The 57,090-nt window shown below is 73.2% G+C and carries 50 protein-coding genes, 1 rRNA gene and 1 pseudogene (1 of these 52 only partly in view); 37 read left to right on the forward strand and 15 right to left on the reverse strand.

What is annotated here, in order from left to right:
* The first annotated feature begins 176 nt into the window (after positions 1–176).
* The 3 genes and pseudogenes from rrf (at position 177) to IH80_RS39675 (ending at position 2,387) form a co-directional block, all read left to right on the forward strand.
* Positions 177–291 (forward strand): 5S ribosomal RNA (gene rrf, locus IH80_RS0124495).
* A 77-nt stretch (positions 292–368) separates the two neighbouring features.
* Positions 369–1,271 (forward strand): annotated as a pseudogene (locus IH80_RS46205) (hypothetical protein); the annotation flags it as partial.
* 255 nt (positions 1,272–1,526) lie between these two features.
* A complete protein-coding gene (locus tag IH80_RS39675) occupies positions 1,527–2,387 on the forward strand; it encodes a tetratricopeptide repeat protein (protein ID WP_051809887.1) in 861 nt (286 codons plus the stop codon).
* A gap of 116 nt (positions 2,388–2,503) precedes the next feature.
* On the opposite strand, the gene IH80_RS0124505 is transcribed toward IH80_RS39675, so the two are convergent.
* Positions 2,504–3,775 (reverse strand): DUF1015 family protein, encoded by a 1,272-nt coding sequence (locus tag IH80_RS0124505; protein WP_030963325.1) that lies wholly within the window; start codon positions 3,773–3,775, stop codon positions 2,504–2,506.
* Between the two features lie 87 nt (positions 3,776–3,862).
* Between IH80_RS0124505 and IH80_RS0124510 the strand changes: the two genes are divergently transcribed.
* From IH80_RS0124510 to IH80_RS0124525, 4 genes are read left to right on the forward strand one after another with little or no spacing between them, the layout of a single operon-like run.
* Complete coding sequence (locus tag IH80_RS0124510) at positions 3,863–4,957, forward strand: HAD-IIA family hydrolase (protein ID WP_030963326.1); 1,095 nt, start codon at positions 3,863–3,865, stop codon at positions 4,955–4,957.
* A 46-nt stretch (positions 4,958–5,003) separates the two neighbouring features.
* Positions 5,004–6,062, forward strand: a complete 1,059-nt coding sequence (locus tag IH80_RS0124515) for a FecCD family ABC transporter permease (protein WP_030963328.1) — start codon at positions 5,004–5,006, stop codon at positions 6,060–6,062.
* A 41-nt stretch (positions 6,063–6,103) separates the two neighbouring features.
* Positions 6,104–7,105: a FecCD family ABC transporter permease gene (locus IH80_RS0124520; protein ID WP_051809889.1), complete on the forward strand. Its 1,002-nt coding sequence runs from the start codon at positions 6,104–6,106 to the stop codon at positions 7,103–7,105.
* Entirely contained in the window at positions 7,102–7,956 is an 855-nt protein-coding gene (locus IH80_RS0124525) for an ABC transporter ATP-binding protein (RefSeq protein WP_234432374.1), read from the forward strand. The genes IH80_RS0124520 and IH80_RS0124525 overlap by 4 nt, the downstream gene beginning before the upstream one ends.
* On the opposite strand, the gene IH80_RS0124530 is transcribed toward IH80_RS0124525, so the two are convergent.
* Positions 7,953–8,300, reverse strand: coding sequence for an SCP2 sterol-binding domain-containing protein (locus IH80_RS0124530; protein WP_030963332.1), 348 nt, complete (start codon positions 8,298–8,300; stop codon positions 7,953–7,955). The genes IH80_RS0124525 and IH80_RS0124530 overlap by 4 nt on opposite strands.
* Positions 8,301–8,365: 65 nt before the next feature.
* On the opposite strand from IH80_RS0124530, the gene IH80_RS46210 reads away from it, so the two are divergent.
* From IH80_RS46210 to IH80_RS0124555, 5 genes are all read left to right on the forward strand, one after another.
* Entirely contained in the window at positions 8,366–8,731 is a 366-nt protein-coding gene (locus tag IH80_RS46210) for a hypothetical protein (protein ID WP_234432375.1), read from the forward strand.
* 7 nt (positions 8,732–8,738) lie between these two features.
* Entirely contained in the window at positions 8,739–9,554 is an 816-nt protein-coding gene (locus IH80_RS0124540; protein ID WP_030963337.1) for a TlyA family RNA methyltransferase, read from the forward strand.
* Positions 9,551–10,459 carry an NAD kinase gene (locus IH80_RS0124545; RefSeq protein WP_030963338.1) on the forward strand — a complete coding sequence of 303 codons (909 nt, stop codon included), beginning with the start codon at positions 9,551–9,553 and terminating at the stop codon, positions 10,457–10,459. Before IH80_RS0124540 ends, IH80_RS0124545 begins: the two co-directional genes overlap by 4 nt.
* A gap of 200 nt (positions 10,460–10,659) precedes the next feature.
* Positions 10,660–12,384 carry a DNA repair protein RecN gene (gene recN / locus IH80_RS0124550; RefSeq protein WP_030963340.1) on the forward strand — a complete coding sequence of 575 codons (1,725 nt, stop codon included), beginning with the start codon at positions 10,660–10,662 and terminating at the stop codon, positions 12,382–12,384.
* Between the two features lie 253 nt (positions 12,385–12,637).
* Positions 12,638–13,750 carry a glycosyltransferase family 4 protein gene (locus IH80_RS0124555; protein WP_030963342.1) on the forward strand — a complete coding sequence of 371 codons (1,113 nt, stop codon included), beginning with the start codon at positions 12,638–12,640 and terminating at the stop codon, positions 13,748–13,750.
* A 121-nt stretch (positions 13,751–13,871) separates the two neighbouring features.
* Here the strand turns inward: IH80_RS0124555 and IH80_RS0124560 are convergent, their stop codons facing one another.
* From IH80_RS0124560 to IH80_RS0124570, 3 genes are all read right to left on the reverse strand, one after another.
* Entirely contained in the window at positions 13,872–15,491 is a 1,620-nt protein-coding gene (locus tag IH80_RS0124560; RefSeq protein WP_030963343.1) for a PucR family transcriptional regulator, read from the reverse strand.
* Between the two features lie 22 nt (positions 15,492–15,513).
* The gene (locus IH80_RS0124565; RefSeq protein ID WP_030963344.1) at positions 15,514–16,899 is read right to left on the reverse strand and encodes an FAD-binding oxidoreductase; all 1,386 of its coding nucleotides are present in this window, start codon (positions 16,897–16,899) and stop codon (positions 15,514–15,516) included.
* 108 nt (positions 16,900–17,007) lie between these two features.
* Entirely contained in the window at positions 17,008–18,837 is a 1,830-nt protein-coding gene (locus IH80_RS0124570; protein ID WP_199819305.1) for a glycoside hydrolase family 15 protein, read from the reverse strand.
* A 446-nt stretch (positions 18,838–19,283) separates the two neighbouring features.
* On the opposite strand from IH80_RS0124570, the gene IH80_RS0124575 reads away from it, so the two are divergent.
* From IH80_RS0124575 to IH80_RS0124640, 14 genes are all read left to right on the forward strand, one after another.
* Positions 19,284–20,936, forward strand: coding sequence for a CTP synthase (locus IH80_RS0124575; protein ID WP_030963347.1), 1,653 nt, complete (start codon positions 19,284–19,286; stop codon positions 20,934–20,936).
* Positions 20,937–21,017: 81 nt separating this feature from the next.
* On the forward strand, positions 21,018–21,650 hold the full coding sequence (locus tag IH80_RS0124580) for an NUDIX domain-containing protein (protein ID WP_030963348.1): 633 nt from the start codon (positions 21,018–21,020) through the stop codon (positions 21,648–21,650).
* Positions 21,651–21,892: 242 nt separating this feature from the next.
* On the forward strand, positions 21,893–23,869 hold the full coding sequence (locus IH80_RS0124585) for a tetratricopeptide repeat protein (RefSeq protein WP_324609423.1): 1,977 nt from the start codon (positions 21,893–21,895) through the stop codon (positions 23,867–23,869).
* Positions 23,870–24,022: 153 nt separating this feature from the next.
* Positions 24,023–25,138, forward strand: coding sequence for an alanine dehydrogenase (gene ald / locus IH80_RS0124590; protein WP_030963351.1), 1,116 nt, complete (start codon positions 24,023–24,025; stop codon positions 25,136–25,138).
* A 449-nt stretch (positions 25,139–25,587) separates the two neighbouring features.
* The gene (locus IH80_RS0124595) at positions 25,588–26,625 is read left to right on the forward strand and encodes a ParA family protein (RefSeq protein ID WP_225884681.1); all 1,038 of its coding nucleotides are present in this window, start codon (positions 25,588–25,590) and stop codon (positions 26,623–26,625) included.
* Positions 26,610–27,149 (forward strand): hypothetical protein, encoded by a 540-nt coding sequence (locus tag IH80_RS0124600; RefSeq protein ID WP_234432376.1) that lies wholly within the window; start codon positions 26,610–26,612, stop codon positions 27,147–27,149. The genes IH80_RS0124595 and IH80_RS0124600 overlap by 16 nt, the downstream gene beginning before the upstream one ends.
* A gap of 671 nt (positions 27,150–27,820) precedes the next feature.
* Positions 27,821–28,915 (forward strand): segregation and condensation protein A, encoded by a 1,095-nt coding sequence (locus IH80_RS0124605; RefSeq protein ID WP_030963354.1) that lies wholly within the window; start codon positions 27,821–27,823, stop codon positions 28,913–28,915.
* Positions 28,912–29,544, forward strand: coding sequence for an SMC-Scp complex subunit ScpB (gene scpB, locus IH80_RS0124610; RefSeq protein WP_030963355.1), 633 nt, complete (start codon positions 28,912–28,914; stop codon positions 29,542–29,544). Before IH80_RS0124605 ends, scpB begins: the two co-directional genes overlap by 4 nt.
* Positions 29,544–30,830, forward strand: coding sequence for a pseudouridine synthase (locus tag IH80_RS0124615; RefSeq protein ID WP_030963356.1), 1,287 nt, complete (start codon positions 29,544–29,546; stop codon positions 30,828–30,830). The genes scpB and IH80_RS0124615 overlap by 1 nt, the downstream gene beginning before the upstream one ends.
* A 127-nt stretch (positions 30,831–30,957) precedes the next feature.
* Complete coding sequence (gene pnuC, locus IH80_RS0124620; RefSeq protein ID WP_051809885.1) at positions 30,958–31,566, forward strand: nicotinamide riboside transporter PnuC; 609 nt, start codon at positions 30,958–30,960, stop codon at positions 31,564–31,566.
* Entirely contained in the window at positions 31,563–32,642 is a 1,080-nt protein-coding gene (locus tag IH80_RS0124625; protein WP_030963361.1) for an AAA family ATPase, read from the forward strand. Before pnuC ends, IH80_RS0124625 begins: the two co-directional genes overlap by 4 nt.
* Positions 32,606–33,379 (forward strand): NUDIX hydrolase, encoded by a 774-nt coding sequence (locus tag IH80_RS0124630; RefSeq protein WP_051809891.1) that lies wholly within the window; start codon positions 32,606–32,608, stop codon positions 33,377–33,379. The genes IH80_RS0124625 and IH80_RS0124630 overlap by 37 nt, the downstream gene beginning before the upstream one ends.
* Positions 33,376–34,386: an ADP-ribosylglycohydrolase family protein gene (locus IH80_RS0124635; protein ID WP_030963365.1), complete on the forward strand. Its 1,011-nt coding sequence runs from the start codon at positions 33,376–33,378 to the stop codon at positions 34,384–34,386. Before IH80_RS0124630 ends, IH80_RS0124635 begins: the two co-directional genes overlap by 4 nt.
* Before the next feature lie 3 nt (positions 34,387–34,389).
* Complete coding sequence (locus IH80_RS0124640) at positions 34,390–35,148, forward strand: DNA polymerase beta superfamily protein (RefSeq protein WP_030963366.1); 759 nt, start codon at positions 34,390–34,392, stop codon at positions 35,146–35,148.
* Here IH80_RS0124640 and IH80_RS0124645 read toward each other — a convergent pair.
* From IH80_RS0124645 to IH80_RS0124655, 3 genes are all read right to left on the reverse strand, one after another.
* Entirely contained in the window at positions 35,137–35,817 is a 681-nt protein-coding gene (locus tag IH80_RS0124645) for a DNA polymerase beta superfamily protein (protein ID WP_030963367.1), read from the reverse strand. The two genes, IH80_RS0124640 and IH80_RS0124645, sit on opposite strands and share 12 nt — an antisense overlap.
* A 73-nt stretch (positions 35,818–35,890) precedes the next feature.
* Entirely contained in the window at positions 35,891–36,376 is a 486-nt protein-coding gene (locus IH80_RS0124650) for a Rieske (2Fe-2S) protein (protein WP_030963369.1), read from the reverse strand.
* 82 nt (positions 36,377–36,458) lie between these two features.
* A complete protein-coding gene (locus IH80_RS0124655) occupies positions 36,459–36,800 on the reverse strand; it encodes a DUF952 domain-containing protein (protein ID WP_030963370.1) in 342 nt (113 codons plus the stop codon).
* Positions 36,801–37,073: 273 nt separating this feature from the next.
* Here IH80_RS0124655 and IH80_RS0124665 point away from each other — a divergent pair, with 273 nt between their 5' ends.
* From IH80_RS0124665 to der, 4 genes are all read left to right on the forward strand, one after another.
* A complete protein-coding gene (locus IH80_RS0124665; protein ID WP_030963371.1) occupies positions 37,074–38,162 on the forward strand; it encodes a prephenate dehydrogenase in 1,089 nt (362 codons plus the stop codon).
* 150 nt (positions 38,163–38,312) lie between these two features.
* A complete protein-coding gene (cmk, locus tag IH80_RS0124670) occupies positions 38,313–39,020 on the forward strand; it encodes a (d)CMP kinase (protein ID WP_030963372.1) in 708 nt (235 codons plus the stop codon).
* A 56-nt stretch (positions 39,021–39,076) separates the two neighbouring features.
* Positions 39,077–39,664, forward strand: a complete 588-nt coding sequence (locus IH80_RS0124675) for a lysophospholipid acyltransferase family protein (protein ID WP_078906731.1) — start codon at positions 39,077–39,079, stop codon at positions 39,662–39,664.
* 76 nt (positions 39,665–39,740) lie between these two features.
* A complete protein-coding gene (gene der, locus IH80_RS0124680; RefSeq protein ID WP_030963375.1) occupies positions 39,741–41,204 on the forward strand; it encodes a ribosome biogenesis GTPase Der in 1,464 nt (487 codons plus the stop codon).
* A 13-nt stretch (positions 41,205–41,217) separates the two neighbouring features.
* Here the strand turns inward: der and IH80_RS0124685 are convergent, their stop codons facing one another.
* Together IH80_RS0124685 and IH80_RS0124690 are read right to left on the reverse strand one after the other, a co-directional pair.
* Entirely contained in the window at positions 41,218–41,616 is a 399-nt protein-coding gene (locus tag IH80_RS0124685; RefSeq protein WP_063757332.1) for a hypothetical protein, read from the reverse strand.
* Between the two features lie 212 nt (positions 41,617–41,828).
* Entirely contained in the window at positions 41,829–42,641 is an 813-nt protein-coding gene (locus IH80_RS0124690; protein ID WP_030963378.1) for a hypothetical protein, read from the reverse strand.
* Between the two features lie 295 nt (positions 42,642–42,936).
* On the opposite strand from IH80_RS0124690, the gene IH80_RS47200 reads away from it, so the two are divergent.
* Positions 42,937–43,851 carry a transglycosylase family protein gene (locus tag IH80_RS47200; protein ID WP_107056885.1) on the forward strand — a complete coding sequence of 305 codons (915 nt, stop codon included), beginning with the start codon at positions 42,937–42,939 and terminating at the stop codon, positions 43,849–43,851.
* Between the two features lie 90 nt (positions 43,852–43,941).
* The gene (locus IH80_RS0124700) at positions 43,942–44,922 is read left to right on the forward strand and encodes a helix-turn-helix transcriptional regulator (protein ID WP_030963380.1); all 981 of its coding nucleotides are present in this window, start codon (positions 43,942–43,944) and stop codon (positions 44,920–44,922) included.
* Positions 44,923–45,204: 282 nt separating this feature from the next.
* Here the strand turns inward: IH80_RS0124700 and IH80_RS0124705 are convergent, their stop codons facing one another.
* Both IH80_RS0124705 and IH80_RS0124710 read right to left on the reverse strand, forming a co-directional pair.
* A complete protein-coding gene (locus tag IH80_RS0124705; protein ID WP_030963381.1) occupies positions 45,205–46,281 on the reverse strand; it encodes a phosphatase PAP2 family protein in 1,077 nt (358 codons plus the stop codon).
* A 238-nt stretch (positions 46,282–46,519) separates the two neighbouring features.
* A complete protein-coding gene (locus IH80_RS0124710) occupies positions 46,520–47,635 on the reverse strand; it encodes a membrane protein (protein ID WP_030963383.1) in 1,116 nt (371 codons plus the stop codon).
* 283 nt (positions 47,636–47,918) lie between these two features.
* Between IH80_RS0124710 and IH80_RS0124715 the strand changes: the two genes are divergently transcribed.
* Positions 47,919–49,562: an MFS transporter gene (locus IH80_RS0124715; RefSeq protein WP_078906730.1), complete on the forward strand. Its 1,644-nt coding sequence runs from the start codon at positions 47,919–47,921 to the stop codon at positions 49,560–49,562.
* Positions 49,563–49,709: 147 nt separating this feature from the next.
* Positions 49,710–50,879 (forward strand): acyl-CoA dehydrogenase family protein, encoded by a 1,170-nt coding sequence (locus IH80_RS0124720; RefSeq protein ID WP_030963385.1) that lies wholly within the window; start codon positions 49,710–49,712, stop codon positions 50,877–50,879.
* Between the two features lie 9 nt (positions 50,880–50,888).
* On the opposite strand, the gene IH80_RS0124725 is transcribed toward IH80_RS0124720, so the two are convergent.
* Positions 50,889–51,338 (reverse strand): cell division protein SepF, encoded by a 450-nt coding sequence (locus IH80_RS0124725; protein ID WP_030963386.1) that lies wholly within the window; start codon positions 51,336–51,338, stop codon positions 50,889–50,891.
* A 285-nt stretch (positions 51,339–51,623) separates the two neighbouring features.
* Between IH80_RS0124725 and IH80_RS0124730 the strand changes: the two genes are divergently transcribed.
* The 3 genes from IH80_RS0124730 to IH80_RS0124740 all read left to right on the forward strand — a co-directional run bounded on the left by IH80_RS0124730 (position 51,624) and on the right by IH80_RS0124740 (position 55,634).
* Positions 51,624–53,039: a DUF5685 family protein gene (locus tag IH80_RS0124730; RefSeq protein ID WP_037881003.1), complete on the forward strand. Its 1,416-nt coding sequence runs from the start codon at positions 51,624–51,626 to the stop codon at positions 53,037–53,039.
* Positions 53,040–54,172: 1,133 nt separating this feature from the next.
* Positions 54,173–55,057, forward strand: coding sequence for a S1 family peptidase (locus IH80_RS0124735; RefSeq protein WP_030963389.1), 885 nt, complete (start codon positions 54,173–54,175; stop codon positions 55,055–55,057).
* Positions 55,058–55,154: 97 nt separating this feature from the next.
* Positions 55,155–55,634 carry a hypothetical protein gene (locus IH80_RS0124740; RefSeq protein ID WP_030963390.1) on the forward strand — a complete coding sequence of 160 codons (480 nt, stop codon included), beginning with the start codon at positions 55,155–55,157 and terminating at the stop codon, positions 55,632–55,634.
* A 30-nt stretch (positions 55,635–55,664) separates the two neighbouring features.
* On the opposite strand, the gene IH80_RS0124745 is transcribed toward IH80_RS0124740, so the two are convergent.
* Both IH80_RS0124745 and fxsT read right to left on the reverse strand, forming a co-directional pair.
* Positions 55,665–56,573: a DUF4231 domain-containing protein gene (locus IH80_RS0124745; protein ID WP_030963392.1), complete on the reverse strand. Its 909-nt coding sequence runs from the start codon at positions 56,571–56,573 to the stop codon at positions 55,665–55,667.
* A 63-nt stretch (positions 56,574–56,636) separates the two neighbouring features.
* Positions 56,637–57,090, reverse strand: the final stretch of a protein-coding gene (fxsT, locus tag IH80_RS0124750; protein ID WP_030963393.1) for an FxSxx-COOH system tetratricopeptide repeat protein. It continues 3,548 nt past the right edge of the window; the window shows 454 of its 4,002 coding nt (coding positions 3,549–4,002); its start codon lies beyond the right edge, outside the window — the gene reads right to left on this strand; its stop codon occupies positions 56,637–56,639.

The raw sequence follows: 57,090 nt of genomic DNA on the forward strand, positions 1-57,090 counted from the left end.
TAGGCCAGATGTGGAAGCCCGGTAACGGGTGAAGCTGACTGGTACTAATAGGCCGAGGGCTTGTCCTCAGTTGCTCGCGTCCACTGTGTTAGTTCTGAAGCAACGAACAGTTGCTGGTTTCTAGAGCTGGAACACATAACTACAGAGTGTGCTTGTTCGCTCGAAACCGATAGGGTTTCGGTGGTCATAGCGTTAGGGAAACGCCCGGTTACATTCCGAACCCGGAAGCTAAGCCTTTCAGCGCCGATGGTACTGCAGGGGGGACCCTGTGGGCACTTCCTTACGCCGAAGCGCGGCCATGGGTTGGTTGCGCGAGAATGACTAGCGGTACCCCGAAGACAGGAGTCACACCCATGTCCAACTCTCCCGACGATCGTCCGGAGCGCGAGCCTCGGCGCAACGACGGCGGTGACAGGGGCGGCTACCGCGGGGGCCGTGACGACCGTGGGGGCGACCGTCCCGCGTTCCGTCGCGACGACCGCGGCGGCAGGCCGGCCGGTGGCGGCGGTGGCTACCGTCGCGACGACCGTGGCGGGCGTCCCTCCGGCGGTGGCGGCGGCGGTGGCGGCGGCTTCCGTCGTGACGACCGCGGTGGCGACCGCCCGTCCTACCCGCGTCGCGACGACCGCGGCGGCGACCGCCCCTCCTTCCGCCGTGACGACCGCGGCGAGCGTCCCTCGTACCCGCGCCGCGACGACCGGGGCGGCGACCGACCCAGCTTCCCGCGCCGTGACGACCGGGGTGAGCGCCCGTCGTACCCGCGCCGTGACGACGACCGTGGTGGATACCGCGGTGGGCGTGACGACCGCGGTGGCGACCGCCCGTCCTACCCGCGTCGCGACGACCGCGGCGAGCGTCCCTCCTACCCCCGCCGTGACGACCGGGGCGACCGTCCGTCGTACCCGCGCCGTGACGACGACCGTGGCGGGTACCGCGGTGGGCGGGACGACCGCGGTGGCGACCGCCCGTCCTACCCGCGTCGCGACGACCGCGGCGGGGACCGTCCCTCCTACCCGCGCCGTGACGACCGGGGCGACCGCCCCTCCTTCCGTCGCGACGACCGCGGCGAGCGTCCCTCCTACCCCCGTCGTGACGACCGTGGCGGGGACCGTCCGTCGTACCCGCGCCGTGACGACGACCGTGGCGGGTACCGCGGTGGGCGTGACGACCGCGGTGGCGACCGCCCGTCCTACCCGCGTCGCGACGACCGCGGCGGCGACCGTCCGTCCTACCCGCGCCGTGACGACGACCGTGGTGGATACCGCGGTGGGCGGGACGACCGCGGTGGCGACCGCCCGTCCTACCCGCGTCGCGACGACCGCGGCGACCGCGGCGACCGTCCGTCCTACCCCCGTCGCGACGACCGGGGTGGCGACCGTGGTGGATACCGCGGCGGCCGTGACGACCGCGGTGGTTACCGGGGTCGCGATGACCGCGGCGACGACCGTGGCTACCGCTCGGACCGCGACCCGGTCAAGCGGCTTCCGATCGACGAGGACGTCACCGGTCTCGAGATCGACGCCGATGTGCGTCAGGAGCTGCTGAGCCTGCCCAAGGGCCTGGCCGAAGAGGTCTCCAAGAACCTGGTCATGGTCGCCCGGCTGATCGACGAGGACCCCGAGCAGGCGTACGCGTACTCGCGCATCGCCCTGCGCCTGGCTTCCCGTGTCGCCGCCGTGCGCGAGGCCGCCGGCTTCGCCGCGTACGCCACGCAGAAGTACAGCGAGGCCCTCGCGGAGTTCCGCGCCGCCAAGCGCATGACCGGCTCCGTCGAGCTGTGGCCCGTCATGGCCGACTGCGAGCGCGGCCTCGGCCGTCCCGAGCGGGCCCTGGCCATGGCCGGTGAGCCCGAGGTCCAGAAGCTCGACAAGGCCGGTCAGGTCGAGATGCGTCTGGTCGCGGCCGGCGCACGGCGGGACCAGGGGCAGCTCGAAGCGGCCATCGTGACCCTGCAGAGCCCCGAGCTGGCGTCCAACGCCGTCCAGCCGTGGACCGCGCGCCTGCGGTACGCCTACGCCGACGCCCTGCTGGCGGCCGGCCGCGAGGACGAGGCCCGCGAGTGGTTCGGCAAGGCCCTCGAAGCGGACAAGGACGGGGCCACCGACGCCTCCGACCGTCTCGCCGAGCTCGACGGGGTCGAGTTCGTCGACGCCGCGGACCTGTCCGACGACGAGGACCAGGACGGGATCGAGAACCTGGTCGACGACGAGGACGACGAGGACGAGGACGAGGGCGACGAGGACGAGGGCGACGACGAGGACCCGGCGGAGGTCGCCGCGGCCGAGCGCGCCACCGACGTGACCGAGTACTACGACGAGGACGACGAGGAGTACGAGCCGCTGGAGCAGTCCGCAGCCGACGCCGACGTCCGCGGCGACAAGGCCTGAGCCACGTCCAAGTGACGACGAGAAGGGCGGTACCCCGGTCGGGGTACCGCCCTTCTGCGTGTCCGGGAGACCTCGGCCCAGTCCGCGTCAGCCCAGTCCGCGTCAGCGCAGTCCCGTCAGCCCAGCCCGCGCAGGACCAGGCCTGTCGCCGGCTTCGGCCCGAAGGACGTGGACTTCCGAGGCATGGTGACCCCCTGGCGGGCGAGGTCGCGTACGACCTCCTCGCGTACGGGATGCAGCAGGACGGCGGTGCCGCCGTGGCGTTCGGCCATGGCCACCGTGGACGCGGCGTCGTGGATGTACGTGATCTGGTCGGGGGCGTCCGGCACGTGCCAGAGGGCGTCGAGCAGCGTCGCGTGGAGCACGGTGGCGTCCAGCCGGCGCCAGGCCTCGGGGCGGTCGTGACGGACCGTGCGGTCGAGGAGGGCCAGATCGGGATCGGTGACCAGGTGGAAGGTGCCGTCGCCGGCGAGGAGGAAGGCGTTGCCACGTTCCGCCGCGTCCGCGAGGGCGTCCAGGGCCAGCGGGAGCGGCCCCTCGACCGGGCGGACCCGGAAGTGACCGGCGACGGCGGCCAGCGCGTCGGCGACCGGCAGGCGGCGCAGCATGCGGTGGATGGCACGGACCTGGAGCGGGTAGCGGGCGGTGTCCACGAGCAGCACCAGGCCGAAGTCCCACGCGGTGGGGGAGCCGTGCTCCTCCTGGAGGCGCAGGTACGTCGCCCAGCGGTGGTGGCCGTCGGCGATGAGGGCCTGGCGGTGGCTGAGATCCGCGGCGACGGCGGCCAGTTCGGCCGGGTCCGTGATGGCCCAGAGGCGGTGCTGGAACCCGTCCTCGGTGGTGGTCGACAGGAGCGGCGCGCGCTGCGCGGTCCGCTCGACGACCGCCGCCGCACCCGCGCCGGGATCGTCGCCCCGGTAGGTGAGGAGGAGCGGTTCGAGGTTGGCGGAGGTGGCGCGCATCAGGCCGGCCCGGTCGGTCACCACGTCCGGCATGACGTCCTCGTGGGGCAGGACGATGCCTGCGTCGGCGGTGGACAGGGCGAGGGCGCCGATGACGCCGCGCTGCAGCAGCCCGGCCCGGCGCTGCTCGTACACGTACAGCGCGGGTTCGGGGTCGGCGGACAGGACGCCCGCGGCGAGCCAGTCCCGCAGGGTGCGCGCCGCCTGTTCGTTGCGCGCGGCCGGGGTGCCGGCCTGCGGGAGGATGAGGCGGACGATGTTGTGCGGGTCGGCGGATTCGAGGTGGTCGACTCCGTCGGGGCGCACGACCACGTCGTACGGCGGCGAGGTGACGGCGGCGAGGCTGCCGACACGCTCGGGGACGTAGCGCAGGCCATGGAACGGGATGAGGCGCAGCCCGTGGTCCGCGGTGCCAGAAGTGGTCATTGGTGCATGGTAAATCGCGTCTCGCCATGCGGGATGATCGGGGCAGTACGGAATCGGACAAGATCGATCTCAGAGGGAGCGGCCAGAATGACCCGGCAGATCAGGACCAGTCCCGCGGCGTGTGACCAGAGTCTGCACCAGGCGTACGACACCGCTCTCCTGGACCTGGACGGTGTGGTGTACGCGGGCGGGCGGGCCATCGGCCATGCCGTGGAGTCCCTCGCGGCGGCCCGCGCCGACGGCATGCACCTCGCGTACGTCACGAACAACGCCCTGCGGACCCCCGAAGCCGTCGCGGAGCACCTGGGCGAGCTGGGCATCCCGACGGAGGCGGCCGAGGTGATCACCTCGGCGCAGGCGGTGGCCCGGCTGATCGCGGAGCAGGTGGAGCCGGGTTCCAAGGTGCTGGTGATCGGCGGGGAGGGGCTGCGGGTCGCGCTGCGCGAACGCGGGCTGGTGCCGGTCGAGTCCGCCGACGAGGAGGGGCTCGCGGCGGTCGTGCAGGGCTACGGGGGGCCGGACCTGGCCTGGGGCCGGTTCGCGGAGGCCTCGTACGCGATCAACCGGGGCGTGCCGTGGTACGCGTCGAACACCGACCTGACGATCCCGGGGGCGCGGGGCATCGCGCCGGGCAACGGGGCCGCCGTGGAGGTCGTACGGATCGCCACGGGCGCGGAGCCGCAGGTGGCGGGCAAGCCGCTGCCCCCGATGCACCGGGAGACGGTGCTGCGGACCGGGGCGAAGCGGCCGCTGGTCGTCGGGGACCGGCTGGACACCGACATCGAGGGCGCCTTCAACGGGGAGGTGGACTCGCTGCTGGTGCTGACCGGGGTGACCGACGCGGAGCAACTGCTGCGGGCCGAGCCCCGGCACCGGCCGACCTACGTGGACCGGGACCTGCGCGGGCTGCTGGCCGGACAGCCGGAGGTGGTGCCGTTCGCGGAGGGGTTCCGCTGCGGCGGCTGGACGGCGGTCGCGCTCAACAGCGGCGTGCTCGAACTGTGCGGGGCCGACGAGAGCGGGGAGGGCGTCGAAGAGGGCACGGAGAACGGGGCGAACGGGGAGGGCCGGGACCCGCTGGACGGGCTGCGGGCGTTGTGCGCGGCGGCCTGGACGGCTGCCGCGGAGGGCGTGTGCACGCTGGACGCGGCGAAGGCGCTGGCCAGGCTGGGTCTTCAGTGACCTCCGGGGGTCCGATCGAGGCGGAGGCTAGGCTAACCTAACCTCCGTGTTGGTTGAGAGTCCTCCCGAATCCGGGCCGAGCACGGCGTCCCCGCCGGACGCCGTCACCCGCCCACGCCATGCCGCACGCGCCGCGGGTCTGGCCGGTGCCCTCGTGGTGCTCGCCCTCATCGCGGTGGTGAGCATCTCCGTGGGCGCCAAGCAGATGCCCCTGGAAGAGGTCTGGCACGGCCTCTTCCACTACTCGGGAACCACCTCGGACGTGGTCGTGCGGGACCTCCGGGTCCCGCGCACCCTCCTCGGGCTGATGGTCGGGGTCGGGCTGGGCCTCTCCGGGGCCGTCATGCAGGCGCTGACCCGCAACCCGCTGGCCGAGCCCGGCATCCTCGGCGTCAACGCCGGGGCCGCGGCCGCCGTGGTGTCCGCGATCAGTTTCCTCGGCGCGAGTTCGCTGTCGGAGTTCGTGTGGTGGGCCTTCCTCGGCGCCGCCGTCGTCTCCGTCGTCGTGTACGTGCTCGGCGGCAGCCGCAGCGCCACACCGGTACGCCTCGCGCTCGCGGGTACGGCGGCCAGTGCGGCCCTCGTCGGCTACATCAACGCCGTGCAGCTGATGGACAGCAAGGCGCTGGACAAGCTGCGTTTCTGGACGGTGGGTTCGCTGGCCTCGGCCAACATGGACACCGTCCGGCAGGTCGCCCCGTTCCTGCTGGCCGGCGCGGTGCTCGCGCTGGCGCTCGGCCGGCCGCTCAACGCGATGGCGATGGGTGACGACACGGCCAGGGCACTCGGCGCGAACCTGATGCGGACCCGGGTCGGCGCGATGCTCGCCATCACCCTGCTCTGCGGTGCGGCGACCGCCGCCTGCGGGCCCATCGTCTTCATCGGCCTGATGATCCCGCACCTCGTGCGGGTGTTCACCGGACCGGACATGCGCTGGGTGCTCGCGTACTCGGCCGTCCTGTCGCCCGTCCTGCTGCTCGGCGCGGACGTCGTCGGCAGGGTCGTCACCCGGCCCGCCGAGCTCCAGGTCGGCATCGTCACCGCGCTCATCGGCGGGCCCGTCTTCATCTACCTCGTCCGGCGCAAGAGGATGGCCCAGCTGTGACCGTGACCGCCAAAGCCCGTCCCGTGCGGCTCCCGGGCGGGATGTCGCTGCGGATCGAGCGGCGCGCCCTGGCCGTCGGCGTCCTGCTCGTCCTCGCCGCCTTCGTCATGGCCGTCCTGCTCATCGGCACCGGCGACTTCGACATCGCGCCGTGGGACGTCGTACGGACCCTGCTCGGCAACGGCACCCCCGCCAACGACTTCATCGTCAACGACCTGCGGCTGCCCCGGGTGCTGGTCGCCCTGCTGGTCGGCGCGTCCCTCGGGATGGCCGGAGCCGTCTTCCAGTCGGTGACCCGCAACCCGCTCGGCTCGCCCGACCTGCTCGGCTTCTCCTACGGTTCGGCGGTCGGCGCCCTCGTCGTGATCATCCTGCTGAACGGCTCGGCGACCGCGGTCGCCGCCGGCGCGCTGCTCGGCGGACTGCTGGCCGGCGCCGCCGTCTACCTGCTGGCGTACAAGCGGGGCATCCACGGCTACCGGCTGGTCCTGGTGGGCATCGGCGCGTCCGCGATGCTGGTGGCCGTCATCCAGTACCTGATCACGAAGGCCCAGCTGGTGGAGGCCTCGCGGGCGATGGTCTGGCTGACCGGTTCGCTCGCCGGCCGGGACTGGGCGCAGGTGTGGCCGCTGCTGCTGACCTGTGCGGTGCTGTTCCCGCTGGTGCTGGGGCAGAGCCGGGCCCTGCGGATGATCGAGATGGGCGACGACGCGGCGTACGCGGTGGGGGTGCGGGTGGAGCGCACCCGGATGCTGCTGATGCTGGCGGCCATCCTGCTGACCACGGCGGCGAGCGCCGCGGCCGGGCCGATCAGCTTCGTCGCGCTGGCCGCGCCGCAGCTGGCCCGGCGGCTGACCCGCTCACCGGGTGCCAACCTGCTGACGGCCGCCCTCATGGGCTCGGTGGTGCTGCTGCTCTCGGACTGGGCCTCGCAGCGGGCCTTCGGCTCGGACCAGCTGCCGGTGGGCGTGGTGACCGGGCTGGTCGGCGGTGTCTATCTGCTCTGGCTGCTCGTCACCGAGCGCAAGGCAGGACGTATATGAACCTCAGGAGTGCGCAAGTGCAGCGGTTGACCGCGGAGAACGTGACCCTCGGCTACGACCAGCGGGTCATCGCCGAGAACCTGTCGGTGGAGATCCCCGACAACTCCTTCACGGTGATCGTCGGCCCGAACGCCTGCGGCAAGTCCACGCTGCTGCGGGCCCTGTCGCGGATGCTGAAGCCGTCCGAGGGGCGGGTGCTGCTGGACGGGCAGGCCATCGGGTCGCTGCCCGCGAAGAAGGTCGCCAAGACCCTCGGTCTGCTCCCGCAGTCCTCGATCGCGCCCGACGGCATCACGGTGGCCGACCTGGTCTCGCGCGGCCGGTACCCGCACCAGGGGCTGCTGCGGCAGTGGTCGCCCGAGGACGAGCGGATCGTGAACGAGTCGATGGCCTCGACCGGGGTCGCCGAGCTCGCCGACCGCGCGGTGGACGAGCTGTCGGGCGGGCAGCGGCAGCGCGTGTGGATCGCCATGGCGCTGGCGCAGCAGACCCCGCTGCTGCTGCTCGACGAGCCGACGACGTACCTGGACATCCAGCACCAGATCGACGTGCTCGACCTGTGCGCCGAACTGCACGAGACCCAGGGGCGCACGCTCGTCGCGGTGCTGCACGACCTCAACCACGCCGCCCGCTACGCCACGCACCTGATCGCGATGCGGGGCGGGAAGGTCATCGCCGAGGGCCCGCCGCAGGAGGTGGTCACCGCGGAGCTCGTGGAGAAGGTGTTCGGGCTGCGCTGCCAGGTCATCGACGACCCGGAGACGGGAACGCCGCTGGTGATCCCGGCGGCGCGACGCCCCCGCGCACAGGCGTCCGCCGGGGCCGGTGCCCCCGGGGCCGGCGCGCTCTAGAGCAGGCTCTTCAGCCGCATCAGATCGCGGAGGCCGGCCTCCAGCCTGACCCGGCCGGAGGCCCAGGCCTTCGCGAACTTCAGCTCGCCCGCGACCAGCGAGACCAGGTCGTCACCGGTCATCGCGAGGCGGATCTGCGCCTTGTGGGCCGGCGGGCCCGGCGCGACCGCGTCCACGCGGATCCGGCCTCCGGCCAGGCGGCCCGTGAACGTCTGGTCCAGGTCCGTGATGTGGCAGCTGAGGGAGCGGTCGAACGCGGCCGCGCCGCGCACGCCGGCCTCGGCCCGCTCGAGGTTGTCGGAGAGTCGGTCGAGTGCTTCACGGCACTCCTGGATCGTAGCCATCGTGATCACGACCGTACCGCAGAGCCGCGCGCGGCCGTGGGGGCGCTTCGCGGTAGCGTCGTGGCATGACCGACGAAGCAGCCGAGACCCGGGCCGGGGCCCCGAGCGCGGCCGGAGCCGAGGTGCGGGCCGGGGCCGCAGCCGAAGCTGAGGCGGAAGCCCCCGCAGAGCCCGCAGAGCCCGCAGAGCCCGCCGTGCCCGCCGGGTCCGCAGGGTCGGCCGAGCCCGCCGGACCCGTGGCGCTGGGCGTCGTACGCACCCCCACCGGCCACGCCGGGGTGGACGCGCACCTGGCGCGGCTGGCGGACGCGGACCACCTCGAGGCGGACCGACACGTCGCGGTGTACGAGGATGTCCACCGGGGGCTGCGTGAGGCGCTGACCGCGCTGGACGCACCGCCCGTCCCCGGACCGTACGAAAACAGGAGCTGAACCGAACGTGGCAGGAGTGGCACGCCGCCGCCTGGACGCCGAACTGGTACGCCGCAGCATGGCCCGCTCGCGCGAGCACGCCGCGCAGCTGATCGCCGCGGGCCGGGTGACCGTGGGCGGCACCACCGCGACCAAGGCCGCCACCCAGGTCGAGACCAGTGCGGCCCTCGTCGTCCTCAAGGACGACGACGACCCCGACTACGTCTCGCGCGGCGGACACAAGCTCGCGGGCGCCCTCGCGGCCTTCCGCCCGCAGGGCCTGCAGGTCGAGGGCCGCCGGGCGCTGGACGCGGGCGCGTCCACCGGAGGCTTCACCGACGTACTGCTGCGCGCGGGCGTGGCCCACGTGATGGCGGTCGACGTCGGCTACGGGCAGCTCGCCTGGTCGTTGCAGAGCGACGACCGGGTCACCGTGAAGGACCGTACGAACGTGCGCGAGCTGACGGTCGAGCAGATCGACGGCGTCCCGGTGGACCTCGTCGTCGGAGACCTGTCCTTCATCTCGATCGGCCTGGTACTGCCCGCGCTGGTGCGGTGCACGGCGCCCGACGCCGACCTGGTGCTGATGGTCAAGCCGCAGTTCGAGGTCGGCAAGGAGCGGCTGGGCAGCGGCGGTGTCGTGCGCAGCCCGGAGCTGCGGGCGGAGGCCGTGCGCGAGGTCGCGGCGCGGGCGGCGGAGCTGGGGCTGGGCGTTCTCGGGGTGACCGCCAGTCCGCTGCCGGGGCCGTCGGGGAACGTGGAGTACTTTCTGTGGCTGAGGGCGGGGGCACCGGCACTCGACCCGGCGGATGTTGACCGTGCAGTTGCGGAGGGGCCTCAGTGACAGATTTTCCGGGGGAACGGACCGTATTCCTGCTCGCGCACACCGGGCGGCCGGCGGCCATCCGCAGCGCCGAGCTGGTCGTCAAGGGGCTGCTGCGCTGCGGGCTGGGCGTACGGGTCTTCGAGCACGAGGCGGTGGACCTGCCGCTGCCGCCGGAGGTGGAGCTCGTCACCGAGTCCACGCCGGGGGTGCTCGACGGGTGCGAGCTGCTGGTGGTGCTGGGCGGCGACGGGACCCTGCTGCGGGGTGCCGAGTTCGCGCGCGCCTCGGGCGTGCCGATGCTGGGCGTCAACCTGGGCCGGGTCGGCTTCCTCGCGGAGGCCGAGCGCGACGACCTCGACAAGGTCGTGGACCGGGTGGTGACGCGTTCGTACGAGGTCGAGGAGCGGATGACCCTCGACGTGATCGTGCGCACGAACGGCGACGTCGTCCACCGGGACTGGGCGCTGAACGAGGCCGCGGTCCAGAAGGTGTCCCCGGAGCGGATGCTGGAGGTCGTCCTGGAGATCGACGGGCGCCCGGTGACCGGCTTCGGCTGCGACGGGATCGTCTGCGCGACTCCGACGGGTTCGACGGCGTACGCGTTCTCCGCGGGCGGGCCGGTGGTCTGGCCGGAGGTGGAGGCGCTGCTGATGGTGCCGATCAGCGCGCACGCGCTGTTCGCGAAACCGCTGGTGACCTCGCCGAACTCGGTGCTCGCGGTGGAGGTGCAGAACGGTACCCCGCACGGGGTCCTGTGGTGCGACGGCCGGCGCATGCTGGAGCTGCCGGCCGGGGCCCGGGTGGAGGTCCGGCGGGGGGCGGTGCCCGTACGGCTCGCCCGGCTGCACCACGCGTCGTTCACGGACCGCCTCGTCGCGAAGTTCGCGCTGCCCGTGTCGGGCTGGCGGGGCGCGCCCCACTGACCTCTGCGGGGACGATCCCGGTGACGGCCGCGGCAGCAGGCGGTCGGGGCCGTGGTCCCCAAGCCCGGCCGGGATTCCGGGTGTTGCCGTTCCGTGCCCGCCGCGAGAGCATTAATAGCACATGTGTTCGAGAAACTCGGAGCGGGTGACGTCACATGGCACCCGGGAAACCTCGGTATCGTCGTCCCGTGCTTGAGGAGATGCGGATACGGTCGCTCGGGGTCATCGACGACGCGGTGGTCGAGCTGTCGCCCGGTTTCACCGCGGTGACCGGCGAGACCGGCGCGGGCAAGACGATGGTCGTCACCAGCCTCGGGCTGCTGCTCGGCGGCCGCGCCGACCCGGCCCTGGTACGGATCGGGGCCAAGGCCGCGGTGGTCGAGGGCCGCATCGTCATGCGCCCGGACGCCCCCGCCGCGGTACGCGCCGAGGAGGCGGGCGCCGAGCTCGACGACGGCGCCCTGCTGATCAGCCGGACGGTGTCCGCCGAGGGCCGTTCGCGCGCCCACGTCGGCGGCCGCTCCGTGCCCGTCGGCCTGCTCGGCGAGCTCGCCGACGACCTGGTCGCCGTACACGGGCAGACCGACCAGCAGGGCCTGCTCCGGCCGGCCCGGCAGCGGCAGGCGCTCGACCGGTATGCCGGGGACGCCGTCGCCGTCCCGCTGGAGAAGTACGGCTCGGCCTACCGCAGGCTGCGCGCGGTCGCCGTGGAACTCGACGAGATCACCACCCGGGCCCGGGAACGGGCCCAGGAGGCGGACCTGCTCCGCTTCGGGCTCGACGAGATCGCCGCCGTGGAGCCGGTGGCCGGCGAGGACGCCGAGCTGGCGGCCGAGGCGGAACGGCTCGGGCACGCCGAAGCGCTGGCCCAGGCGGCCCAGGCGGCACACGCCGCGCTCGCGGGCAACCCCGAGGACCCCGAGGCCATCGACGCGAACATGCTGGTCGCCGGGGCCCACCGGGCGCTGGAAGCCGTACGGTCGCACGACCCGGCGCTCGCCGCGCTCGCCGAGCGGATCGGCGAACTCGGCATCCTGCTGTCCGACGTGGCAGGGGAACTGGCGGGCTACGCCGACGACCTCGACGCCGATCCGCTGCGGCTGGCCGCGGTGGAGGAGCGCCGGGCGGCCCTGACGCAGCTGACGCGCAAGTACGGCACCGAGGGCACCGTGGAGGCCGTGCTGGCGTGGGCCGAACAGGGCGCGGCGCGCCTGCTGGAACTGGACGGCGACGACGAGCGGATCACCGAGCTGACTGCGGAACGCGACGGGCTGCGCTCCGAACTGTCGCTGCTGGCCCAGGCCCTGACCGACGCCCGGGTGGAGGCGGCGACCCGCTTCGCCTCCGCGGTGACGGCGGAGCTGGCGTCGCTGGCGATGCCGCACGCCCGGGTGACGATCGACATCCGGCAGACCGAGGACCCCGAAGGAGTGGACGTGGACGGCCGCCCGGTCGCCTACGGACCCTCCGGCGCCGACGAGGTCGAACTGCTGCTGGCCCCGCACCCCGGCGCCCAGCCGCGGCCGATCGCCAAGGGCGCCTCGGGCGGTGAGCTGTCCCGCGTGATGCTCGCGGTGGAGGTCGTCTTCGCGGGCACCGATCCCGTTCCCACCTACCTCTTCGACGAGGTCGACGCGGGCGTCGGCGGCAAGGCGGCCGTCGAGATCGGCCGGCGCCTGGCGAAGCTGGCCAGGTCGGCGCAGGTCGTGGTCGTCACCCACCTGCCGCAGGTGGCCGCCTTCGCCGACCGGCAGCTGCTGGTGGAGAAGACCAACGACGGCTCGGTCACCCGCAGCGGGGTCACCGTCCTGGAGGGCGAGGACCGCGTGCGCGAGCTGTCGCGCATGCTCGCGGGTCACGAGGACTCCGTCTCCGCGCGGGCGCACGCCGAGGAACTGCTGGCGGCGGCGCGCTCCGACGCGTGAGCCCGCACACCGCCTCAGGGCCCGGGACGCAGGGCGTTCCGGGCCCTCCGCTTGTCCGCCAAAGACCGGTTCGGACCCGAAAGAGATCGATCGGGGCGTCACTCTCCGGATTCCACTTACGTCGTGTGAGTGAGGCCGGGAGGCGTCCTGCCGTATCTCGCACAGGATCCGCACCCGTATGGTCCCGGAACGCGCGTGCGGACTGGCATTCTTGGCGACGTCTCTGACTCCCCTCATCCTGGAGCTTCGGCCAGTGAGCAGCTCCCCGGTCTCCACCTCCGTCGCGGCACAGCCCTACGGGCGCCCGCCGCTGCGCACCGTCCACGTGCTCGGCGACGGTGCGGGCGCCGGCAGTTGCGCGCACGTCCGATCACTCGCCACCGGGCTCGCCGCGCGCGGGGTGCGGGTCACGGTGTGCGCCCCCGTCCAGGCGGAGGGGGAGTACGACTTCACCGGCGCCGGGGCGGAGTTCGCGCCCGACGCGGGGAGCGTGCTGCGGGCCGCGTGCGCCGGCGCGGACGTCGTCCACGCGCACGGAGTGCGGGCCGGCCTGCGGGCCGCACTGGCCATACGCGGGCGCCGGGTGCCGCTGGTGGTGAGCTGGCACGGCGAAGGCCCGACGGCGCACGGCGCGCTCGGACGGCTGAGCCGGATGCTGGAACGGCGCGTGGCGCGGGCCGCCGCGGTGGTGCTCGGAGCCTCCTCGGACCTCGTGGACCTGGCCCGCCAGCGGGGCGCCAGGGACGCGCGGCTGGCGCCGGTGGCCTTCCCGGCCGGCCCGGAAACCCCGTCGGACCCGGGCAAGGTGCGTGCGGAACTCGGCGTCATGGAGCGGCCGTTGCTGATCGCGGTCGGCAGCCTCGTGGCGCACCGCGGGTACTCCGTCCTGCTCGACGCAGCACGGGAGTGGCGAACCCTGGAACCCGCCCCGCTGCTGGTGATCGCGGGGGAGGGGCCGCTACGGGCCGAACTGGCCCGCCGGATCGCGGCGGAACGGCTGCCGGTCCGACTCCTCGGCCGCCGACGGGACGCGGCGCACCTGCTGGCCGCGGCGGACGTGGCGGTGCTGCCGAGCCGGTGGGAGGCGCGGGCCCTGCTGGCGCAGGAGGCGCTGCGGGCGGGTGTGCCACTGGTGGCGACGGCGGTGGGCGGTGTGCCGGAGCTGGTGGGGGACGGCGCGGTGCTCGTCCCGCCGGGCGAGGCGGGGGCCCTGGCGTCGGCCGTGGCCGGCCTCCTGACCAATCCGGCCCGCCGGTCCGACCTGGTCGCCGCGGGGCGCGTACAGGCCGCCACGTGGCCGTCGGAGGACGACACCGTGGCCCAGGTCCTGTCCGTCTACGACGAACTGACGGAACGCCGCCGCTGACCCCCCGGCGGGGGCAGACCGGGCGTCCCGCCGCTGCGGGGCTCCGCCCCGGACCCCGCGCCTCGGACGCCGGCGGGCCCCCCCCCTTTCCGGGCGCGCCGCCGGGGGTGCGAGGGACGCGTCACGAAGGGGTGGTGTGGCGGCGGGCGCGCAGGGCCAGGCTGAGGGAGAGCACCGTCTCCGGGTCGTCCAGGTCCGTGCCCAGCAGCTCCGAGATGCGCGCCAGCCGGTTGTAGAGGGTCTGCCGGTTCAGGTGGAGCTCGCGGGCCGTCTCCGCCTTGCGGCCGGCATGGGCCAGGTACGTCTCCAGGGTCGGCAGCAGCGGCGGCCGCGACGTCGCGTCGTGCGCGCGCAGCGGGCCGATCGCGCGGTCCACGAAGGCCGCCAGGTCCGGGTGTTCGCGCAGCCGCCACAGCAGCAGGTCGATGTCGAGGCGGCGGGCGTCGTACCAGGGCCTGGCCGGCAGGCCGTGGGCCGCCGTGGCGGTCTCCGCCGCGTGCCGCAGGCCCGAGGAGGCGGCCGCCCAGCCGCCCGCGACGCCGACGACCACCGCCGGCGGGGCGGTGGCCCGCTCCAGGCCCGCGCGTTCCACACCCGCCCGCAGCGCCGCCGCGACCCGATCGGCGACCGCCGTGCGTTCCGACTCCGCCCGCAGCGACACCAGCAGCGGTACCCGGCCCTCGACCGGGCGGACACCCAGCAGGACCGGCACCCCGACGGACGACAGCTCCTCCAGCACCGCGCGGGCCAGCACGGCCCAGTTGCCGGACGGCCCGAGGTCCGAGAGCCGCATGACCACGGGCAGCAGGGGTCCGGCACCCGGCTTGAAACCCAGCACCCGCGCCTGCGCCGGGGCGTCCTCGGCGGAGATCCGGCCCTCCGCCAGGTCCGTGAGGAAGTCGCCGCGGCCGCGCGCCGCCAGCTCCTCCTCCTGCCGCGCCTGCATCAGCACCACGGCCAGCACACCCGCCGTGCGCTCCGCCGCCATCCGGTGCACCGGGAGCAGCGGGGCCGAGACACCGACCAGGACCACCCGGGCCCGCACCGAGCCGGTGCCGTGGCCGCCGCCCGGTACGTCGATCACCACCGTGTTCGCCGACGGTTCGGCCTCGCGCTGGCCGCGCAGCCCCTCCCACACCTGGAGCGGGTCCGCGCCGGGGTCCCCGGCCGAGCTGGCTGCCGCGTACAGCAACTGCCCGTCCGGGGTCTCCAGGAAGACCGGGTTCCCCGTGAAGTCGGCCACGATGCGCAGCACCTGCGGGATGCCCCCGCCGCCCAACAGGGCCTCCGTACAGCGCCGGTGGACCTCCTCGGCCCGCTGGAGCAGTGCGTAGTGGCCGTTGACGATCTCGGTGTGGACCTCTTCGGTGACCGTGACGAAGGGGACCTCCCGGTGGAGCTGGACCAGCGGCAGTCCCGCCGTGCGCGCCGTCTCCACGATCGTGGCGGGCAGCCGCGTGAAGCGCGGGCCCAGTTCGACCACCAGCGCGGCGATGCCCCGGTCCGCGAGGCGGCGTACGAAGGCCCGCTGTTCGGCGGGGCGGGTGCCCAGGCCCAGCCCCGTGGTCAGCAGCAGCTCGCCGCCCTTGAGCAGGGAGGCGATGTTCGGCACCTCGCCCGCGTGCACCCAGCGGACGGTGCGGCCCAGGCGGTCGGCGCAGGCCACCACCTCCGGCAGGCCGCTGCGCAGCCCCGGCAGCTCCAGTGCCCGCTGAACCGTGATCCCGCCCTGGTTGTCCATGTCGCGGGACGCTATCAGGGGGTCAGGCCGGCCGGATGTTGTGGTTGAAGCGGAAGACGTTGTCCGGGTCGTACTCGCGCTTCACCCGTTCCAGGCGGCGCATGTTGTCCGCGCCGAGCCCGGAGACCACCCGGTCCGAGCCCTCGTCCCCGGTGAAGTTCAGGTACACCGCGCCGGTGCTCCACGGCGCGACGTCCGCGCGGACGTCCTTGACCCACTGCCGGCAGCGCTCGTCGTCGGCCGGGTCCTCCCAGATCCCGAACGGGTGCACCACCCAGGGGGAGTCCCGGTACGGCACCGGGTAGTCGGCCGGGCCGGAGGCGATCGCGCCGCCCTGCGGGAACAGGATGTGCTGGGTCCCGGTCGGCACCGGCATCGACGCGGCCCGGGAGCAGAACACGTCGACGAACGCGTCCGGGGCGCCGGTCAGGTACTCCGCGGACCAGTAGTTCCGCAGCCCGGGAGGGTCGTCGATCATGCACTGGAGATCGGCGTACGGGATGGCGGTGACCATCGCCGCCTCGTGCGGCAGCGCCAGCAGCGGCTCGGCGAGCCCCCGCAGCCGGTCCTCCGGGCCCGCGTAGGTGAGCAGCGCCGCGCACACCAGCCGCCCGGCCAGGTGCGGGGGGACGAACTCGTCGTCCGGGGGGCCGGTCAGGAAGATCACGCCCCCGCTGGCCTCCGGCGGCCCGCCCTCCAGGAGGTCCCGGTAGGTCCGCATCACCTCGGGACCGTTCTCCGGCAGGTACAGGACGAACGCGATGGCCATGGCGGGCAGTTCGTGCAGCCGCAGGGTGATCGCGGTGGCCACGCCGAAGTTGCCGCCGCCGCCGTGCAGGGCCCAGAACAGCTCCGGGCGCTCCTCGGAGGTGGTCTCCACGACCGAGCCGTCGGCCGTCACCAGCTCCACGCCCAGCAGGTTGTCCACGGCCAGCCCGCACTTGCGGTCCAGCCAGCCGCTGCCGCCGCCCAGGACGAAGCCGCCGACCCCGGTGGTCGAGGCCCGGCCGCCGGTGGTGGCCAGCCCGTAGGGGGCGCAGGCCCGGTCCAGGTGGCTCATCGTGGCCCCGCCCTCGACCCGCACGGCGCGGGCCCCGGGGTGGACGGTGGCCTCGTGCATCCGGCGCAGGTCGACGACGAGCGCGCCGTCGCCGAGGGCGGAACCGGAGACGCTGTGCCCGCCGCCCCGTACGGCGATCTTCAGGTCGAGGTCCCTCGCGAAGCGCACGGCGGTGGCCACGTCCTCCGCGCTCTCGCACTGGGCGATCACGGCGGGCCTGCGGTCGATCATCGCGTTGAAGACGGTCCGGGCCTCGTCGTAGCCCGGATCATCCGGAGCGAACACCTCGCCGGACAGATCCTCGCGGAGCGCGGTCAGGGCCGCGCCCGCCTTCGAGAGGGGAGCCATGGCTGCCCCCTTCCAACGGACGGAGGGCAAAGAACCCTTCCAGCCTAGGCCCGGCCGATCACCGGGGCGCGGCGGACCGCACCGCACCCCGGGCCGGCCGTGTCCGCCTCAGCCGCCGTAGGCCCCGCTCGCGGTCAGCCGCAGCGCCGTGTCGATCAGCGGAACGTGGCTGAAGGCCTGCGGGAAGTTCCCGACCTGCCGCTGGAGCCGCGGGTCCCATTCCTCCGCGAGCAGGCCCAGGTCGTTGCGGAGCGCCAGCAGCCGCTCGAACAGCCGTCGTGCCTCGTCCACCCGGCCGATCATCGCCAGGTCGTCGGCCATCCAGAACGAGCAGGCGAGGAAGGCCCCCTCGTCGCCCTCCAGGCCGTCCACTCCGGCCTCCTCACCCGCCGTCGGGTAGCGCAGGATGAAGCCGTCGGGCGTGGACAGCTCGCGCTGGATCGCCTCGATGGTGCCGATGACCCGCTTGTCGTCCGGCGGCAGGAAGCCCATCTGCGGGATCAGCAGCAGCGAGGCGTCCAGCTCCTTCGACCCGTACGACTGGGTGAAGGTGTTGCGTTCCTTGTCGTAGCCCTTCTCGCACACGTCCTGGTGGATCTCGTCGCGCAGTTCCCGCCACCGCTCCAGCGGGCCGTCCGCGTCCCCGCTCTCGATCAGCTTGATCGTGCGGTCCACGGCCACCCACGCCATCACCTTGGAGTGCACGAAGTGCCGGCGCGGGCCGCGCACCTCCCAGATGCCCTCGTCCGGCTCGGACCAGTGCGTCTCCAGGTAGCGGATCAGCTTGAGCTGGAGCACGGAGGCGTAGTCGCTGCGGGCCAGGCCGGTCATGTGGCCCAGGTGCAGTGCCTCGGTGACCTCGCCGTACACGTCGAGCTGGAGCTGGCCCGCTGCGCCGTTGCCGACGCGCACCGGGCGGGAGCCCTCGTAGCCGGGCAGCCAGTCCAGTTCGGTCTCGCCTAGCTCGCGTTCGCCCGCGATCCCGTACATGATCTGCAGGTTCTCCGGGTCGCCGGCCACCGCGCGCAGCAGCCACTCGCGCCAGGCGCGGGCCTCCTCGCGGTAGCCGGTGCGCAGCAGCGAGGAGAGGGTGATGGCCGCGTCCCGCAGCCAGGTGTAGCGGTAGTCCCAGTTGCGGACCCCGCCGATCTCCTCCGGGAGGGAGGTGGTCGGTGCGGCGACGATCCCGCCCGTGGGGCCGTACGTGAGGGCCTTGAGCGTGATCAGGGAGCGGACCACGGCCTCCCGGTAGGGCCCGTGGTAGGTGCACTGTTCGACCCACTCGCGCCAGAACTCGGCGGTCGACTCCAGGGCCGCCTCGGCGTCGGGGGCCTCGGGCGCGCCGCGGTGCGAGGGCTGCCAGCTGATGCTGAAGGCGACCCGGTCGCCCGGCCCGACGGTGAAGTCGGAGTACGTCGTCAGGTCCTTGCCGTAGGTCTCCGCGTCCGTGTCCAGCCAGACCGAGTCGGGGCCGGCGACGGCGACGGTACGCCCGTCGACCTTGTGCACCCACGGCACCACCCGGCCGTAGCTGAAGCGCATCCGCAGGGTCGAGCGCATGGGGACGCGCCCGCTGACGCCCTCCACGATGCGGATCAGCTGCGGCGCGTGGTGCTCGCGGGGAGGCATGAAGTCGATCACGCGGACGCTGCCCCGGGGGGTGTCCCATTCGGACTCCAGCACCAGGGAATCGCCGCGGTAGCGGCGGCGGGTGGCACGCGGCGCCTCGGAGCCCGCCGGGGACGCCGGCCCGATCCGCCAGAACCCGTGATCCTCGGTGCCGAGAATGCTCGCGAACACGGCATGGGAGTCGAAGCGGGGCAGGCACAGCCAGTCCACCGCCCCGTCCCGGCAGACCAGCGCCGCGGTCTGCATGTCCCCGATCAGTGCGTAATCCTCGATGCGCCCGGACACGTGCATCTCCAGTCGAACGGCCACGTCCGCCCCGAAGGGCGCTTGCAATGCGCGTTTGCGCGGTCTCCTGTGTGCAGGTACCGCCGCGTGAGCCCATGATTCCGTATATCGGGCCGGTTAGGCCGTCCGACGGACTGCCCGGCGGTGATGTGTGCAATATCCGAGCAGGATATGACGGGACCCTAGTGATCTTCTCCAGGCCGCGGGGAATGCCGTTGGGCCGAACGGGTGAGCCGCGGGGTCTCCGCCCCGGCGCACTTCGGCGCTCTGCTACGAGCCGTGGACGGCGCGTGGCCGGAGGCGGACCGGCCCGGGCGCTGATAGGCTGGTACCCCGTGGACCGGTGGTCTGCCTGTGCGAATCAGGGGCCCCGAAACCGCAGCTTCGGCGCCCCCTGAGACCCTTCCGGATCGACGGTGGCCGGCGCCGGACGCACCTCACTTCGCGACCACGGGAGCCCCCTCTTGGCGATGCCGCCCAAATCCATGACGACCAAGCACATCTTCGTCACCGGGGGTGTCGCTTCCTCCCTCGGCAAGGGCCTGACGGCCTCCAGCCTGGGTGCGCTCCTGAAGGCGCGCGGCCTGCGGGTCACGATGCAGAAGCTCGACCCGTACCTCAACGTCGACCCGGGCACGATGAACCCGTTCCAGCACGGCGAGGTGTTCGTCACCAACGACGGCGCCGAGACCGACCTGGACATCGGGCACTACGAGCGCTTCCTCGACGTCGACCTCGACGGCTCGGCCAACGTCACCACCGGCCAGGTCTACAACACGGTCATCGCCAAGGAGCGCCGCGGCGAGTACCTCGGTGACACCGTGCAGGTCATCCCGCACATCACCAACGAGATCAAGCACCGCATCCGCCGCATGGCGACCGAGGACGTCGACGTCGTCATCACCGAGGTCGGCGGAACCGTCGGCGACATCGAGTCGCTGCCGTTCCTGGAGACCGTCCGCCAGGTCCGCCACGAGGTCGGCCGCGACAACGTCTTCGTCGTGCACATCTCGCTGCTGCCCTACATCGGCCCCTCCGGCGAGCTGAAGACCAAGCCGACCCAGCACTCGGTCGCGGCCCTGCGCAACATCGGCATCCAGCCCGACGCCATCGTGCTGCGCGCCGACCGCGACGTCCCGACCAGCATCAAGCGCAAGATCTCGCTGATGTGCGACGTGGACGAGGCGGCCGTGGTCGCGGCCATCGACGCCAAGTCGATCTACGACATCCCGAAGGTCCTGCACACCGAGGGCCTGGACGCCTACGTCGTGCGCAAGCTCGACCTGCCGTTCCGCGACGTCGACTGGACCGTCTGGGAGGACCTCCTCGACCGCGTCCACAACCCCGACCACGAGGTCAAGGTCGCACTCGTCGGCAAGTACATCGACCTGCCCGACGCCTACCTGTCGGTGACCGAGGCGCTGCGCGCCGGCGGCTTCGCCAACAAGGCCCGCGTCCAGATCAAGTGGGTCACCTCCGACGACTGCAAGACCCCCGCGGGCGCGGCGGCCCAGCTGTCCGACGTGGACGCGATCTGCGTGCCCGGCGGCTTCGGCGACCGCGGCGTGAACGGCAAGGTCGGCGCGATCACCTACGCCCGCGAGAACAAGATCCCGCTGCTCGGCCTCTGCCTGGGCCTGCAGTGCGTGGTCATCGAGGCCGCGCGCAACCTCGCGGGCATCGAGGACGCCAACTCCACCGAGTTCGACGCCTCCACCCCGCACCCGGTCATCTCGACCATGGAGGAGCAGCTGGCCTTCGTCGAGGGCGCGGGCGACCTGGGCGGCACCATGCGCCTGGGCATGTACCCGGCGAAGCTGGCCGAGGGCTCCATCGTGCGCGAGGTCTACGGCGACCAGGCGTACGTGGACGAGCGCCACCGCCACCGCTACGAGGTCAACAATTCCTACCGCGGCGAGCTCGAGAAGAAGGCCGGCCTGGTCTTCTCCGGCACCTCCCCGGACAACAAGCTCGTCGAGTACGTCGAGTACCCGCGCGAGGTCCACCCCTACCTGGTGGCCACCCAGGCCCACCCGGAGCTGCGCTCGCGCCCGACGCGCCCGCACCCGCTGTTCGCGGGTCTGGTCAAGGCGGCCGTGGAGCGGCAGCAGTCCGCGAAGTGAGCGCCTGACCGCATAACGTAGACGGCCGGGGTACGGAAGATCCGTACCCCGGCTGTCGCGCGTTGTGGAGGGCTTCGGGGCATGAACATCAAGGACACGTCGGAATCCTGGGAGACGCTGTCGAGCCGACGGCCGTTCCAGGGCGCGAAGACGGCGGTGGACTCCGACGAGGTCCGGATGCCGGACGGCTCGACCGCCCGCCGCGACTACCAGGTGCACCCCGGCTCGGTGTGCGTGCTCGCGCTGGACGAGGACGGGCGGGTGCTGGTCCTCAGCCAGTACCGGCACCCGGTGCGGCGGCGGCTGTGGGAGCTGCCGGCCGGGCTGCTCGACGTCCCCGGCGAGAACCCGCTGCTCGGCGCGCAGCGCGAACTCTACGAGGAGGCGCACGCCAAGGCGGAGGACTGGCGGGTGCTGGCCGACTTCTACGCCTCGCCCGGCGGGTCGGACGAGGCGATCCGGGTCTTCCTCGCCCGGAGCGTGTCGGAGGCGGACGGCGAGCGCTACTCCGAGTCCGGCTCGGAGGAGGCGGACATGGAGGTGACGTGGGTGCCGCTGGCCGAGCTGGTACGGGGCGTCCTGGCGGGCGAGCTCGGCAACCCGGGCCTGGTGACGGGGGTGCTGGCACTGTCCGCCGCGCTGGCCTCCGAAGGCGGCGTCGACGCCCTCCGCCCGGCCACCGCCCCCTGGCCGGCCCGCCCGTACGAGGCCTGAATCCGGCTCCGCCGGCGCTTGCGGCACGGGTCCGGGGCAGGGCCCCGGGGAACGGTGGAAGGGCGGGTGGGGGACCGCCCCGCCCGCGGCCCGCACGAGCAGTGGCGGGCCCCGCGCCCGGGGCGACGAAAAAGCGGACCATCCGCTGATCCGATTGGGGGATCTACCCGCCGCGCTCCACACGGGTCGTCGCTCTGCGTGAACTACGCTCGCCATCCGAAGGCAGGGAGAGGAGCGGATCCGTGACGGATTTCGTCGGGCGGCGGCGTGAGCTCAAGGAGCTGCGCGAGGACATCGCGCGGACCGGGCTCGACACCCTCTCCGGTCGCAAGGCCAAGGCCCCGCGGGCACGGGTGCTGCTCATCGCCGGCCGCCCGGGATCCGGCCGGACCGCCCTGGCGGAGACCTTCGTGCGCGAGGTCGCCGGCCAGTACCCCGACGGGGTGCTGCGGACCAGGCTCACCGCCCCGGGCGGGGAGACCGTCGCGACCGAGCGCGCCCTGCGCGGCCTGCTGGCCGGGCTGGGCCGGCGCACCCCGCCCGGCGCCGGCGAGGACGAGCTCAGTTCCGCCCTGCGCACCGCGCTCCAGGAGCGGCGGGCGATCATCCTGATCGACGACGCGGCCGATCCGCACCAGGTCGACGCCCTGCTCCCGGACACCCCCGAGTGCCTCGTCGTCGTCACCGCCGAGGGTCCGCTCACCGGCATCCCCGACGTGCGCCCCTGCACCCTCGGCGGCCTGGACAGCGTCTCCGCGGTCGCGATGCTCGCCCGCCGCATCGGCGACACCCGCATCACCGCCGACCCGCGGGCCGCCGAAGCCCTCGCCGAGGCCTGCGGGGGCCAGCCCGCCGCCCTCGAGCTCGTCGGCGGCTGGCTCGCGGCCCGCCCCAAGGCCGCCGTCGCCGACGTGGCCAAGCAGCTCCACGACACGCCCGCCGGCGCCGGCGGGCCGCTCGGCCGCGCCTTCCGGCTCGTCTACGACTCCCTGCCGCAGCCCGCCCAGCGCACGCTGCGCCTGCTGCCGCTCGCCCCGGCCGGCCTCGTCGACTCGCACACCGCCTCCGCCCTGGCCGGCTGTTCGGTGGCCGCCGCGCAGTCCACGCTCGACGACTTCGCCGGGCTGGGGCTGGTCCGGCACGCCCCCGACGGCCTGTTCCTGCTGCCCGGCTGTCTCGCGCCGATGCTCCAGGCCCTGCTGGAGACCAAGGAGCGGCCCGCCGAGGTCCAGCTGGCCCGGGCCCGGATGCTGGAGCGGACCGTCCGGCTGCTCCACTCCTGCCGGGCCATGGCGGCCGCCGAGGGCGACGACCTCGACGCCGACCTCCAAGAGCTGCTGGACGGCCTCCCGCGCGCCCTGCGCTTCCCCGACCGGCGCGCCGCGGCCGTCTGGCTGGACACCCGGCTCCCGGCGCTCTCCGCGGCCGCGTCCCTGGCGGTCGCCGACGGCGAGCTGGACACACTGGCCCGCCGGCTGGTCGCCGCTCTCGTGCGGGCCCTCGCGGACCACCGGGGGACCACGGAGGCCGCCCCCGAGCTCTACGGGCTGCACCGCCTGGTGCTGGACGTGGCCGAGCGCCGCAGCCTGCACCGCGAGCAGGCCGCGGCGCTGCTGAACCTGGCCGACCTGGACGCCGAGACCGGCCGCACGCAGGAGGCCCTGGAGCGCTACCGGGCCGCGCTGGACGCCGGAAGGGCGGCGAACGACCCGTACGCGACGGGCCGCGCGATGGAATCCGTAGGGGGTGCCTACCAGGAGCTGGCGGACTGGCACCGGGCGTCCGACTGGTTCGGCCGGGCGCTGGCCCAGGCCCTCTCCCGCGGGGAGCGGGCGGACGAGGCCCGGCTGTACGGGCGCCTCGGCAACGTGCACACGTACGCGGGCCGGTACGGGGACGCGCTGCGCAGCTGGCGGGCGGCCGCCGCGGGCTACCGCAAACTCGCCGATGTCCCGGGTCAGGCCAAGGCGTTGAGCGAGATGGCGCGGGTGCAGGAGTACGCGGGCCGGCCCGAGGAATCCCTGCACACCTGCCGCGAGGCGGTGGAGCTGGCGCGCCGGGCCGGCGACCAGCGACTTCAGGCCGCGCTGCAGGTCCGGCTGGCCGACACGCTGGACCGGCTCGGGGACCCCGCGGCGGCGAGACTGCACCGCTCCGCCGCAGACAGATTGCTGGGAGACGACCCCGCCGCCTGCGAAATCCGCAGTGGATCCGACTGAGATTATTGGTTTGCAAGGCTAGACAGCGACTCATCCTTCATTAAACTGGCTTCACCACGTCATCTCGTGGTGCATCCCGTTGCGCACTCTTGTGGGCGGGTATGTATGGAAGTGCCCCGTTATATCCCCCTGAGTCAAGGACCGTGATCGACGATGAAGGTCGGCATCCCCCGCGAGGTCAAGAACAACGAGTTCCGGGTCGCCATCACGCCCGCCGGCGTGCATGAGCTGGTCCGTAACGGCCACCAGGTCTTCATCGAGCAGAACGCCGGCGTCGGCTCCTCGATCACGGACGCGGAGTACGTCGCGGCCGGCGCCGAGATCCTCGGCACCGCAGACGAGGTCTGGGCCACCGCCGACCTGCTGCTGAAGGTCAAGGAGCCGATCGCGGAGGAGTACCACCGTCTCCGCAAGGACCAGACGCTCTTCACCTACCTCCACCTTGCGGCCTCCCGCGAGTGCACGGACGCCCTGCTGGAGTCCGGCACCACCGCCATCGCGTACGAGACGGTCGAGCTCGCCAACCGCGCGCTCCCGCTGCTCGCCCCCATGTCCGAGGTCGCGGGCCGCCTGGCCCCGCAGGTCGGCGCCTACCACCTGATGCGTTCGGCCGGCGGCCGCGGCGTCCTCCCGGGCGGTGTCCCCGGCACCCACGCCGGCGAGTGCGTCGTCATCGGCGGCGGCGTCTCCGGCTGGAACGCCGCGCAGATCGCCATCGGCATGGGCTTCCACGTGACCCTGCTCGACCGCGACATCAACAAGCTCCGCGAGGCCGACAAGATCTTCGGCACGAAGATCAAGACGATCGTCTCCAACGCATACGAGCTGGAGAAGGCCGTCGTCGAGGCCGACCTCGTCATCGGTGCCGTCCTGATCCCGGGTGCGAAGGCCCCGAAGCTGGTCACCAACGAGCTCGTCGCCAAGATGAAGCCTGGAAGTGTACTTGTCGACATTGCGATCGACCAGGGCGGCTGCTTCGAGGACTCCCGTCCGACCACCCACGCCGAGCCGACCTTCCAGGTCCACAACTCGGTCTTCTACTGCGTCGCCAACATGCCGGGCGCGGTACCGAACACCTCCACCTACGCGCTGACCAACGCCACGCTGCCCTACATCGTGCAGCTCGCGAACCTCGGCTGGGTCGAGGCGCTGCGCCGTGACCCCGCCCTCGCGCTGGGCCTCAACACCCATGACGGACGGGTCGTTTACGGTCCGGTCGCCGAGGCCCACGGCCTGGAGACCCTCGAGCTCGGCACCCTGCTCGGCTGACCCGTCAACGACTGACGTCAATCTCACGTATCCGGCCGGACCTTGCCCGCAAGGTCCGGCCGGACGTGTTTGCGGTGTGTCCCGGGATCCCGCTCAACTCGCCTCGAACGTAACCCTTTAACCCTTTCGCGCACCCGCGAAACTTCGCGGCGACGGCGTGGACGCCCTTGACAGAGTGGTGTTCGGTTGCCGACACATCGTGCCGGGTCCGGCGGATTGTGTTGCCGCTGGGTGGTGACACGCCATAGAGTCGCCAACCGTCGGCATGGTGCCACGCTGACCTATCGATAAGTGTCCTGGTCACGTCCGAGGAGGTAAGACGACTTGTGAATGAGTCGACATTTACTCCTGGGGGTGGTGGAGCAGGCGTCCCTGAGCGGGGCCAGAGTCCTGCCGGGCTCGAAGCTGTCGGCTCCGTCGCAGTACGCACCTTCGCAAACCACCAGCACATGACGACGCCCCAAAAGAGCATGGACGGCCTAGACGTGAACTCCAGGGCCGGCGACCTGAGCGGCGATACGCCCACGGGATTCGCCGACTACGACAATGTGCCCGAGGGGCACTTCTACGACCCCGACGCGGAGTACGAACCGGACCCCGAGTACGCGGCCACCCTCGCCCCCGACGCTGCCCGCCAGCGCCGTGAGCGGATCGGCCCGACCGGACGCCCGCTCCCGTACTTCCCGATCCCGGGTCCGCTGACCGACCACGGTCCGGCGAAGATCATCGCGATGTGCAACCAGAAGGGCGGCGTGGGCAAGACCACGTCGACCATCAACCTGGGTGCCGCGCTCGCCGAGTACGGGCGCCGCGTGCTGCTCGTCGACTTCGACCCGCAGGGCGCGCTGTCCGTGGGCCTCGGCGTGAACCCGATGGAACTCGACCTGACGGTCTACAACCTGCTCATGGAGCGGGGCATGTCGGCCGACGAGGTGCTGCTCAAGACGGCGGTCCCCAACATGGACCTGCTGCCGAGCAACATCGACCTGTCCGCTGCGGAAGTGCAGTTGGTCAGTGAGGTCGCGCGCGAGTCCACCCTGCAGCGGGCCCTGAAGCCCCTGATGGCCGACTACGACTACATCGTGATCGACTGTCAGCCCTCGCTCGGTCTGCTGACCGTGAACGCCCTGACGGCGGCTCACAAGGTCATCGTCCCGCTGGAGTGCGAGTTCTTCGCGCTGCGCGGTGTGGCGCTGCTGACCGAGACCATCGAGAAGGTGCAGGAGCGGCTCAACCCCGAGCTGGAGCTCGACGGCATCCTCGCCACGATGTACGACTCCCGTACGGTGCACAGCCGCGAGGTGCTGGCGCGCGTCGTCGAGGCGTTCGACGACCACGTCTACCACACGGTCATCGGCCGGACGGTGCGCTTCCCGGAGACCACGGTCGCCGGTGAGCCGATCACGACGTACGCGTCCAACTCCGTCGGCGCCGCGGCCTATCGCCAGCTGGCCAGGGAGGTGCTCGCCCGTTGTCACGCCGAGTGAGTCTGCCCGGCGCCGACGAACTGTTCCGCACGACCGGGGGGACGGCGCTGCAGTCGTCCTCGCCGCGCCGCGGGGCCGAGGAGGCACCCGCCGCGGAACACTCGGCCGCTCCGGCCGGGGGTACGGCGGGAGAGGGCCGCAGCCGGGAGGCTGAGGCCGGTACGGAGACGGGCGGACCCGTCGTGGGGCAGCCGCGGCGAGCGCAGGAAGGTTCTGTCAGCCCGGCCGGTCCGACCGCCGGGGCGGCCGCCGCCCCGGCCGGGGCGACCCGGCGGGGCAAGGGCCAGGGCCGCGGCGCGAACCGGCGGCCCAGCGGCCGTGAACGGCACGACGAGAAGATCACGGTCTACGTCTCGGCCGAGGAGCTGATGGACCTGGAGCACGCGCGGCTGGTGCTGCGCGGCGAGCACGGCCTGGCCGTCGACCGCGGCCGCATCGTCCGCGAGGCGGTGGCGGTCGTCCTCGCCGACCTGGAGTCCCGCGGGGACGCCAGCATCCTGGTCCGCCGCCTCCGCGGCCGGTAGGGGGTCTCGGGCGGTCCAGGCCGGGCTCGCGGGCCCTGGTGCCGCGCCCCATCCGTCCGCGGGGACCCCCGGCCCGTCCTCGGTCGGCGACGCTCCGCGCCGCGTCGCTGGTCCGCTCGGGACGCGCGGCGCCAGAACCCGCTCCCCGATCCGGCCTGGCCGACACGACACCCCCTGAGCCGTCTGCGGCACCGCTCAGCCGAACCGTGCCGCGCCCGATGCTTCGCCGAGAGGCCGCCGACCCCCGTCGGCGGCCTCTTGCGCTGTGCCGCGGGCCCGGCCGGACGGCGAGCACCACCGGGCGTCGCGCCCCCGGCGGGCGGTTGTGCGGCAGGGTGCAGTGCTGCTGCGCTCGGCGCGCCGGGGCCGGGGCGGGTTCCGGCGCGCCGCGAGGCCGTTCGTGGGCCGCTCCGCGTCGTGCATGCCGCCCGGGCGGGGAATGGTTCGGGCAGGGCCCGAGGGCTGTCCCGTGATCCCCGGCGGGCGCAGGACGCCTGCCACGGCACCTCGCTGCGTCGTCGCAACGCCCGAAGACGCCCGGTACGGGGGCGCCCCTCCGCCTGGCGATGCACCGCATCCGATGCCGTGCGCTGATCCGCCGGGGATTGCAGGACAGCCCTTAGGCTTCCCGTGTTCGACCTGCCGTTCTTTCCGTACCCACCTGGACCGCCATGCCCCCCGATCACCACGCCGCCCGCCCGGCCCGCCGGAGCCTGGGGCGCGGGCCGGGCGCCGCCGCCGAGGCCCCGGGGGCGGCTCAGGCCCCGGTGTCCGACCCGGCGGCGGTCGAGGCCCCCGTCACGAACCCGGCCGACCGCCCGGTCGCCGCGTCCGGGGTCCCGGCGGTGCCGGCCGACAGGACGACGGATGCGGCCGGGCCGGCCGACGCCGCGGGGACCCCGGACGCGGCGGGGCCTGCCGACGGGACGCGGGCGGGCCAGGGCGGGAGCGGCGCGGGCCCCGTGGGAGGCGACGGCCGGTTCACGTTGCGGCTCGACAACTTCGAGGGGCCCTTCGACCTGCTGCTCCAGCTGATCTCCCGGCACAAGCTCGACGTCACCGAGGTCGCGCTGTCCAAGGTCACCGACGAGTTCATGACGTACATCCGGGCCATGGGGCCCGACTGGGACCTCGACCAGACCACCGAGTTCCTCGTCGTCGCCGCGACCCTCCTCGACCTGAAGGCCGCCCGGCTGCTGCCGGTGGCCGAGGTCGAGGACGAGGCCGACCTCGCCCTCCTGGAGGCCAGGGACCTGCTCTTCGCCCGCCTGCTGCAGTACCGCGCGTACAAGCAGATCGCCGAGATCTTCGAGCGCCGCGCGGAGAGCGAGGGCCGCCGCTACCCCCGGACGGTCGGGCTGGAGCCCCACCACGCCGACCTGCTGCCCGACGTCGTGATCAGCATCGGGGCTGAAGGGTTCGCCCGGCTCGCCGTCAAGGCCATGCAGCCCAAGGCCAAGCCCCAGGTCTACGTGGACCACATCCACGCGCCCCTCGTCAGCGTGCGCGAGCAGGCCGGCGTCGTGGTGCGGATGCTGAAGGCGCGCGGCGAGGCGACCTTCCAGGAGCTCACCGAGGACGCCGAGGACACCCTCACCGTCGTGGCGCGCTTCCTGGCCCTCCTGGAGCTCTACCGGGAGAAGGCGGTCGCCCTCGACCAGGAGGAGGCCCTGCGGACGCTCACCGTGCGCTGGAGCGGCGGGGACGGCGACGGCATGCCGACCGTGACCGACGAGTTCGACCAGATCGTGGAGGCGAAGGATTGAGCAGCGACGTCGGCGCGGTGGCCGCGCTGGAACTGAAGCCGGCCCTGGAGGCCGTCCTCATGGTCGTGGACGAGCCCGCGACCGAGGCGCACCTCGCCAAGGTGCTGGAGCGCACTCCGCGCGAGGTCGCGGACGCGCTGCGGGAACTCGCCGACGAGTACACGGCCGCGCGCCGGGGCTTCGAGCTGCGGCTCGTCGCGGGCGGATGGCGTTTCTACACCCGGGCGGAGTACGCCCCGGCGGTGGAGGCCTTCGTCCTGGACGGCCAGCAGGCCCGGCTCACCCAGGCGGCGCTGGAGACCCTGGCGGTCGTCGCGTACCGCCAGCCGGTGAGCCGGTCGCGGGTCTCCGCCGTGCGCGGAGTCAACTGTGACGGGGTCATGCGGACCCTGCTCCAGCGCGGTCTGGTGGAGGAGGCGGGGACGGAACCCGAAACAGGTGCGATCCTATACAGGACGACGAACTACTTTCTGGAGCGGATGGGCCTGCGCGGCCTGGACGAGCTCCCGGAGCTCGCGCCCTTCCTCCCCGAGGCGGACGCGATCGAAGCCGAGACGCAAGAAGGTGTGCCGTCGTTCGATCCGGACGCACCGGACACCGATGAAGACGACAAGACGACGGAACTTTGATGCGAAGCAGCGGCAACGGCAACGGTGGCAACAGGAACAGCGGCGGCGGTGGCGGCGGCGGGCGCGGTAGCGCCCGTGGCGGCGGCTCCGGCGGCGGCGGTGGCTACCGCGGCGGCGGCTCGGGCGGCGGTGGCTACCGCGGCGGCAGCGGTTCCGGCGGTGGCGGCGGCTACCGGGGCGGCAGCGGCTCGGGCGGTGGCTCCGGCAGCGGCGGCTACCGCGGCGGTCAGGGCGGCGGCCAGGGCGGCTCGCGCGACCGCGATCGCGACCAGGCGCCCCAGCGTCCCCGCAACCCCCGCCCGGAGGAGCGCCGCTACGACGTGGGCCCCGAGGGCGAGCGCACCCGCGGCGCCCGCGGCGACGCGGCGCGCGGCGGCGCCAAGGGCGGTCCCCGCACCTCCAAGACCCCCGGCATCGGCGGCGCCGGCGGCCCGCGCCGCGGTCCTGGCAGCCGCAGCGGCCAGTCCCGCCCGCGCGAGCTGGACGCGCGCATCGAGGAGCGCGTGCGCGACCGGTACGCCGACAAGCCCGTGATCAAGACCCCGAAGACCTTCCCCGGCGCCGAGCAGGAAGGCGAGCGCCTGCAGAAGGTCCTCGCCCGTGCCGGCATGGGCTCGCGCCGCGCCTGCGAGGAGCTCATCGAGCAGGCCCGCGTCGAGGTCAACGGCGAGATCGTCACCGAGCAGGGCAAGCGCGTCCAGCCGAAGGACGAGATCAAGGTGGACGGCCTGACCGTCGCCACCCAGTCGTACCTGTTCTTCGCGCTGAACAAGCCGGCCGGTGTCGTCTCCACCATGGAGGACCCGGACGGCCGCCAGTGCCTGGGCGACTACGTCAACAACCGCGAGACGCGCCTCTTCCACGTCGGCCGGCTGGACACCGAGACCGAGGGCATCATCCTGCTCACCAACCACGGTGAGCTGGCCCACCGCCTGACGCACCCGAAGTACGGCGTGAAGAAGACCTACGTCGCCGCGATCACCGGCTCGCTGCCGCGCGACATCGGCAAGCGGCTCAAGGACGGCATCGAGCTCGAGGACGGCTGGGCCCGCGCCGACAACTTCCGCGTCCTGGACCAGGTCGGCAAGAACTACATGGTCGAGGTGACCCTCCACGAGGGCCGCAAGCACATCGTGCGCCGCATGCTGTCCGAGGCGGGCTTCCCCGTCGACAAGCTCGTCCGGACCTCCTTCGGCCCCATCGAGCTGGGCGACCAGAAGTCCGGCTGGCTGCGCCGCCTGACCAACACCGAGGTCGGCATGCTGATGCGCGAGGTCGGCCTGTAGGTCCTCCGCTCCACCCCGCTCCACGAAAAGCCCGCAGTGCCCACGGCACGGCGGGCTTTTCGCTTGCCCGGGCCCCCCACCCCTGTTTATAGTCACAGTGACTATTAAAGGAAGTGGGGGTCGGTCAATGAACTGGACCTTGAGCTGGACCGAGGTGCTCGGGTTCGCCACGGGCGCCCTGTGCGTCTGGCTGGTGGCCCGGCAGCACATCGCCAACTGGCCGATCGGCATCGCCAACAACGTCTTCTTCATCGTTCTCTTCGCCCAGGCCGGCCTCTACGCCGACGCCGGGCTCCAGATCGTCTTCATCGCCCTCGCCGCGTACGGCTGGTGGTCCTGGACCCACGGGGGTGGACCAGGAACCGCCGAAGCCCTGCCGGTGCGCCGCACCACGCGCACCGAATGGGTCTGGCTGGCCGCGGCGGGGGCGGCGGGGACCCTCGGCCTGACCCTGCTCCTCTCCCGGGCCACCGACTCGACCGTCCCCTTCTGGGACGCCGTCACGACCGTGCTCTCCCTCACGGCGACGTACGGCCAGTGCCGCAAGCTGATCGAGTCCTGGTGGCTGTGGATCGCCGCCGACCTCGTCTACATCCCCCTGTACGTCCACAAGGGGCTCCACCTCACCGCCCTGCTCTACGTCGGCTTCCTCGCGCTCTGCGTCGTCGGCCTGCTCGGCTGGCGGCGCACGCTCCCGGAACGCGGCCCCCGCACGGCCGTGGGGGCGACGGCATGAGGCGCTTCGGCCACGGGCTGGTGCTCGGCAAGTTCTACCCGCCGCACGCCGGCCACCACCACCTGGTGCGCACCGCCCAGGACCGCTGCGAGCGGCTGACCGTCCTGGTCTGCGCGGCCTCCGTGGAATCGGTGCCGCTCGCCGACCGCGTCGCCTGGATGCGCGAGGCCCACCCGGACGCGGACGTCGTCGGAGCCGTCGACGACATCCCCGTCGACCTGCACGACCCGGAGATCTGGGAGGCCCACATGGCGATCTTCCGGGCCGCGGTCGGCCGCCGCGTCGACGCCGTCTTCACCTCGGAGGAGTACGGCACCGAACTCGCGCGCCGGTTCGGAGCCGAGGAGGTCTGCGTGGACCCCGCCCGGACCCTGTTCCCGGTGTCCGGGACGGCGGTCCGGGCCGACCCGGCCGCCTGCTGGGACTTCCTGGGTCCCGCCGTACGGGCCCGCCTCGCGCGCCGCGTCGTCGTACTCGGCGCCGAGTCCACCGGGACGACCACCCTGTCCAGGGACCTGGCCGCGCACCTCCGGGCCCGCGGCGGAGTCTGGGCGGCCACGGGCTGGGTCGAGGAGTACGGTCGCCGCTACAGCGAGGAGAAGCTCGCCGCGGCCCGGGCCGCCGACCCGGCCGCCACCTGGGCGGACGTCTCCTTCACCTCGGAGGAGTTCCCCGTCATCGCCCGCCGCCAGGACGAGGAGGAGGAGCGGGCGGCCCGCCGGGGCTCCCCGGTGCTGGTCTGCGACACCGACTCCTTCGCCACCGGCATCTGGCACGAGCGGTACATGGGCGGCCGCAACGCCGAGGTCGAGCGGATCGCCGCCCTCACGCACCGGGACCTGTACCTGCTCACCGAGGACGCCGACGTGCCCTTCGAGGACGACGGACTGCGCGACGGGCCGGGACTCAGACCGTGGATGACCCGCCGCTTCCGCGAGGAACTGGAGGCCACCGGCAAGCGCTACCTGTCCGTACGCGGCGACCGCCGGGAGCGGCTCGCCACGGCCGTGGCGGCCGTGGACGAACTGCTCGCCGAAGGCTGGCGGTTCGCAGACCCCCTCCCGGAGAACCGGTGAACGGGGCGGTGGGGCCGGGCTACGACCCGTACGCCTTCGAGCCGTTCGCGGTGACCGTCGACCTCGCCGTCTTCACCGTCCGCGGCGGCGCCCTGCACGTGCTGCTGATCCGGCGCGGCCAGGAGCCGTACGCCGGGTCCTGGGCGCTGCCCGGCGGGTTCGTCCTGCCCCGGGAGTCCGCCGAGACCGCGGCCCGTCGCGAACTGGCCGAGGAGACCGGCCTGCCCGAGCACGTCGTGGCGGCCCTGCACCTGGAGCAGCTGCGCACTTACAGCGAGCCCGACCGGGACCCCCGGATGCGGGTCGTCTCGGTGGCCTTCACGGCCCTCGTCCCGGACCTGCCCGAGCCGGCCGCCGAGGGGGGAGGGGACGCGGCGCAGGCCCGCTGGCTGCCGCTGGGCGAGGCCCCGGACCTCGCCTTCGACCACGCGGTGATCCTGGCGGACGCGCGTGAACGGGTCCGCTCGAAGCTGGAGTACACCTGCCTGGCCACCGCCTTCTGCCCGCCCGAGTTCACCCTCGGGGAGCTCCTGGCCGTCTACGAGACCGTCTGGGACACCGTGCTCGACCGCCCCAACTTCCGCCGCAAGGTCCTGACGACGCCCGGGTTCGTCGAGGCCGTACCGGGCGCCGCCCGGCTCACCGGGGGCCGCGGCAAACCGGCCGCCCTCTACCGGGCCGGTCCGGCGACGGCCCTCCATCCACCTCTGCTCCGACCGGAAGGACCCACGCGATGACGAAGCGAGCCGCGACCGGCGCGCTGATCGGCCTGGCCCTGGGTGACGCCCTGGGCTTCCCGACCGAGTTCAACGACGTTCCCGCGATCCTCGCCAAGACGGGCCCGTGGCGCGAGATGCGCCTGCCCCACCCGGCGATCGTCACGGACGACACCCAGATGACCCTCGCCCTGGCGCGCGGCATCCGCACCGCGACGGACCGCGGACGCACAGGCCCGCTGCGGCTGACCCGGCCCGTCCGCGAGGAGTTCGTCGACTGGTACCACTCCCCGGAGAACAACCGGGCTCCCGGCAACACCTGCCTGCGGGCCTGCAACCTGCTGGACGACCCGCGGCGCGACTGGCGCGACGCCAGCCAGACCGGCTCCAAGGGCTGCGGCGCGAACATGCGGGTGGCCCCCGTCGGGCTGGTGCCCGGCTGGACCGACGAGGAACGGGCCGGCGCGGCCCAGCTCCAGTCCGCCCTCACCCACGGCCACCCGACGGCGCTCGCCGCCTCCGACCTGACCGCGCGGGCGGTGCACTTGCTGGCCACCGGCACCGAGGTCACCGGCCTCGTCGGGCGGCTGCGCTCGTACGCCCTGGAGAACCGCACCCGCTACCACGAGCGCTGGCTCGGCGACCTCTGGATGCGGACCGCCTCCGACGCCACGCCCGAATCCTTCATCGCGCGCGGCTGGGACGAGTGCCTGGAGGTGCTGGACCGGCTCGCGGCCGCCCTGCGGACCCCGTCCCCCGAGACCGACCCCTGCCTGACCACCGGCGACGGCTGGATCGCCGAGGAGGCCCTCGCCACGGCCCTGCAGTGCTTCCTCCTCTTCCCGGACGAGCCCCTGACCGCCCTGCGCCGCGCCGCCTGCACCAAGGGCGACTCCGACTCCCTCGCCTGCCTCGCCGGCGCCTTCGCCGGAGCCCACCTCGGGGCGGACGTCTGGCCGCGCGAGTGGGAGGGCCGCATCGAGTACCGGGACGAACTCCTGGCCTTCGGCACCCTCTGGGATGCTTGATCCATGCTGGACGCCCTGAGTACCGACCTGACCCCCGTCGTGGCGGAGCAGCCCGACCCGCTGCTCTTCGCCACCGTCTCGGGCGCACACCTGTACGGCTTCCCCTCCCGGGACTCCGACATCGACCTGCGCGGGGCGCACCTGCTCCCCGTCGAGGACCTCCTGGGCCTGCGCGAGCCCGAGGAGACCCGCACCCGCATGTGGGACCGCGACGACGTGGAGATGGACCTCGTCACGCACGACCTGCGTAAGTTCGTCCGCCTCATGCTCAACCGCAACGGCTACGTGCTGGAGCAGCTGCTGTCCCCGCTCGTGGTCCACACGACGGCGGCCCACGAGGAGCTGGTCGCGCTGGCCCCGGGCGTCCTGACCTCCCACCACGCTCACCACTACCGGGGGTTCGCGAACACCCAGTGGCGGCTCTTCGACAAGGCCGCCGAACTCAAGCCGCTCCTCTACGCCTTCCGGGCGCTGCTCACCGGCATCCACCTGATGAGGTCGGCCGAGGTACAGGCGCACCTGCCGACCCTGCTGACCGAGGTGCCGGAGGCGCCGCCGTACCTCACCGCCCTGATCGAGGCCAAGGTCGCCGCCGAGCACGGGGGCTACGAGGGCCCGCCCGTCGCCGCCGTACGGGCGGACTTCGAGGCGCTGCACGCGGTGCTGGACTCCGCTCAGGCGGGCACCGCGCTGCCCGCGCACGGGTCGGCGTACGACGCGCTGGACGCGTTCGTCGTGCGCTGGCGGACCCTACGAGGCTGACGCGCGCCGGGTGCGGACGAGGAAGTCCTCCACCCGGGCCCGGTCCGGCTCCTCCGGCAGAGGAGTGCCGGCCAGGGCGTCCTCCGTCTCCTCCTGCAGCCGGGTCATCCAGGCGTCGACCTCGTCCCAGGTGAGCTCCCCGCGGCGGACGGCGAGGAGGCGGTCGCGGTACGGGCCCGCATCGATGCTCAGGAGGCCGGTGCGCAGCAGGTCGCGGCAGGACAGCAGCAGGCGCAGCAGGTGCATGGCGTGCTTCCAGCGCGGCGCCCCGTGGACGCGGACGTCCGCGACGAGTTTGCCGTGCTGGGAGGCCGCGTACCGGCTGAAGCTGGTGTGCGCCCGGCGGGAGAGGAAGGCCCCGCGCAGCGACAACAGCTCCCGGCCGACCGGGCCGACGTGCTCCACCAGGGGCGAGTGCAGGCACTCCAGGATGTTCGGGTTGGCCCGCAGGGCCAGTTCGCAGAAGCGCTCCAGCTCCCAGGAGAACTCCTCCTCCCGGGGCCCCTCGACATGCGTGGGCGGCTTCTCGAACCGCCAGAACAGCGGCGTCGGGGCGAGGTAGACACCGCGCCGGTCGGTGTCGCTGCTCTCCGTGGCCAGCCCGAACGCCCGGGAGCCCATCACGCACCGGTAGACCGTGTGGTCCCGTACCAGCGTCACATCGTCCATCCCGGGAGCCTACGCCGGGGCGCACCCGCCCTGCCGGGCCTTTTCCGCAGGCCGGCAGGGCTGCGAGCTTCCGCTAGGCGAGCGCGATGTTGCCGTCAGCGGCGACCGTGATCTTCTTCTCGGCCAGCCCCTTGGTGGCCGGTCCCTTGATCACCGCCCCGTCCGTGGCCTTGAACTCGCTGTTGTGACAAGCGCAGTTGATCGTGTTGTCCTCCACCTTGGTCACCAGGCAGCCCTGGTGGGGGCAGACCGCGGTGAAGCAGCGGAAGGAGCCCGCGGTGGGCTGGGTGACGACGACCTTCTGCTCCTTGAGGACCTTGCCGCCGCCCACGGGCACGTCCGCCGTCTTGACGATGGCCTTGCCCGCGGGCGCGCCGCCGGCCGAGGGGGTGGTGGCGGGGGCGTCGCCGGGCGGCGGGCTGGCGACGCCGTTCGGTTCGCCGGACGAGGTGTTCCCGCTGTCACCGCCGCTGCCGCAGGCGGTGAGCGCACCGCCGGCCAGGGTGGCCGCTCCGATCACCAGTACCTTGCGCCGGGCGGTCTGCGTGGGGTCGCTCATCAGTCTCTCCTCGCTGTGTGGCGGATCGGCGTGCAGCATCCTGACGTGCGGCGGGCCTCAGGTGAAGCCTGCCGCGCCCGAATCACGAGCTCGGCTGCCACGGTGCCAGTGATACGGGTGTGCCAGGTGTGCGTACGACCTCCCACACGTGGACCACGGCGTCCCGGTTCAGCGAACCGAAAACATGTGGGAAACGGTCGCCGGAATCACCCTCCCGGCGGACCTCCGCGGTCAGCGCGTCCTCGTCGAGCTCGACCGCGAGCAGGGTCCCCGGCTGCTCCCGGTAGTGCGTGCCGGCGATTTCGAGCACCGTCGTACGGTCCGCCGAACAGTGCACGAATCCCTCGGAGTCGAGCGAGGGCGGGGCGTAGGGCAGCTCGGGTGCGGCGGTCCAGTCGGCGAGCGGGACGATGTGGAAGATCATGACGATCGTTCTACCGCAGTGGCCGGGGGCCCGGGTGTCAGGTGGCGACGTCATCCGGTCCGGGTGAGGTGCCGCAGGCCGTCGACGAGCTGACCCCGGGCGGACAGATCCCCTCCGGTTCGATCGAGGACATCATCCGACAGCAGAAGTTCTGAAGACGTCGTCCCGCGAGGGCCCGGCCGCCGTCCCACAGGGCGGGCGGCCGGGCCCTCGCGGCGTACCGTCTGGCTACCCTGAGTCAGAACCTGTCGTCACGCACCCCTGGAGCGCCCCGTGAGAACCGCCGTCGTCATCGGAACCGGACTGATCGGCACCTCCGCGGCGCTCGCCCTGACAGCCCGCGGGGTCACCGTGCACCTCGCCGACCACGACCCGGACCGGGCCCGTACGGCCGCCGCCCTCGGGGCCGGCACCGACGAGCCCCCGCACGAGCAGGTCGACCTCGCGATCGTCGCCGTACCGCCGGCCCACGTCGCCGCGACCCTGGCCGACCTGATAGGGCGCGGCGCGGCGCGGGCCTACGTCGACGTGGCCAGCGTCAAGGGCGGGCCGCGGCGGGAACTGGCCGCGCTCGGCGTGGACGCCACCGCCTACATCGGCACGCACCCGATGGCGGGCAAGGAGCAGTCGGGTCCGCTCGCCGCGACGGCGGACCTCTTCGAGGGCCGCCCCTGGGTGCTCACCCCGACCCGCGAGACCGACCACGAGGTGCTCAACCTCGCCCTGGAGCTCGTCGCCCTGTCCCGGGCCGTACCGGTGGTGATGGACGCGGACGCCCACGACCGGGCCGTCGCGCTCGTCTCGCACACCCCGCAGCTCGTCTCCAGCATGGTCGCGGCCCGGCTGGAGGAGGCCGACGAGACGGCCGTACGGCTGTGCGGGCAGGGCATCCGTGACGTGACCCGGATCGCCGCCTCCGACCCGCGGATGTGGGTGGAGATCCTGTCGGCCAACCCGGGACCGGTCGCCGACGTCCTCGCCGGGATCGCCGCCGACCTGGAGGAGACCGTCGACGCGCTGCGCAGCCTGCAGTCCGCCGACGTGGACAAGCGCCGCGGCGGCGCCGCGGGCATCGAGGACGTACTGCGCCGCGGGAACGCGGGCCGCGTACGGGTCCCGGGCAAGCACGGAGCGGCGCCCACCGTCTACGAGACCGTGGCCGTGCTCATCAGCGACCAGCCGGGCGAGCTGGCGAGGATCTTCGCCGACGCCGGCCGCGCGGGCGTCAACATCGAGGACGTGCGGATCGAGCACGCCACGGGCCAGCAGGCCGGTCTCGTCCAGCTCATGGTCGAGCCGCGGTCCGCCGCCGTCCTCACGACCGAGCTGCGCGAACGGGGCTGGGCCCTGCGCACCTCCTGAGCCCGGGGGTGCGGAAAGCACGTGCGGGGCCGGGAGTGCGCCGTGAGCCCGGCCTGAACGGCAAGACACCCCCCGGGGGCCCGGTAACCTTGGAGAGGGGCGCTTTGCCGCGCCCTCACACGCACGCGCAACCAGGAAGGTGCCCGCACCGTGGAAACCGCAGCTCCGTCCGCCGTGATCGTCGCCATCGACGGTCCCTCCGGCACGGGCAAGTCCAGCACCTCCAAGGCCGTGGCCGCCAAGCTCGGGCTGCGCTACCTGGACACCGGTGCCCAGTACCGGGCCATCACCTGGTGGATGATCTCCAACGGGGTCGACACCGACGACGCGCAGGCCGTGGCGGTCGCCGCAGGCAAGCCGTCCATAGTGTCCGGCACCGACCCGGCCGCTCCCACCATCACGGTGGACGGCGTCGATGCCGCCGGTCCCATCCGGACCCAGGAGGTCACCTCCAAGGTCAGCGCCGTCAGCGCGGTCCCCGAGGTGCGCACGCTCATCACCGAGCTGCAGCGCTCCATCGCCGCCGAGGCCGCCCGGGACGCGGCCGGGATCGTCGTCGAGGGCCGGGACATCGGTACCACCGTCCTCCCCGACGCCGACCTCAAGATCTTCCTGACGGCCTCCGCCGAGGCGCGCGCCGCCCGGCGCAGCGGAGAGCTCCGCGGCAAGGAGGCCGCCGATCTCGCGGCCACCAAGGCGGCGCTGATCAAGCGCGACGCCGCGGACTCCGGCCGCAAGACCTCGCCGCTGGCCAAGGCCGGCGACGCGGTCGAGGTGGACACCACCGAACTCACGCTCGACCAGGTGATCGAGTGCGTCGTGACGCTCGTCGAAGAGAAGCGGGCGGGCCGCAAGTGAGCCGAACGCCCTCCCTCAAGGGTGCGGCGGTCGGAAGGCGCATCGGCATCGGCCTCATGTACGGGCTGTGGAAGCCGCGCGTACTGGGTGCCTGGAAGGTACCCGCCTCGGGCCCCGTCATCCTCGCCGTGAACCACACCCACAACATAGACGGCCCCATGGTCATGGGCACCGCGCCCCGCCCCCTGCACTTCCTGATCAAGAAGGAAGCGTACGTGGGCCCGCTCGGCCCCTTCCTGGACGGCATCGGGCAGGTCAAGGTCGACCGTTCCGGCGCCGACCGGGCGGCGATAGGCCACGCCCTCGCCGTGCTCGACCAGGGCGGAGCCCTCGGGATATTCCCCGAGGGCACCCGCGGCGAGGGCGATTTCGCCTCGCTGCGCGCGGGACTGGCGTACTTCGCGGTCCGCAGCGGCGCGCCCATCGTGCCCGTCGCCGTCCTCGGCAGCGCCGAGGGCCGTGGGAGGCTCATCCCGGGGCTTCCGCCCTTCAAGAGCCGGGTCGACGTCGTCTTCGGCTCGGCCTTCGACGCCGGGGACGGCAGTGGCCGCCGCACCCGTACCGCGCTGGACCAGGCCACCGTACGCATCCAGGACCGGCTGACCGCCCACCTGGCCGACGCCAAGCGCCTGACCGGGCGCTGAGCGAGACTTGAACCCAGTAGTGGAACCGCGCTGCGCGGGCACCACCGATCACCACGAACGACGAGGAACGGACTTCATGAACGACCAGCACGACCACGGAGCACTTGGCGACGCCGAGTACGCGGAGTTCATGGAGCTCGCCGCGGAAGAGGGCTTCGACCTCGAAGACGTCGAAGGTGCCATCGAGGAGGCGGGCCACGGCCCGCTGCCCGTCCTCGCCGTCGTGGGCCGCCCCAACGTCGGCAAGTCCACCCTGGTGAACCGCATCATCGGCCGCCGCGAGGCAGTCGTCGAGGACAAGCCCGGCGTCACCCGTGACCGCGTCACCTACGAGGCCGAGTGGGCCGGCCGGCGCTTCAAGGTCGTCGACACCGGCGGCTGGGAGCAGGACGTCCTCGGCATCGACGCGGCCGTCGCCGCCCAGGCCGAGTACGCCATCGAGACCGCCGACGCGGTCGTCTTCGTCGTGGACGCCAAGGTCGGCGCCACCGACAGCGACGAGGCCGTCGTCAAGCTGCTCCGCAAGGCCAAGAAGCCCGTCGTCCTGTGCGCCAACAAGGTCGACGGCCAGAGCGGCGAGTCCGACGCGGCCTCGCTGTGGTCGCTGGGCCTCGGCATGCCGCACCCGGTCTCCTCCCTGCACGGCCGCGGCACCGGCGACATGCTGGACGCCGTCCTCGACGTCCTGCCGGAGGCCCCCGAGCAGACCTTCGGCGGCGTCGCCCCCGGCGGCCCGCGCCGCATCGCGCTGATCGGCCGCCCGAACGTGGGCAAGTCCTCGCTGCTGAACAAGGTCGCGAAGGAGAACCGGGTCGTCGTCAACGAGCTCGCCGGCACCACCCGCGACCCGGTCGACGAGCTGATCGAGCTCGGCGGCGTCACCTGGAAGTTCGTCGACACCGCCGGCATCCGCAAGAAGGTCCACCTCCAGCAGGGCGCCGACTACTACGCCTCGCTGCGCACCGCCGCGGCCGTCGAGAAGGCGGAGGTGGCGGTCATCCTGATCGACACCACCGAGACCATCAGCGTCCAGGACCAGCGCATCATCACCATGGCCGTCGAGGCCGGCCGCGCGATCGTGATCGCCTACAACAAGTGGGACGAGCTCGACGAGGAGCGCCGCTACTACCTCGAGCGCGAGATCGAGACGGAGATGCAGCAGGTCTCCTGGGCACCGCGGGTGAACGTCTCGGCGCTCACCGGCCGTCACATGGAGAAGCTGGTCCCGGCGATCGAGACCGCCCTGGCGGGCTGGGAGACGCGTGTCCCCACCGGCCGGCTGAACGCCTTCCTCGGCGAGGTCGTCGCCGCCCACCCGCACCCGATCCGCGGCGGCAAGCAGCCCCGCATCCTGTTCGGTACCCAGGCGGGGAGCAAGCCGCCGCGGTTCGTCCTCTTCGCCTCCGGTTTCCTGGAGCACGGCTACCGGCGCTTCATCGAGCGCCGCCTGCGCGAGGAGTTCGGCTTCGAGGGCACCCCGATCCACATCTCGGTGCGGGTGCGCGAGAAGCGCGGCGCCCAGTACAAGAAGAAGAAGTAGCGGCGGTCCGGGGTCAGTAGCCCCGGCGAGCGGGCGGCAGGGCCGCCGGGATGTGCGTCATTCCGGTCTGGTGCTGCCGCCCGTCGGCGTATCCGGAGCCGCCCGCGTACGAGTAGGCGGGCTGGGTCTGGGGCTGCGACGGGGCCGGGGAGGGGGACGGTGACGGCGTCTGCGCGGTGTAGGAGGGCTGCCAGTCGGTCCGCTGCCATGCCGAACCGTTCCAGCCGCTGCCGTACGTCCCCCCGGGGTAGCCGCCCCCGTACGAGAAGGCCGTGAACCCGAGGTCCTCCTCGCCCGTACGGTCGCCCGGCAGGGCCCGGAAGGCGCGCAGGTACTCCGAGTACAGCGTGTCGTAGATGGGGGTGTGCGAGACGGCGGCCGGCGAGCTGTCCCGGTCCCGTGCGGGACGCATGGCGGGGACGGTGCTCGGATAGGACGGGGCGCGGGAGGAGTCGTATGGATGCACGTATCAGCCAACGAAACCGGCGCTCTGCGGATGCGGGTGTGAGGGGGCGGGAAACGCAGATCGCCGGGGGTGTGCGGGACGGACCGCACACCCCCGGCGCACGCCGCCCGGCCCCCACTGCGGGGGGCCGGGCGGCCGCTTTCGGTACCGGCTCGGGATCAGGCGCCGGGCGTCCCCGCGAGGGGCATCGCGGCGGCCACGAGCTTGCCCGCGGCGGCGGCCTTGTCGAGCGCGTCGCGCAGCAGGTCCTCGCGCGGCTGCTGGCCGATGGAACCGACCGGCGCGGCGTAGATGAGCACGCGCTGGGTCTTCTGGACGGCGGTCCGCCAGCCGTCGGTGACCGACAGCGCCTGGTGGGCCTGCCACCAGGCGACCTGGCCGCCGCCGTCGGTGCCCGGCTGGAGCACGGCGTGCAGCTGTCCGGCCGCGAGCAGGACCGACCAGCCGCCGAGGAGGGTGGGCAGTTCGGTCGTGTCGGTCACCGGGATGAAGCCCTGCTCGATCAGGAGCGGCAGGAAGTCGTCGCCGGGGCCGTCACTGCCCGGGCGGGCGATGGGCGCGGTCGGCTCGACGACCAGGGCGGGGTGCAGTTCGCCGCCGATCAGCACGAGGCCGCTGGTGATGCCGAGGACGGCCTGTCCGCCCGGCACGTTCTGCGGGGCGGGCGCACTCGCGTCCGACGCGGGGGCGGGGCTGTCACCGGTGATGCTGCGGACCGCGCCCTGGAGCTGCTCCTCGGAGACGGAGACGACCTGCGAGGGGATGCAGGTGGCGTGGGCGAAGGCGAGGACGGCGGTCTCCTCGCCGACGAACAGCACCGTGCTGGTGCGGTCGTTCTCGGGGTCGCCCGGAGTACGGCAGGAGGTGCAGTCGTAACTGCGCGGCGCGTCGTCGCCGACGAGCAGCCTGTCGGCTTCTTCGTCGCCGATCTCGGCACGTACCTCATCACTGACGTCGAGCATGCGCGGCACGGGGTGGCTCCTCGGCATAGGTGCGGGTCCGGGAGGCTCCCGGCTCGCCGGGCACAACGCAGGAGCCGGGGCCGGGGTCACGCCATTTGAGGGAACGGATTCGAACCGGGCGCCCGGAAGGGTGAACCGTGCGTCCCGGGCTTCGGTTTTGTGCCAACTGGTTTCCGGTTGTGCGCAGTTGGTGGCCGGGTGTGGCCGTTTCGGTGAGGTCGGGAGCTCGGCCGACCGGGTGGGGTGGCGCGACCGCCGCGTGGCGGCCCCCGGAACGCCGGGGAGTGCTGCGTAGCGTGACCCGATGCCCCGTCTCCGGACCCCCCGGGCCCACCGGGCCGCCCGCGCCGCCGTCGTCGTCGCCTCCGTGCTGGCGCTCGTACCGCTCGGGGGGACGGCGGCCGCGGCACCGCCGCCACCCGCGCCGGGTCCGGCCGGAGCGGCGCACCCGGGCTCGCCGGGCGTGATCGGGAGCGGGCCCGGGGACTGCGGCCCGGGCGGGGAATGGCCCTGGGACTGCGTGGCCGACTGCGAGAGCGGTGGCCGGTGGGCCGTGAACACCGGCAACGGCTTCTACGGCGGGCTGCAGTTCTGGCAGCCGACGTGGGAGGAGTACGGCGGCCTGGTGTTCGCGCCGCGGGCCGACCTGGCCGAGCGCGTGCAGCAGATCCGGGTGGCGCAGGAGGTCCTCGGCACGCAGGGCTGGAACGCGTGGCCGGTCTGCTCCAAGCGGTACGGGCTCGCCGGGCGGATGCACACCGTACGGAGCGGGGACACGCTGGTCACGATCGCCCGCGAGCGCCGGGTGCAGGGCGGCTGGCGGGCGCTGTACGAGGCCAACCGCGAAACGATCGGGCCGAAGCCGGAGGCGATCACCGTGGGCGCCCTGCTGACCCTCCCGGACCCACCCCCCAAGCCGGCAGCGAAGCCGCAGCCTGAGCCGAGCCCCACTGTGCCCCCTGCGTTGCCGAAGCCGGTGCCCGCGGCCAAGCCGAAGCCTGCGCCTGCGGCCAAGCCGAAGCCTGCGCGGGTGCCTGCGGCCAAGCCGAACCCCGAGGCCAAGCCGAAGCCTGCGCCGGTGCCTGCGGCCAAGCCGAACCCCGAGGCCAAGCCGAAGCCTGCGTCGGTGCCTGCGGCCAAGCCGAACCCCGAGGCCAAGCCGAAGCCTGCGCCTGCGGCCAAGCCGAACCCCGCGGCCGTGCCGAGGCCGGTGGCCTAGCCGAAGCCGGGGCCGTGTTCGCGGCCAGGTCGCGGGCGGCCGGGTTCCGCCGGGCGGTCGGGGGGTGCGCGCCGCTGGCAGACTCGGGGGATGCTCGAGACCTCCGCGCGGCTGCTGCGCCTGCTCTCCCTGCTTCAGGCGCACCGCGAATGGACCGGCGCCGACCTCGCCGACCGGCTCGGCGTCACCGCCCGGACGGTCCGGCGCGACGTGGACCGGCTGCGGGAACTCGGGTATCCGGTGAACGCCTCTCCGGGGACCGGAGGCGGTTACCAGCTGGGGGCGGGAGCCGAACTGCCGCCGCTGCTGCTGGACGACGACGAGGCCGTGGCCGTCGCCGTCGGGCTGCGGACCGCCGCGGGCAACGGGGTCGAGGGGATCGGGGAGGCCTCCGTGCGGGCCATCGCGAAGCTGGAGCAGGTCCTGCCGTCGCGCCTGCGCCGGAGGGTGTCCGCCCTCAACGAGTTCACCGTGCCGATGCTGCGCGGCGCCCAGGAGTCCACCGTGGACGCCTCGGTGCTGACCGAACTGGCCTCGGCCTGCCGGGACGCCGAGCGGCTCCGCTTCGCCTACCGGGACCACGGGGGCGGCGTCAGCCGCCGCACCGTGGAACCGCACCGGCTCGTGTGCACGGAGCGCCGCTGGTACCTGGTCGCCTGGGACATCGACCGCGAGGCCTGGCGCACCTTCCGCGCCGACCGGATCGAGCCCCGGCCGCCCCACGGGCCGCGGTTCACCCCGCGCCCGCCACCCGCCGAGGACCTCGCCGCGTACGTCTCCGAAGGCGTGTCCCAGCGGGCCTACGCCGCCCGTGCGGTGGTGCTGCTCAAGATCCCGGAACAGGAGGCGGCGCAGATCATCACGCCCAGCGACGGCGTGCTGGAACCGGTCGACGCGCACACCTGCCTGCTGCGCACGGGGGCCGTGAACCTGGACGTTCTGGTGATTCACATCATGCTGCTCGGCTGTGAGTTCGAAGTGGTCGAGCCGTCCCTGCTCACGGATCGGATGAGGGACCTCAGAGATCTCCTGGGGAGGGCCGTGGGGGCCCGGGAAGTGAAGGAAATGTAGTGGATCTGAGGGGGATTCAGCCGGTCCGGCCCAGGCGGTCCGTGGAAATCCGATGAGGCAATTCTGTGCTTCTCAGTGGAAATTCGAATACGTCTGATCCCCGGGCGTGTCGCGCTTCGGAAAGAAATTGGCGACTGTAGATATTCTGTGACACAAGCGTGACCCGGGACGGACGAACGTCCGGGCGCGGCGCTGACGAACGCCGAAGGCGGGCCGGGTCGTCGACCCGGCCCGCCTTCGTGTCGCGGGGGTGGATGGTGCGTACCGCCCCCCCGTGGAACGTCAGCCGCCGGCCACCGGACGAGCCGCGGTGCCGCGGGTCCCGGCCCGCTCGGCGTGCGCCGTGTGAGCGGGGCGGCGGCTGCCGACCGGGGTGACCGGCGTCCGCTCGGAGCGGATCAGGTGCGGCCGGTTGGCGGGGTGCGCGACCGAACGGTGCGCCGGGGCGTGCACCGCGGCAGCACCGGCCGGCGTGGCCGGGGCGTGCGTCGCGGACGGTCCCTCGGCGGCCACCGCCGCGGGCTTCAGCTGCCACTTGCCGCCCGCGGAGAGCAGCGGGGTGAGCGCGGAGACGACCGGGGCGGGCATCCGCCCGGTCTCGGCCCGGCGGCGCAGCAGCTCGCGCAGGTCGAAGACGTAGGCCTCGGTCCGCGCGATGAGCGGCTCGAACCAGGGGAGGGCCAGCATGATCAGCAGACCCGCGGACCAGCCCAGCAGGACGTCGCTGACCCAGTGCGTGCCGAGGTACACGGTGGTGGCGCCGACGCTGAGCGAGACGACCGCGGACACCACGGACAGCACCCGCCGGGTGACCACGGTGGAAGCCAGGTAGGCCAGGATTCCCCAGGTCACGACGGCGTTGGCGGTGTGGCCGGAAGGGAATATATCGCCGCCCGCGAAGAGTTCGGCCGAGCCGATCTCCGTCGCGTAGTGCGGGCCGAGCCGGCCGAGGCCGAGCTTCACGGACCCGACGGTGACGTTGAGCAGCAGCAGCGCGACGCCGAGGGTGATCAGCGGGCGGAGGGTGTGCTGCCGCCAGGAGCGCCAGCCGAGCCACGCGGCGACCATGACCGCGGTGGGCCCGCGCTGGCCGAGCACGACCAGGTAGTCGAGGAACGCGTGCAGCTGCGGCCACTGCTCGTAGGGCCGGAAGAACATGATCTGCCAGTCCAGGCGGACCAGCCACGACGTGGTCAGTACGGCCACCACGATGGCGAGGTAGAACGCGAGGGTCGACCCCAGGAGCACGACGCGGTGCCGGCTCATCTGCGGGGTCTGCAGATGAGCCGGTCGCTCCGGTTCCCGGTCCAGCCGGGCGAAGACCCGCTCCAGACGGGTCAGGATTTGATCGGTACGCACTCAATCGACGTTACCGCGCGGGGATGGTCGGCCCGGGCGAATCGCGGGGTTTGTGATGACCATGTGATGTGGAGTTGGTCTCACGCAGGCCCTAATTCCCGGTATTCCGGCAGGGGTTGGATCCTTCCCGATGCGGCGTCCGGAAATTGTTTCCGATGCTTATTCGGACTTTATTGCCGCAGGTCGATTCCCTCACCCGTGGACGACCGGCGAAGATCCGCCCGGACACGCGGCGTTCCTACGGAGGGCCCGAGCCGTTCAGCCAGAACGCCCCGTACGCCGCCGAAACCAGGGCGGCCGCGCCCACCACCAGGACCGCCCGCCGGGTCCGCCACCGGGCGAGCGCCACCGCCGGCACCAGCATCAGCGGGAAGGCGGGCAGCAACAGCCGCGGCTTCGACCCGAAGTACCCGGACGCGCACAACGCCAGCGCCACGACGACGCCGCAGTACACGAGGAGCGGCGCCGGCTGCCGCTGTCGCACGCACGCCGCGTACAGCCACAGCACCAGCACGACCCCGGCGATCAGACCCAGCCCGGCCGGGAAGGCGGACGAGGCCAGCTTCGCCCCGACGAAGCGGGCGAAGGCCACGCCGCCGTCGAAGCCGTTGCCCCAGCCGGCCTGCACCTCCAGGTACCCGAGCAGCCCGCCCCCGGTGCGCGCGCCCACCCACAGCACGTACGCCGCCGCACCCGCCGGAGCCAGCAGCGCCCCGGCGGCCATCCGCCACGACCGGTCCCCGCGCCGCAGGGCCGATGCGACGGCCACCCACACCGCCAGGACGACGGCCGCACCGACCGGGCGGGTCAGGCCGGCCCCGGCGGCGAGCAGGCCCGCCGTCAGCCACCGGCCGCGCAGGGCCCCGTACAGCGACCACGCGGCGAGCGCGGTGAACAGCGACTCGCTGTACGCCATCGACTGCACGATCCCGACGGGCAGCGCCGCCCAGACGGCGACCGCGAGCACCCCGGTCCGCCGGCCGTGGAGCAGGTCGGCCACCGCGAAGATCCCCCATGCCGCCGCGAGCCCCGCGCACACCGACACCACCAGGCCGGCCGAGCCGTACGAGAGCCCGGTCGGCGCCGCCACCAGCCGCTCCAGCCACGGCAGCAGCGGGAAGAACGCCAGGTTCGAGTGGACGTCCCCGTTGGGGAGGGCGATCTCGTAGCCGTACCCCTCGGCGGCGATGCGGGCGTACCAGAGCGAGTCCCATCGGGCCGACAGCAGCGTGTGCGGGCTGCTGCCCGCCACCGCCCCCCACGCCGCGAGCACGGTCAGCCCCAGCAGCCGGACCGCGGCGAAGGCGGCCAGTGCGGGTGCGGCCCGGCGAAATCCAAGATCTTCCACGGGCATGATTATCGGTGGCGTCCGGCCCGGGCCGGCGCCGAGAACCACGGACCGTGAGCGGGCGTGTACGCGGGGGGAGGCTTCGGGGCGGGGGAGTGGCACACGCCACACGGGGGGCGCCGCCGGGATGAGAGCTTGGCCACGTGTCGGGCACGCGAACTCGCGTACGCTGACCGTTCACTCGCGTGTCGATGCCGGACCCCGTTGGATGCCGCACAGCGCACCACCCCCCGTGGCTCCACAAGACGCTGGTCCACCGAGCGCGAGGGATCACCTGGGAGGTACATGCATGGCGGGGACGAACGCGGCCACGGCCGGGACCCCTTCGCCCTGGCAGCGACTGGGAGCGGCCTCCGGCGGTGCCAACCGCTGGGTCGTCCTGGCGGTTCTCTGCGTCAGCCTGGTCCTCGTCGCGCTCGACGCGACGATCCTGCACGTCGCGGTCCCGTCCGTCACGGAGGACCTGCGGCCCGGCCCGATCGAGCTCCTCTGGGTCGTCGACGCCTATCCGCTGGTCTGCGCCTCGCTGCTGATCCTCTTCGGCACCCTCGGCGACCGGGTCGGCCGCCGCCGCGTCCTCCTCCTCGGCTACGGACTCTTCGGCGTGGCCTCCGCGACAGCGGCCCTCGCCGACAACGCCCAGGTGCTCATCGCCGCGCGCGCCCTGCTGGGCATCGGCGGCGCGATGATCATGCCGGCCACCCTGTCGATCCTGCGCCAGGTCTTCCCCGACCGGCGCGAGCGGGCCCTGGCCATCGGCATCTGGACCGCCGTCGCCGCGATCGGCGCGGCCAGCGGCCCGGTCCTCGGGGGCTTCCTCATCGAGCACTTCTGGTGGGGCTCCGTCTTCCTCATCAACATCCCCCTGATGGCGCTGATCCTGCCGCTCGGACGCTGGCTGCTGCCGGAGTCGCGCGGCTCCGCGGACGGTCCGTGGGACGTGCTCGGCGCGCTGATGGCCGCCGCCGGCGTGCTCGGCTCGGTGCTCGGGATCAAGCGGCTCGGTGCCGAACGGCAGCTGCTCGACGCACAGGCGCTGGTACCGCTGCTGCTCGGCGCGGTGCTGCTCGTGCTGTTCGTACGCCGCCAGAAGCGGCGCGAGCACCCGCTGATCGACATGCGGATGTTCTCCCGGGCCGCCTTCTCCACCTCGGTCGCCTGCATCGTCCTCGCCATGCTCGCGCTGGTGGGGCTGGAGCTGATCGCCGTGCAGTACCTCCAGCTGGTCCTGCACCTCAGCCCGCTGGAAACCGGCCTGCGACTGCTGCCGCTGACCTTCGCCGCCATGGCCGCGGGCGCCACCGGCTCCTACACCCTGGCCCGGGTCGGGCCGCGCACCATGGTGTCGCTGGGCTTCCTGCTGACGGGTTTCGCCGTGCTGCTGCTGACGCTGATGGGCCAGCAGGACCGGCCGGTGCTGCTGACCGTCGGCTTCATCCTGCTCGGCTTCGGACTGCAGACCACGCTGTTCGCCGCGTACGAGTCGATGCTGAGCGAGGCCCCGGCCGAGACCGCGGGCGGGGCGGCCTCGATCGGCGAGACCTCCTACCAGCTGGGCGCGGGCATCGGCATCGCCCTGCTGGGCAGCGTGATGAACGCGGCGTACCGGCCGGGGCTCGTCTCCGTCCCCGGGGTCTCGGCGGCGGACTCGGCGGGCGCGGCGAACTCCCTGGGCGAGGCCTACCAGATCGCGGCGGGCCTCGGCGGCCCGGCCGGGGCCTCGCTGTACGCGGCGGCGCGGCACTCCTTCGTGCACGGGCTGCACGTCACGCTGCTGGTGAGCGCGGGGCTGCTGTTCGCGGGGGCGGTGATGGCGCTGAAGCTGCCGCGGGTCATGGACTGCGGGGTGTCGGGCGACGCCGAGCCCGTGCGGTTGCCCGCGCAGGCGAAGGGCGACGCGGCGCGGCCGACCCCGGTCGAGCAGGCCGGCTGACCGCGGGCCCCGAACGCCGGGGGCCGGAGCGGTGAGGGGCGGCCGGCGCCGGACATCAGGGCTGGATTTGCCCGCCGCAGGCCAATAGCGTCGGGTGGGCGCAAAAACTTGCGCCGCTAGGTTCCGCTCAGGCCGCCGGGAGGCCCCGTGTCCTTCGTTCCCACCGATCCGCTCGGGCTCGACGAGCTCCTCGGGCCCGAGGACCGCGCCGTCCGGGACACCGTCCGCGGCTGGGCCGCCGACCGGGTGCTGCCGCACATCGCCCAGTGGTACGAGACCGGAGAGCTGCCCGCGATCCGGGATCTGGCCCGGGAACTCGGTGCCATCGGGGCGCTCGGGATGTCCCTCGAGGGCTACGGGTGCGCCGGTGCCAGCGCCGTGCAGTACGGCCTCGCCTGCCTGGAGCTGGAGGCCGCCGATTCCGGCATCCGCTCGCTGGTCTCCGTACAGGGATCGCTGGCCATGTACGCGATCTGGAAGTACGGCTCCGAGGAGCAGAAGCAGCGCTGGCTGCCCGGCATGGCCGCGGGCGAGCTGATCGGCTGCTTCGGGCTGACCGAGCCCGATGTGGGCTCCGACCCCGCCGCGATGCGGACGTACGCCAAGCGCGACGGCACCGACTGGGTGCTCAACGGGCGCAAGATGTGGATCACCAACGGCTCCGTCGCCTCGGTGGCCGTGGTGTGGGCGCAGACCGACGACGGCATCCGCGGCTTCGCCGTGCCCACCGACACGCCCGGGTTCTCCGCTCCGGAGATCAAGCACAAGTGGTCGCTGCGGGCCAGCGTCACCAGCGAGCTGGTCATGGACGACGTACGGCTGCCCGCCGACGCGGTGCTGCCGCTCGTCACGGGTCTCAAGGGGCCGCTCGGCTGTCTCAGCCACGCGCGGTACGGGATCATCTGGGGATCCATGGGCGCGGCGCGCGCCAGTTTCGAGGCCGCGCTCGACTACGCGAGGACGCGGGAGCAGTTCGGCAAGCCGATCGGCGGCTTCCAGCTCACCCAGGCCAAACTCGCGGACATGGCCCTCGAACTCCACAAGGGCATCCTGCTCGCCCACCACCTGGGCCGGCGGATGGACGCTGGCACCCTGCGGCCGGAGCAGATCAGTTTCGGCAAGCTCAACAACGTCCGCGAGGCCATCGAGATCTGCCGCACCGCGCGGACCATCCTCGGCGCCAACGGGATCTCCCTGGAATATCCCGTCATGCGGCACGCCACCAACCTCGAGTCGGTCCTCACCTACGAGGGCACCGTCGAGATGCACCAGCTGGTGCTGGGCAAGGCGCTCACCGGGCTGGATGCCTTCCGGTGAGGGCCCTGCTCAGCTCTGGTTGAAGAAGTCGCGCGAGCGGCCGCCCGCCTCGCCGCTGACGATCTGGGTGTCGGCCGGGGTCAGGAGGAAGACCCTGGTCGCCACCCGCTCGATCGAACCGCGCAGCCCGAAGGTCAGACCGGCCGCGAAGTCGACGACGCGCTTCGCGTCGGTCGGGTCCATCGACGACAGGTTCACGATGACCGGGACGCCGTCGCGGAACAGCTCGCCGATGCCGCGCGCGTCACGGAATCCGTCCGGGGTGACCGTCGCGATCCGGCGGCCGTGCTCCACGGCCGACTCGGAGGCCACCTTGACGCGGGGGTCGGTCACCCACTGGTCACCGGGGCCCGCCACGGAACCGTGGGCGCCCTCCGCATAGTCATCGTCGTAGTAGCGCTCGTCGTCGCTGTCCTCCACGAGACCCAGCCAGGCACTCGCCTTGCGCACCGAACCCATGGACTGCCTCCTTTCACCGCGGTCAGTCTGTCTTTCTCTCCGCTGCCCCTATGCTCGTCCATGATGCTGACAACGCGCCAAGTGGATAGTCGCCGCGCAGGGGTTTCGTGACGGTACTGGTGCAGAACATCCGTTGCACGGTCAAGGATCCTGGTCGTTACCGCTGCTGACTGAGTGAAAATACGACGACCGCCGCCGTACGGGTGGGCGGCGGGGACGTACGGGTGAAAGACGCGGGTCGATACGATGCCGGGCAGGCACGCGTACGACACACGGGGGAGCAGCTTGTTCGGCATAGTCAGACCTTGCACGCACCGGCTCGGGGAGCGGTTCAAGGCGGAATGGATGGCCCATCTGTGCGGGCTGTGCCTGGCACTTCGGAGGGATCACGGGCAGCTCGCCCGGATCGTCACGAACTATGACGGTTTGCTCGTTTCGGTTCTGACGGAGGCTCAGTCGGGTCCCGCACCCGGCTCCCGGCGCACCGCGGGCCCCTGCCCGCTGCGGGGGATGCGCACCGCCGCCGTCGCCAAGGGCGAGGGCGCCCGCCTCGCGGCCGCCGTCTCCCTGGTCCTGGCCTCCGCCAAGGTGCGCGACCACGTGGCGGACCGGGACGGGCTGTTGGCCCGTGCCCCGATCGCCGCCGCCGCGCGCAAGGTGGCCCGGGGCTGGGACCGCGCCGGTGCGCGCACCGGCGCCTCGCTCGGCTTCGACACCGCGGTGCTCGTGGATGCGGTGGACCGGCAGGCGGGCATCGAGACCCTGGCCGGCCCCGGCACGTCCGTGCTCGTGGTGACCGAGCCGACGGAGACCGCGACGGCGGCCGCCTTCGCGCATACCGCGCAGCTGGCCGGACGGCCGGGCAATGCCGCCGCGCTCGCCGAGGCCGGCCGGTACTTCGGGCGGCTCGCGCACCTGCTGGACGCGGTCGAGGACCGGGACGCCGACGCGGAGGCGGGCGCCTGGAACCCGCTCACCGCCACAGGGACCTCGCTCACCGAGGCCCGCAGGCTCTGCGACGACGCCCTGCACGGCATCAGGCTGGCGCTGGGCGAGGTCGAGTTCGCGGACGCGGGCCTCGCCCACCAACTGCTCGTGCACGAACTGCGCACCTCCGTCGACCGGGCCTTCGGGACCATGAGCTGCGGCCACACGGCCACCGCCTCGGCCGGGCAGGGCCCGGACCCGTACGGCTCGAACCCGTACGGCGGGAACGGCGGCAACCCGTACGGCGGGAGCGGCGGCAACCCGTACGGCGGCGGCCCGCACGGCGGCAACCCCTACGGCGGTGCTCCGCACGGCGCGAACCCCTACGGCGCCGGCCCGCACGGCGCGAACACCCCGCAGGCCCCGGGCGGCGGCAGCGGCCCCGGCGGGTACGGCGGCGGCTTCGGTGGTGGCGGCGGCTTCGGCGGGGGCGACGGTTCCGGCGGTGGCGGCCGGCACCCGCAGAAGCCGCGTCGCGGACTGCTGGCCGGCTGCGCCGTGGCGATCGGGCTCTTCTGCACCTGCCAGATCTGCTGCACCGAGCACGAGGGCCCCTGGTCGCGCAAGAAGCGCGACCCGTGGTGCGACGCCTGCGAATGCTGCGACTGCTGCCGGCCGGGCGCCTCGTCGACCGGCGGTTCCGAGGGCGGCTCCGGCGGCGGCGGGGGCGGCGGCGGCTGCTGCGACTGCAACTGCGGCTGCTGCTGCGACTGAGTCCGCGTCAGTTCCACGCGCCCGGACGGCGTATGCGGGGATTCCCGTCCGGACGCGCGTGGAAGGGCTGAGCGGGATGAGCGATCACGCAGACGATCCGCACGCGGCCCGGCGGACACGGCGCGGGCACCCTGCCGCGCCCGGGTCCGACCCGTACGGTCCCCCCGTGCCGGACGGCGGCCGTCGGCCCGCCGCCGCCCCGGAAGGTCGAATTCCGGCCGTTCCGGGTCCGGGGTCGTGTCCGAGAAGTCCCGCTCGCCGTGCGGCGGGCCGCGCCGCGCCCCGCCGCACGGCCGGACACCCCCCACCGCGTCCCGCGCACGGGTGCCGCCCCGCCTCACCGGCCACGGCACCGGACGCCGCAGGGCCCTCCTGTCGGGTGGCCGGCGCCGCTGTGCGGACACGCTCCCGGTCCGCCCGCGGCGGCCGTCCGGTCCGCGCCGCCGCCGGGGACCGCGAACGCCGGGGCCGCGCGCCCCGGTCTGCACCCGCGACCGGCCCCCGCCCGCCCGAGCCGTCCCGGAAGCCCGCGGCGGCCGCCCGGCCCGCCGTGATCCGGCCCTATGGGCCCGGGCCGGCCCGCGCCTTCGGCCGCGTCCCCACGTGCGCCGAAACCCGCCCGGGCGATCCCGCCCCCGTACCGCCGGGGCGTTCCCCCGCGCCCGCGTACGTCCGGACCGTCCCGGTGACCCCCTCCGGCACGGGCCCGCACCGGCCCGGCCCCGACCGGAAGCCGGCCCTGCGGTCCAGGGCCGCCGGGCGCACCCCCCACGGAGCCGGCGCACGGCGCGCCCCACGCCCCCTCCACCGCCCGCAGGCCGGCATATCCGGCGCGCGGGGCGCGGTCACCACGGAGCCCGACCGGGCTCCGCCGCGCCGCCCGGCCGCGCCCTCGCGGACCCCTTCCCACGGCCTTTCCCCCCACCCCGGAACACGCCGCCCCGCACGGTGAAAGGCGGCGGGCGGAGGCCGAAAGCCGCTCTTGCGACCGGTATCCGACGCCAGGACACTCCCGACAGCGCTTGTCAGGGGCACGGCCAAAGTTCATGCGCCCGCCGTGCCCCCGGCTGCGCCTCACGGGCCCTGGCACCCCCACGACCGCCGGCCCCCGACCCTCTCCAGGAGGACGAGAAGTGAGGATCAAGCGCACCACCCGTAACAGGCTGCTCGCGGTGGCCACCGGCCTGGCCGCCGCCGCAGCGCTCGCCGCTCCCACCGCGGCGAGCGCGGACCCCCAGGACGGCAGGTTCAGCGCCGACCGGCTCGCCGCCGCCGGCGCCTCCGTCCTGCGGGCCGACGTCGCGGGCACCGCCTGGCACGCCGACCCCGCCACCGGAACCCTCGTGGTCTCCGCCGACTCCACCGTCTCCGCCGCCGCCATCGCGAGAATCAAGCGCGAGGCCGGAACCGACGCCGGGGCACTGCGCATCGAGCGCATCCCGGGCAGGCTCACCAAGCTCGCCTCCGGCGGCGACGCCATCTACGCCAACAGCTGGCGCTGCTCGCTCGGCTTCAACGTCCGCAGCGGAAGCAACTACTACGCCCTGACCGCCGGACACTGCACCGACGGCGCGGGCACCTGGTGGACCAACTCCGCCCGGACGAACGTCCTCGGCTCTACGACGGGGTCCAGCTTCCCCAACAACGACTACGGCCTCATCAAGTACGCCAGCAACACGCCCACGCCCCCCGGGACCGTCGGCAGCCAGGACATCACCAGTGCCGTCAACGCCACGGTCAACATGTCCGTGACCCGGCGAGGCTCCACCACCGGCACCCACAGCGGCCGGGTCACCGGCCTCAACGCCACCGTCAACTACGGCGGCGGCGACGTCGTCTACGGCATGATCCGCACCAACGTGTGCGCCGAGCCCGGCGACAGCGGCGGCCCGCTCTACTCCGGCACCCGCGCCGTCGGCCTCACCTCCGGCGGCAGCGGCAACTGCTCCTCCGGCGGCACGACCTTCTTCCAGCCCGTGGTCGAAGCGCTCAACGCCTACGGGGTCAGCGTCTACTGACCGTGCCCCGCGCGCCCCTGCCGGCACCCTGGACGTCCTCCCGCCTTCTGGGAGGATGTCCAGGGCGGCCGTGTCCACGGGGGAAGCAGGTTCCTGCATGAAACGCATCGGCGTGACCGGGCACCGGTCCATCCCCGACTCGGTGCTCGGCCATGTGGAGAACGGCCTGCGGGCCGTACTGGACGGCCACGAAGGGCCGCTGGAGGCCCTCTCCAGCCTCGCCGACGGAGCGGACCAGCTGTTCGCGGCCATCGCACTCGAATGCGGCGCCGACCTCACCGTGGTGATCCCCAGCGAGGACTACGAAGAGGCCTTCGAGGGCGCCGAGGCGCTGGACCGCTACCGGCGCCTCAGGCTCCGCGCCACCCAGGAGATCCGCATGGACTTCGCCCGCTCCACGGACGAGGCCTACTACGCCGCGGGCACCTACATCGCCGACTCCTGCGACCGGCTCGTCGCCGTCTGGGACGGCCGGCCCGCCCGCGGCCACGGCGGCACCGCCGAGATCGTGGCCTACGCCCGCTCCCTGGGCAAGCCGGTCACCGTCCTGTGGCGCGAGGGCGTGACCCGGGACTGAGCCACGCCCTCCCGCCCGCGACCACACGCCTCAACTGCTGTGCCGGGCCAGCCAGTCCGTGTGCTGCGGCGAGACGTACCGCTCGGTCTCGTACACCGACGAGGGCCACTGGACCTCGGTGATGGTCGTCTGCATCACGACCATCATCGCCGCCAGGTCCTGCTCGATCAGCGTGTGCGCCTCGATCAGCGGATGGTGGCGGCGCACCTCGTTCCAGGCGATGCCGGCCGCCGCCGCCGTGCTCAGCAGTCCCGTCAGGCCCGCCCCCGGGCCCGAGCCGAACGTCCTCAGCAGCGCGAACAGCAGGGCCAGACAGGTCAGCAGGACGATCGTCCACGACCACAGGCGCGTCGCCCGCCGGGACACCTCCGTCCGCCGCCGGTACCAGTTGCGCTGCTCGATCAGCCGGTCCCGTACGTACGTCTCGCGCCGCACGTGGTAGTCCCTGCCGCGCAGCCGCTGCATCGCCCCGGTGATCTCCGCACCCTCCGGCACCGCGCCCGCCGTCCGCGGATCCTCCCAGCCCATCTTCCGCAGCTCGGCAAGACCCGCCTCCAGCCGCGTCCGGTACGTCTCCCCGGGATCGGCCACGTCACTGCCGAACGGCGCCCCGTGCACCGCGTACCGCCAGGCAAGCGACTTGATGAACTCCGCAGCACTGCGGTTGAGCTGCCACTGCGGCCTGGCCCGGCGCCTGGTCGCCCGCATCCCCACGCCCAGCACCGCCGCGTACGAGAGCACGCTCAGCAGCCCGAACAGGTGCAGCGGGCCGAGCTCCGGCCCCGGCGGCAGTGCGGCGGCTCCCGCGGCCGCCACGAGCAGCAGCAGTTGCGCCCGCGTGGCATGGGTGGACTCCCGCTGCCGGGAGACCGCCGCCTGGTCCGTGTGGTGGAAGAGGGCCGGCAGGTCCTCGTTTCGAAAGGTCGTGCTGTCGGTCACAACGCCCCCCTCGTCTCGGGTGGCGGGCGGCGGGGACCGAGGCCCCCGCCGTCCTCCGTCGGATCACACGGCGAGCGGCTCCAGGTCCCGGTGGACCCGCCGCTCGTCACGCGCGTACCGGGTCAGGCTGTGGTCCTCGCCGAGCAGCCGGGTCAGCTCGGACACCACCTCGGCGCGCAGCCGGGCCGCCTCCTCCTTGCGGCCCATCGAGTCCAGGCTGATCGCCATGTTGGAGCTGCTCGCCAGGGTCTCCGGATGATGCGCCCCGAGCGCCTCGCGCAGCCGCAGCACGGCGAGCCGCTCCAGCTCCAGGGCCCCCTCCGGATCGCCCCGGTCGGCCCGGGTGTTGGCCAGGTTGAGATGCGCGAACACCGTGTGCGGGTGGTTGTCGCCCAGGACGTCCCGCATCAGCCGGATCGTCTGCCGCAGCATCGTCTCCGCCGGCTCCGCCGCACCCGTGCCCCAGTGGAAGACCGCCAGGTTGTTCACCGCCGCCAGCGTGTACGGGTGCCGCTCG

The organism is Streptomyces sp. NRRL S-378 (assembly GCF_000720645.1).
Classification (GTDB): domain Bacteria; phylum Actinomycetota; class Actinomycetes; order Streptomycetales; family Streptomycetaceae; genus Streptomyces.

Bases quoted from the DNA above. Each gene is read 5' to 3' on its own strand.
- IH80_RS0124505 (WP_030963325.1), bottom strand. From the start codon at position 3,775: ATGACCACTTCTGGCACCGCGGACCACGGGCTGCGCCTCATCCCGTTC.
- IH80_RS0124510 (WP_030963326.1), top strand. From the start codon at position 3,863: ATGACCCGGCAGATCAGGACCAGTCCCGCGGCGTGTGACCAGAGTCTG.
- IH80_RS0124520 (WP_051809889.1), top strand. From the start codon at position 6,104: ATGTCGCTGCGGATCGAGCGGCGCGCCCTGGCCGTCGGCGTCCTGCTC.
- IH80_RS0124525 (WP_234432374.1), top strand. From the start codon at position 7,102: ATGAACCTCAGGAGTGCGCAAGTGCAGCGGTTGACCGCGGAGAACGTG.
- IH80_RS0124530 (WP_030963332.1), bottom strand. From the start codon at position 8,300: ATGGCTACGATCCAGGAGTGCCGTGAAGCACTCGACCGACTCTCCGAC.
- IH80_RS46210 (WP_234432375.1), top strand. From the start codon at position 8,366: ATGACCGACGAAGCAGCCGAGACCCGGGCCGGGGCCCCGAGCGCGGCC.
- recN (WP_030963340.1), top strand. From the start codon at position 10,660: ATGCGGATACGGTCGCTCGGGGTCATCGACGACGCGGTGGTCGAGCTG.
- IH80_RS0124560 (WP_030963343.1), bottom strand. From the start codon at position 15,491: ATGGACAACCAGGGCGGGATCACGGTTCAGCGGGCACTGGAGCTGCCG.
- IH80_RS0124565 (WP_030963344.1), bottom strand. From the start codon at position 16,899: ATGGCTCCCCTCTCGAAGGCGGGCGCGGCCCTGACCGCGCTCCGCGAG.
- IH80_RS0124575 (WP_030963347.1), top strand. From the start codon at position 19,284: ATGCCGCCCAAATCCATGACGACCAAGCACATCTTCGTCACCGGGGGT.
- IH80_RS0124580 (WP_030963348.1), top strand. From the start codon at position 21,018: ATGAACATCAAGGACACGTCGGAATCCTGGGAGACGCTGTCGAGCCGA.
- ald (WP_030963351.1), top strand. From the start codon at position 24,023: ATGAAGGTCGGCATCCCCCGCGAGGTCAAGAACAACGAGTTCCGGGTC.
- IH80_RS0124595 (WP_225884681.1), top strand. From the start codon at position 25,588: ATGACGACGCCCCAAAAGAGCATGGACGGCCTAGACGTGAACTCCAGG.
- IH80_RS0124605 (WP_030963354.1), top strand. From the start codon at position 27,821: ATGCCCCCCGATCACCACGCCGCCCGCCCGGCCCGCCGGAGCCTGGGG.
- IH80_RS0124615 (WP_030963356.1), top strand. From the start codon at position 29,544: ATGCGAAGCAGCGGCAACGGCAACGGTGGCAACAGGAACAGCGGCGGC.
- pnuC (WP_051809885.1), top strand. From the start codon at position 30,958: ATGAACTGGACCTTGAGCTGGACCGAGGTGCTCGGGTTCGCCACGGGC.
- IH80_RS0124625 (WP_030963361.1), top strand. From the start codon at position 31,563: ATGAGGCGCTTCGGCCACGGGCTGGTGCTCGGCAAGTTCTACCCGCCG.
- IH80_RS0124635 (WP_030963365.1), top strand. From the start codon at position 33,376: ATGACGAAGCGAGCCGCGACCGGCGCGCTGATCGGCCTGGCCCTGGGT.
- IH80_RS0124640 (WP_030963366.1), top strand. From the start codon at position 34,390: ATGCTGGACGCCCTGAGTACCGACCTGACCCCCGTCGTGGCGGAGCAG.
- IH80_RS0124645 (WP_030963367.1), bottom strand. From the start codon at position 35,817: ATGGACGATGTGACGCTGGTACGGGACCACACGGTCTACCGGTGCGTG.
- IH80_RS0124650 (WP_030963369.1), bottom strand. From the start codon at position 36,376: ATGAGCGACCCCACGCAGACCGCCCGGCGCAAGGTACTGGTGATCGGA.
- IH80_RS0124655 (WP_030963370.1), bottom strand. From the start codon at position 36,800: ATGATCTTCCACATCGTCCCGCTCGCCGACTGGACCGCCGCACCCGAG.
- IH80_RS0124675 (WP_078906731.1), top strand. From the start codon at position 39,077: ATGTACGGGCTGTGGAAGCCGCGCGTACTGGGTGCCTGGAAGGTACCC.
- der (WP_030963375.1), top strand. From the start codon at position 39,741: ATGAACGACCAGCACGACCACGGAGCACTTGGCGACGCCGAGTACGCG.
- IH80_RS0124685 (WP_063757332.1), bottom strand. From the start codon at position 41,616: ATGCGTCCCGCACGGGACCGGGACAGCTCGCCGGCCGCCGTCTCGCAC.
- IH80_RS47200 (WP_107056885.1), top strand. From the start codon at position 42,937: ATGCCCCGTCTCCGGACCCCCCGGGCCCACCGGGCCGCCCGCGCCGCC.
- IH80_RS0124700 (WP_030963380.1), top strand. From the start codon at position 43,942: ATGCTCGAGACCTCCGCGCGGCTGCTGCGCCTGCTCTCCCTGCTTCAG.
- IH80_RS0124710 (WP_030963383.1), bottom strand. From the start codon at position 47,635: ATGCCCGTGGAAGATCTTGGATTTCGCCGGGCCGCACCCGCACTGGCC.
- IH80_RS0124715 (WP_078906730.1), top strand. From the start codon at position 47,919: ATGGCGGGGACGAACGCGGCCACGGCCGGGACCCCTTCGCCCTGGCAG.
- IH80_RS0124725 (WP_030963386.1), bottom strand. From the start codon at position 51,338: ATGGGTTCGGTGCGCAAGGCGAGTGCCTGGCTGGGTCTCGTGGAGGAC.
- IH80_RS0124740 (WP_030963390.1), top strand. From the start codon at position 55,155: ATGAAACGCATCGGCGTGACCGGGCACCGGTCCATCCCCGACTCGGTG.